Here is a 55,697-nt window from a genome sequence, read left to right on the forward strand (position 1 = left end):
GGCGGCGGCGGGGCCGGACGTGTGCGCGGCGGCGCCGCGGCGGGGTTGCCCTCGGTGGCACGGGTGCTGGCGCGGCGGAAGGCATCGCCACTGCCGCCGGTACGGGCGCCGCCACCGGGACGCGAGGCCTCGCGGGCACGCTGGGCGGCCTCCGATTCGACCTTGCGGACGGCCTCCTCCAGCGACAGCCGTTCGCGCGTGATCTCGGATTCGGAGAGCGGCGGCTGCACGCTGCGCAGCTGCGCGATCAGGGCCGTGCGCGCCCGCTCATAGAGCGCGCGACGGCTTTCGCCGGGAGCGTTGGGGTCCAGGGCGGCAATAGCGCGGGCGATCAGCGGGTAGTAATCAGCCATTTCTACTCAACTATACGCGCGTCCCGGTAAGATATCGTTAAGCCTCAAACGGATTTTGCACCAGGATAGTATCTTCGCGTTCCGGGCTGGTGGAAAGCAGCGCAACCGGACATCCCACCAATTCCTCGATCCGCCGGACATATTTGATGGCCTGCGCCGGCAGGTCGGCCCAGGACCGCGCATTGGCGGTCGGCTCCTTCCAGCCTTCGATGGTCTCGTAGATCGGCTCGACCCGGCTTTGCGCGCCCTCGCCGGCCGGGAAATGGTCGATCTCCTTGCCGTCGAGCTTGTAGCCGGTGCAGACCTCGATCGAATCGAAGCCGTCGAGGATGTCGAGCTTGGTCAGCGCGAGGCCATTGATGCCGCAGGTCCGGACCGCCTGGCGGACCAGCACGGCGTCGAACCAGCCGCAGCGGCGCGGGCGGCCGGTATTGGTGCCGAACTCGCGGCCGCGCTCGCCGATCTTGCGGCCGATCTCGTTGTCCTGTTCGGTCGGGAACGGGCCCTGGCCGACGCGGGTCGTGTAGGCCTTGCACAGGCCGAGCACGTAGCCGACCGCGCCCGGTCCGAGGCCGGCGCCGGTTGCGGCCTGGGCCGCCACCGTGTTGGACGAGGTGACGTAGGGATAGGTGCCGTGGTCGACGTCGAGCAGCGCGCCTTGCGCGCCCTCGAACAGCATGCGCTTGCCGGCGCGCCGCTCGATATCGAGCAGCCGCCAGACCGTCTCGGCGTAGGGCAGCAGCTGCGGCGCCATCGCCATCAGCTCCTTCAGGATCACGGCGCTGTCGAATTCCGGCAGGTTGAGGCCGCGGCGCAGCGCGTTGTGGTGCGCCAGCAGGCGGTCGATCTTGTGCGGCAGCGTCTGATGATCGGCGAGATCCATCAGGCGGATGGCGCGGCGGCCGACCTTGTCTTCATAGGCCGGGCCGATGCCGCGGCGCGTGGTGCCGATCGCAGTCGCGGCGCTGGCGGATTCGCGGTGCGCGTCGAGCTCGCGGTGCAGCGGCAGGATCAACGTGACGTTTTCCGCGACACGCAGGTTGTCGGGGCTGACATCGACCCCCTGCGACCTGAGCCTGGCGACCTCGTCGAGGAAGGCGGCGGGGTCGAACACCACGCCGTTGCCGATCACCGACAGCTTGCCCTCGCGCAGCACGCCGGAGGGCAGGAGCGCGAGCTTGTAGGTCTTGCCGTTGATCACCAGCGTGTGGCCGGCATTATGGCCGCCCTGGAAGCGGACGACGATATCCGCCTGCTCCGACAACCAGTCGACGATCTTGCCCTTCCCTTCGTCGCCCCATTGGGCGCCGACGACGACAACATTGGCCATTCGCGGGTAATCCTGTTCAATCTGTCTCTAGAAGGCATGATCCTCGCGGAAAACCGGTGTCCACTCTTCCGGGATCATGCCTGCGCCCAGCCCAATCGGCGGCCGGAGCCGCCCGCACGCAAGGCAGCCAACCGGATAAAGGAAGCAGCCCCTCTAGGCAAGCAAGAACGGGGCTTTTTCGGGGTCCAACGTCCGGTCCAAGCCCTTGATATCCGCGGAAAATCCCGACCCTTGCGGGCCGGCGCAGGCGGCTTCGACCAAAGCGTGAGAGGCCGCCTTCGCCGCTGGCATGGTCGCGATGCGTCCGCCCCCGTTGCTGCAACCTCGTTTTCCGTGTCTTTGGACCTGCCGGGTGGATCAGCCGGCCCGGACCTCGCCGGGCCGGAGGGCTCGGCGTACTCGACGCGGGGCCCAACCATCACAATGTCCGCCACCGGCCACACCACGCGCGCGGAAACATCCGGCCACAGCTGGATCGCCAACCAGCCTTACCTGCTGCTCAGCATCACGGCGCTGTGCTGGGCCGGCAACGCCATCGTCGGGCGGCTCGCCGCCGGCCACATTCCGCCGGTCACGCTGTCGTTCCTGCGCTGGTTCTTCGCCTTCCTGCTGGTGCTGCCGTTCGCCTGGAAGCACCTCGTGCAGGACTGGCCGGCGATCCGCGGCAAGCTCGGGCTGATGGTCACGCTCTCGGTCACCGGCATCGGTGCCTTCAACACGCTGCAATATTGGGCCCTGGAGCACACCCAGGCGCTCAACACGCTGCTGCTGCAATCGGCGGCGCCGCTGCTGGTGGCGCTGTGGTCGCTAGTCATCCTCGGCATCCATCTCACCGCGGCGCAGGCCTTCGGCGTGCTGCTGTCGATGTGCGGCGTGCTGACCATCCTGCTGCACGGTGATTTCACCACGCTGTCGAGCATCGACTTCAACAAGGGCGACCTGATCTTCCTGCTCGCACTCCTGATCTTCGCGCTCTATTCGGTGCTGTCATTGAAGCGGCCGCCGATGCACGGCCTCTCGTTCCTCGCCTTCACCTTCGGCTGCGGCGCCGCCTGCCTCATTCCGCTGGAGATCTGGGAACTGTCGGCACGCCCGGTGATGAAGCTCGACGGGCCGAACCTCTTGACCCTGTTCTACGTCGCCGTCTTCCCCTCGGCGCTCGCCTATCTCTGCTTCAATCGCGGCGTGCGCCTGATCGGCGCCAACCGCACCGCGCCGTTCTTCCACGTCGTGCCGGTGTTCGGCTCGATCATGGCGATGGTGTTTCTGGGCGAGCACCCGCAGGTGTTCCACTTCATCGGCTTTGCACTGGTGCTGTCGGGCGTGTTCGCGGCGTCAAGGAAGCAGGCGACGTAACTCGCCCTCGTAGGGTGGGCAAAGCGAAGCGTGCCCACGGCTTCTGCTGTGCGGGGTCATGGTGGGCACGGCGCAAGTGCGCCTTTGCCCACCCTACGAGTCTGCCCGCCTTCAACTTCGATGTGCGAATGCCGTAGCCTCCAAGGGAGGGCAAGCAAGGGTGCCCCGCTACTTCGTCCTGAACTTGCTATAGGCCTCGCTCGTCGCGATGATCACGTGCTCGGCGCAGCCGTTGACGCGATGCGGATCGGCTTCGCGCTCGTAGGCTTCCGAGGTCATCATGTCGAGAAAGGCCGAGACGGACGGGTATTGGACCAGCGCAACGAAGTCCCAATCGTTGCCCGCGTGAGGACCAAGCGCGACCGCCTGGGCTTCACCGGTCCAGAGCAGCGTGCCGCCGCGCGCCTTGATCATCGGCACCGCGATCGCGCTGTAGCGCAAATATGCGTCCCAGCCCGACCCGTTGCCGTCGCGCGAGCGCGCGTGGAAGCGCATCAGGTTCAGCATCACCACCGGCGCATTCGGATCGAGCCGCTCCAGACCCTCGATGTTCAACATATTGACCGCCAATGGCACCTCCTTAAGGCTCGGCTGCATTGTAGCATTGCGGCGCTGTGACTTGTGCCACGACGCCGATCCGGCGCAAGCTTGCACAAAACGCCCATGACAATTGCTTCGCCCGCGCCACCGGCCGCCAATCCGGCCAGCTGGCTCAACAACCAACCTTATCTGCTGCTCAGCCTGAGCTCGCTGTTCTGGGCCGGCAACATCGTGCTCGCGCGCCATGTCGGGGCGCATGTTCCGCCGCTGACGATCACCACCATCCGCTGGTTCGGCGTGTTCCTGATCCTGTTGCCGTTCGCCTGGCCGCATCTGAAGCGCGATTGGCCTGCCTTGCGCAAGAGCCTGGCCCTGATGCTGTTCCTGTCGCTGGTCGGCTTCGCCTTCAACAACGCGATCTCGTACTGGGCGCTGCAATACACCGAGGCGCTGAACGCGCTGCTGATCCAGTCGGCGGGTCCGCTGTTCGTGGCGCTGTGGTCGCTGGTGCTGTTCGGCGTGCGGCTCACCGGCGCGCAGCTCGGCGGCATCGCGATCTCGCTGCTCGGCGTGCTGATCATCATCCTGCGCGGCGATCTCGCGGCGCTGGCAAGCATCAGCTTCAACAGGGGCGACATCATGTTCGCCTCCTCGCTGGTGGCGTTCGGGCTCTATTCGGCCTTCATCCCGCGCCGGCCGAAGATCCACCAGCTCTCGTTCCTGTCCTTCACCACCTGCTGCGGCGCGACGATGCTGCTGCCGACGGCGATCTGGGAGGCGGCAAGCGGGGCCGTGCTGCAATTCGACGCGATCACGCTGGCGACGCTGGGCTACATCCTGATCTTTCCCTCCACCCTCGCCTATCTCTTCTTCAACCGCGGCGTGGCGCTGATCGGGCCGAACCGGGCGGCGCCGTTCTTCCATCTGGTGCCGGTGTTCGGCTCGGCGCTGGCGATCCTGCTGCTGGGTGAAAAGCTCCAGCCGTTCCACCTGATCGGTTACGCCCTGGTGCTCGCCGGCGTCGTGCTTGCATCGCGCCGGGGCTCGGCGATGAAGTAATTCCGCGCGACGGACGCGGTCACGACCTATAGCCATCTTCCGATTCCCCTTTGGACAAGCTAGGTTCCCCGCCAACCAAAAAGAGGGAACGACCAGACATGATTTCAGGGCTGATCCGAAAGCTGCGGACCGTCGCCGCGGCCGCGCTGTGCCTCACGGCAGCATCCACCGCTCACGCCGACACCTATCCCAGCCGCAACATCACGCTGGTGCTGCCGTTCGCGGCGGGCAGCGGCACCGACACCACGACGCGGCTGATCTCGCAGCATCTGTCGCAGGCGCTCGGCGTTCCCATCGTGATCGAGAACAAGGCGGGAGCCAACGGCATGCTGGCCGCGACCTATGTCGCGAAGGCTGCTCCCGACGGCTACACGCTGCTGGTGACCACCAACACCACGCATTCGGCCAATCCCTATCTGCTCAAGAGCCTCACTTACGATCCGGTCAAGGATTTCACCCCGATCGCCCGCACCGGCGATCTGCCCTTCATGCTGGTCATCAATCCCGAAGTGCCGGCCAAGACGGTCGGAGAGCTGGTGGCCTACGGCAAGGCCAATCCGGGCAAGCTGAGCTACGCCTCCGGCTCGTCCTCGGCGATCGTGTCGGGCGCGACCTTCGCGCACAATGCCGGGCTCGACCTGCTGCACGTGCCCTACAAGAGCTCGCCGCCGGCGCTCAACGACGTCATGGGCGGCCGCGTCTCGATGATGTTCGTCGACATCCTGACCGGCCTGCCCCACGTCAACGGCAACGCCCTGCGCGCGCTCGCCGTCACCACCAAGGGCCGCTCGCCGCTGGTGCCGCATCTGCCCTCGATGCAGGAGGCCGGCGTGTCGGACTTCGACATCTCGTCCTGGCAAGGCTATTTCGGCCCCGCCGGCATGTCGAAGGAAATCGTGACGCGGCTCAACACCGAGATCCGCAAGATCATCGAGAATCCGGAGGTCAAGGCCAAGCTCGCCACGCTCGGCATGGACGCCTTCTCCGGCACGCCGGAGCAGCTCGGCACTTTCGTGAACGAGCAGCTGGTGCTGTGGGAGAAGCTGATCACCAACGCGAAGATCGAGAAGCAGTAGCGCGGTCTCGTAGGGTGGGCAAAGCGTAGCGTGCCCACCGATATCTCGACGAGCTCAAAAAAGAGAAGGTGGGCACGACGCTTCGCGTCTTTGCCCACCCTACTAATTCAGCGCAAGAATTTACGCCGCGCGGACCTTGGCGAGGAAGCCATCCACGGCATTGCGCAGCGCGCCGGACTGATTGTCCAGCTCGCGGGCGTTGCTGAGCACGTCGCCAGCCGCCGCTCCGGTCGCTTCCGCGGCCGAGGTGACGCTGCCGATATTGGCGTTGATCTCGCTCGAGCCGGCGGCGACCGACTGGATGTTGCGGGCGATCTCGCGCGTCGCCTCGCCCTGCTGCTCGATCGAGGCGGAAATGCCGGCGGTGATCTCGCTCATCTCCGCGATGGTCTGGGTGATGCCGGAGATGGCCGCCACCGCGTCGCTGGTCGAGGTCTGCATCGCCGCGACCTGGGCGGAGATCTCTTCGGTTGCCTTCGCGGTCTGGTTGGCGAGCGCCTTGACCTCGGAGGCGACCACGGCGAAGCCGCGGCCGGACTCGCCGGCCCGCGCCGCCTCGATGGTGGCGTTGAGCGCGAGCAAATTGGTCTGCGCCGCGATCGAGTGAATGAGCTTGACCACCTCGCCGATCTTCTCGGCTCCGGTGGAGAGCTCCTGCACCGTGGCGTTGGTGCGCTCGGCATCGGTGACGGCACGGCTCGCCACTTCAGTCGAGCGCGTGACCTGGCGGGAAATTTCCGCAACCGAGCTCGACAGCTCTTCGGCGGCGGCCGCAACGGTGCCGACATTGCCGGACGCCTTCTGCGAGGCGGCACCGACGGTCGCCGCGCGCGAAGAGGCGTCGCTGGCGGTCGCGGTCATCGATTGCGCCGTGATCTGCATGCCGGCTGCGGCCGAAGAGACCGAGCGGACGATGCCGTTGACGCTGCGCTCGAAGTCGTTGGCGATCTCCTCCATGGCGCTGCGGCGTTCCGTCGCGGCGCGTTCCTTGGCGTCCGCCTCGGTGCTCTCGAGGTCGCGGATGCGCACCGCGTTGTCCTTGAAGATCTGGACGGTCGCCGCCATCGCGCCGACCTCGTCGCCGCGTCCGACGCCGGGGATTTCGCCTTCGAGCTTGCCGTCGGCGAGATCCTTCATGCGGGTGCCGAGCCGGGCGAGCGGAGCACTGATGCTGCGGCCGATCAGCCAGGCGACGCTGCCGGCAACGATGACGATGCCGAGCATGGCAAGGCCGAGCAGCCAGTAGACCGGGCCCATCTTGGCTTCGATGTCGTCGAGATAGGCGCCGGTGCCGAGATACATGTCGAAGCCGGGCACCGCGACGGCGTAACCGATCTTGCGGATCGGGGTTTCCTGGCCGGGCTTCATATATTCATAGTGAAGCAGAATCTCGCCGTTGGCCTTGACGCCGTTCATCAATTCCAGCGACAGCTTGCGGCCGTTGGTCACGACCTCCATTCGGTTGGTGCCGATCACCTTCGGATCGGGCGCAAGCTGGGTGAGACCGTCATACGACGTGCCGAACAGGTAGCCGGCACCCTTGTCGTAGGTCATCGCGTTGCCGTAGCGGCGAAGCTCGGCCATCGCGGCGTCCTTCGTCATCTCGCCGGCATCGACGCGCTTCTTCAACGCGGCGGCAAAGTTGCGCGCCAGCTCGACGATCGCCTTGGCCTGGTCGATGCGCGCATTCACCATCTCGCGCTTCATCAGGTAGCCGGCGAGAACTCCGGAGATGCAGAGGCCGAACAGCGTGACGCCGACGAGAATGCCAAGCTTCGGCGCGATCTTCAGATTGCTCAACTTCACGGGTTAGCTCCGGCAATATTGGTACGGGCGCACGACGAGATCGCTCAAATTCGAATCAAGGTTTAGTGGCGGAGCCCTTAGCAAGTTGCTTACGTACCTCCGTAAAAGCCCCGACCTTTGCCCGGAAAGGCGGAAAGATACCTCGCTCGCGACAACCAGGAATTGTACGCACCCGCCCCGATTTCGCGTAAAAGACGCAAAGGCCCGTCGCGAAGGCGGGCCACGACAAGAAACCAATCGGGAGCAGAGAATGCCGAAATACAGGGTGGTGACGCCGAAGGGCGCGAGCTTCACGGTCGCGGGCAGCGATTATTCCTATGAGCGCGAGGCGCTCGATCCGATCGATGCCGAGATCATCGAGGCGCCCGCCGACGAGGCCGGGTTCATCGCCGCCGCGAAAAATGCCGACGCGATCTACGCCAAAGGCATCCCGATCACCAAGTCGATCATCGACGCACTCGAGAGCTGCAAGGTCATCACGCTCGGCTCGGTCGGCGTCGACAGTGTCGACGTCAAGGCCGCCACTGCCCGCGGCATTCCGGTCACCAACATCCCCGACACGTTCATCGAGGAGGTCGCCGACCACGCCATGATGCTGTTGCTCGCGGGCTTCCGCCGCCTGATCGAGCAGGACCGCATGGTGCGCGACGGCCGCTGGGCCGAGGGCCGGCCGGCGCTGCTCAAGATCCCGAGGCTGATGGGCCAGACGCTCGGCTTCATCTCGTTCGGCCGCGTCGCGCGTGCGGTTGCGAAACGCGCAGCGCCCTTCGGCCTGCGCATGATGGCCTACGATCCCTTCATCCAGGAAACGCTGATGTACGACCACGGCGTGATTCCGGCGACGCTGAACGAGGTGCTGTCGCAATCCGACTTCGTCTCGATGCATGCCCCTGCACGGCCCGAGGTGCACCACATGCTGACCGGGAAGCACTTCCGGCAGATGAAGAAAGGCTCGATCTTCATCAACACCGGCCGCGGCGCCACCGTGGACGAGGAGAGCCTGATCAAGGCGCTGCAGGAGGGCTGGATCGCGCACGCCGCCCTCGACGTGCTGGAAAAGGAGCCGCCATCGCACAACAATCCCCTGCTCGGCATGGAGAACGTGACCCTGACCGCCCATGTCGCCTCGGCCTCGGCACGGTTCGACGAGGCGCGCAAGCGGCGGGTGGGCTACGAATTGTCACTGGTGCTTCAGGGCATGTGGCCGGTAAGCTGTGTCAATCCGTCGGTGCTGCAGAACACCGCGCTCCGCCGCTGGCAGCCCGTCAGCATGGATCGCGGACCGAACAGCTAGGCGGCCGGCGCAACAGCGCCCACGACCGAAACGGCCCTTCACCGGCGATCAACGCCGGGAAGGGAGACATCATAGGGAGGAACTGATGAGGAACGACATCACACGTCGTGATGCCTTGGCGCTGGGCCTGTCCGCTGCAACGCTCGCGGCCACCGGTGCTGCAGCGCAAACATCGAATATCAAGGCCGCCGACGTCCCGGCACCCAAGCTCGACATCGAAAAGGGCGCGTCCTTGCGCATGCTGCGCCCGGTGCGTTTCGTCCAGGCGGACGAGGACGTGTTCCGCGCCAATGCCGCAAAGTTCACCAAGGACACCGGGGTCGAGGTCAAGGTCGACTTCGTCGGCTGGGAAGACATCAACCAGCAGACCGCGGTGACCTCGAATTCCGGCGCCGGCCCCGACATCATCATCGGCTTCTCCGACGCGCCCCATATCTACATCGACAAGCTTATCGAGCTCACCGACGTCGCCGACTATCTCGGCAAGAAGTATGGCGGCTGGCAGACTCTTGCGAAGACCTATGGAAAGAAGGCTAAGAGCGACACGTGGATCGGGCTGCCGTTCGGCGCCACAGCTGGCCCCCTGATCTATCGCAAGTCCATTCTTAAATCAGTCGGGTTCGACAAGGCTCCGGAAGATCCAGCCGGCTTCCTCGATCTCTGCAAGAAGCTTCAGCAGGCGGGCAAGCCAGCCGGCTTCGCACTGGGCAACGCGGTGGGCGATGGAAACGGCTTTGCGGACTGGATGATGTGGGCGCACAACGCGGCGTTGCTGGACGAGGAGGGCAATGTCACAATCAACAGCAAGGAGACGATCGCGGCACTGAACTTCGTGAAGCAGCTTTACCCGACCTTCATCGCCGGCACACCGTCCTGGAACGATGTCAGCAACAATCGCGCCTATTCCTCCCAGGAAATCGCGCTGACGGCAAACGGGGTGTCCTTGTACTTCTCGTTGAAGAACGATCCGGCGACCGCCGCCATCGCCGAAGATTCGGAACATCAGTTGTTGCCGAAGTTCTTTGCGCCGGCCCCGCCGATGTCTGGCCTAACGCTAAACGCAATGGTGTTCAAGCACAGCCCTTACCCGAACGCAGCGAAGGCATTTCTGCGATTCATGCTAGAGAAGGAACAGTACGAGCCCTGGCTCAACGCCAATAGCGGCTACTGGTCGCAGCCGCTCGCCGCCTATGCCGATGCAGCAGTGTGGTCAGGTGATCCGAAGGTCGCAATCTTCAAGAACACCATGAACAACGGCTACTACGCCGGCTATAAAGGTCCGATCTCGACGGCCACCGGTGCGGTGCGGGCGGACTATGTCACGGTTCAGATGTTCGCGTCCGTCGCCACCGGCGCGGCCACGCCGGAGGCCGCGGCCGCCGAAGCCGAGCAGCGCTGCAAGCGCTACTTCCGGCGGCAGAAGTGACGGCCGATAGGCCGTCATTGCGAGGAGCCCTTGCGACGAAGCAATCCAGACTTTCACCGCGGAAGCAGACTGGATTGCTTCGCTTCGCTCGCAATGACGGCGTGTTGAATTTCAAGAACAGGACAACACACTAATGTCCGTGACCACCCTTTCCTCTCCCGCGCTGGCGCAGCGGCAGCCGAACTGGATCGTGCGGCTGTTCGACTACAAGCCGTTCCTGATCGCGATGTGCCTCGCGCCCGCGCTCGGGCTGCTCTCGGTGTTCCTGACCTACCCGCTCGGGCTCGGCATCTGGCTCGCCTTCACCGACACCACGATCGGCCGGCGCGGCATCTTCGTCGGTCTCGAGAACTTCCAGTACCTGCTCACCGATCCCTTGTGGTGGAACGCGGTGTTCTACAGCGTTTTCTACACGGGAGTGGCGACCTTCGGGAAATTCGCGCTCGGCTTCTGGCTCGCCCTGCTGCTCAACAACCATTTCCCGTTCAAGAGCCTGCTGCGCGCCATCGTGCTGCTGCCCTGGATCGTCCCGACAGTGCTCTCGGCGCTGGCGTTCTGGTGGATCTACGATCCGCAGTTCTCGATCATCTCCTACCTCCTGGTCGACGTTCTGCACTGGAAGTCGAGCAATATCGACTTCCTCGGCTCGCCCTGGCCGGCGCGGTTCTCGCTGATCGCCGCCAACATCTGGCGCGGCATTCCCTTCGTCGCGATCTCGCTGCTGGCTGGCTTGCAGACCATCTCGCCCTCGCTCTACGAAGCCGCGATGCTGGACGGGGCCAGCGCCTGGCAGCGCTTCCGCTACATCACCTTCCCGATGATGATGCCGATCCTCGCCATCGTCATGACCTTCTCGATCATCTTCACCTTCACCGACTTCCAGCTGGTCTACGCGATCACCCGCGGCGGCCCGGTGAACTCGACCCATCTCTTGGCGACGCTGGCGTTCCAGCGCGGCATCGCCGGCGGCGAGCTCGGGGAAGGCGCGGCGATCGCAGTGTCGATGATCCCGTTCCTGGTGTTCGCGACGCTGTTCTCCTATTTCGGCCTGGCGCGCCGCAAATGGCAGCAGGGAGAGGCCAATGACTGACACCGTCGCACAGCCGACTGTCGCCGACGCGAAGGCGCCACCCGACACCATGGCCTGGGATTCCGGGCTGCGGCGGCTGATGATGATCTACCTGCCGCTCGGCTGCTTCGTGCTGATTCTGCTGTTTCCGTTCTACTGGATGGCGATCACCTCGTTCAAGCCGAACGCGGAACTGATGAACTACCGGGACAACAACCCGTTCTGGATCTCCTCGCCGACGCTGGCGCACATCAAGCATCTGTTGTTCAACACCTCCTATCCGCAATGGCTGAAGACGACGATGCTGGTCGCGATCGGCTCGACCACGCTGTCGCTGATCGCGAGCACGCTGGCGGCCTACGCGATCGAGCGCCTGCGCTTCCGCGGCAGTCCCTATGTCGGTCTCGGCATTTATCTCGCCTATCTCGTGCCGCCGTCGATCCTGTTCATTCCGCTCGCGACCGTCGTGGTGCAGTTCGGCCTGTTCGACTCGCCCCTGGCCCTGATCCTGGTCTATCCGACCTTCCTGGTGCCGTTCTGCACCTGGCTCCTGATCGGCTATTTCAAGTCGATTCCTTACGAGCTCGAGGAATGTGCGCTGGTCGACGGCGCGACGCGCCTGCAGATCCTGCGCCGGATCACGCTGCCGCTCGCGGTGCCCGGGCTGATCTCGGCCGGCATCTTCTCCTTCACGCTGTCCTGGAACGAGTTCATTTACGCGCTCGCCTTCATCCAGAGCGGCGCCAACAAGACGGTGCCGGTCGCGATCCTGACCGAGCTCGTCACCGGCGACGTCTATCAATGGGGTGCGCTGATGGCGGGATCGCTGCTCGGCTCGTTGCCGGTCGCGATCTTCTACTCGCTGTTCGTGGATTATTACGTGTCGTCGCTGACGGGTGCGGTAAAGGAGTAGACGAAGCTGCGGCCTTTGGCCCGGCTTCACAATCCTGCAACATGCGATCCGCATAAGCGTTGCGTCCGCCAACAGGAGACGCACATGCGCGCGACTTTTCTTTGCACCGTCGCCACGATCATTCTCACCGCGAGCACCGCGCTCGCGCAGAGCGAGGGCGAATTCCCCGCCAAGCTCGCCGGCCACGTGGTGATGCCGGCCGAAACGTTCATCGAGGCGCCGGCCGATGCCCCCGCCGATCTCAAGACGGCGGGCAAATATACCACCGGCAAGCGGGTCGACGCGCCCGGCACCGTCATGGGCAAGTCCTTTGAACGTCCGACCGGCGTGTCGCTGCCGTTCAAGGGCCAGCCGCTGCAGGGCCATTCCGGCATCAAGACCATGCCCGACGGCACGTTCTGGGTCCTCACCGACAACGGCATGGGCGCGCGCGCCAACTCGCCGGATTCGATGCTGTACCTCAACCGCTACAAGATGGATTGGGCCAGCGGCAAGATCGAGCGGCTGGAGACCATCTTCCTGCACGATCCCGACAGACGCGTGCCGTTCCGCATCGTCCATGAGGACACCCAGAAGCGCTATCTCACCGGCTCCGACTTCGACACCGAAGGTTTCCAGATCGTCGGCGACACCTTCTGGATCGGTGACGAATTCGGCCCCTATATCCTGAAGGCGGACAAGTCAGGCAAAATCCTCGGCGTGTTCGACACGGTGGCCGACGGCAAGCCGGTGCGCTCGCCCGACAATTGGGCGGTGGGAACGCCGGCCGCGCCGGGCGCGACCTACACCAACGTCAATCTCCGCCGCTCCAAGGGCTATGAGGGCTTCGCCGCGTCGAAGGACGGCAAGTTCCTCTACGGCCTGCTCGAGGGACCGCTGTGGGATGCCGAGAGGAAGGACTGGGAGAAGGTCGACGGCAAGGAAGCCTCCCGCATCCTCGAATTCGACGTCGCCGCGGAGAAATTCACCGGCCGCTATTGGCAATATGTGTTCGAGCAGAACGGCAACGCCATCGGCGACTTCAACATGATCGACCAGGCCTCCGGCCTCGTCATCGAGCGCGACAACGGCGAAGGCACGGCCGACAAGGCCTGCCCGCAAGGCCAGCGCGGCGAGAACTGCTTCCCCGACCTCGCCAAGTTCAAGCGCGTCTACAAGATCGAGCTGACCGACGCCAATGTCGGCAAGCCCGTGCGCAAGATCGGCTATGTCGACCTGATGAAGATCAGGGATCCCGACAAGAAGGCGCGCAAGCCGCTCAACGAGGGCGTCTACACCTTCCCGTTCTTCACCATCGAGAACGTCGATCGCGTCGACGACACTCACATCATCGTCGGCAACGACAACAACCTGCCGTTCTCCTCCAGCCGCGATCCCAACAAGGCCGACGACAACGAATTCGTGCTGCTCGAGGTCGCGGATTTCCTCAAGGCGAAGTGAGCGCCCAACCCTCATTGTCATCGCCCGGCTTGACCGGGCGATCCAGTACGCCGCAGTAGTCCTGATGAATCTCGCTGCCTCTGGAATACTGGATGCCCCGCCTTCGCGGGGCATGACACCGAGGGCTACCTCACCGTAAATGCCACCGGAATCGTGAAACTCATCGCGCGGTTCTTGATCTCATCCGGGATCGGCGGGAACGGCGAGGCCTGGCGGAGCATGGACATCGCCTGGGCGTCGAAGGCAGCGACGCCGGACGAGCCACCGAGGCGGCTCGACGTCACCTGCCCGCCGCGGCTGATGGTGAAGCTGAGGCTTGCAACGCCGCGCTGGCCGCCGCCGCCGGCCGGATAGGAGTGGAAGCGCATCAGATGCGCGCGGACGCGTTGGTTGTAGGATGCGACCGCGGCGGCCGTCGCGCCCGCACTCATGGCGGATGCCATGGGCGCCTCGCGCTCGGCGCGCGGCGGTGCGCTGGTGCGCGGCGCCGGAATTGCGTCCGACGGCTTCCTTGCCTCGCGCCGAACCACCTTCGGCGTCTCCTGCGCGGGCCTTTCGACCGGCACGATTTTCGCCGGCTCGGGCCTGGCGGGTGTCGGCTCGAGCTTCTGCTCCGGCGGCGCGATCACCTCCGGCCTTTCCTGCGGTGGCGTCGGCGCGATGGTCTCCTCGACGGCCTGCTGCTGCACCGGCTCCGGCGGCGAGGCATCCGCCTCCTGCATCAGCGGCCCCGGCGCGACGTCGTCCAGCGTTGGCTGCGGCGCCGATGTCACTGGCGACATGTCGACCATGATCGCGGGCAGGCTGACGCCCTGCTCGGGCTGCGTCCTGAGCCAGCTCATTGCAAGCAGCGCGGCGGCGACATGCAGCGCCACGATCACGCCCGCCGACAGGCCCCAGCGCGCGCCGTCGCGCTCGCCGAGCGGGTCGTGCAGGGCGAAGGCGTTCGCGGCCATCAGCTGCGTCCGTCGAGGCCGACGAGGGCGACCTTGAGATAGCCGGCGTTGCGCAAGGTGTTCATCACCTCCATCAACTCGCCATAGGAGACGGCTTTGTCGGCGCGCAGATAGATGCGCTCGTCCTTGCGGCCCTTGGTGGCGGCATCGAGCGAGGTGCTGAGCACGTCGCGAGCGACGACATCCTCACCCACCGCGATCGAAAGGTCCGGCTTGACCGTGACGAAGACCGGCTTGTCGGGCCGCGGTGCCGGCTCGGCCGCCGTTGCCGGCAGATCGACGCCGATGTCGACGGTGGCAAGTGGCGCCGCCACCATGAAGATGATCAGGAGCACGAGCATCACGTCGATGAACGGCGTGACGTTGATCTCGTGCGTGACCTCGAGCTCGCCGGCATCGCCGCGCGAGCCGAGCTTCGATGTCCCGAGCCTGGCGGCCATGCCCTACTCCGCCGCTCGCGCCAGACGGAAATGGCCGTGGTCGCGCTGGCGGCTCACCAGCAGCATGAGCTGCGCCGAGGCGTCGCCGAGCAAAGCGCGGTAATTGGCGATGCCGCGGACGAGGTGATTGTAGATCACCACCGCCGGAATCGCGGCGACGAGACCGAGCGCGGTCGCGAGCAACGCTTCGGCGACGCCGGGCGCGACCACCGCAAGACTGGTGGTGTGGCTCTCGGAGATGCCGATGAAGGAGTTCATGATGCCCCAGACGGTGCCGAACAGGCCGACGAACGGCGCGATGGCGCCGATGGTCGCGAGCACGCCGGTGCCGCGTGCGATCTGCCGGGACATCGCCGCCTCGACCCGTTCCAGCCGCAACGCGATGCGCTCCTGCAGGCCGTCATCGACGATGCCGCCGGAGAGCTCGGCCTCTCTGGCGCAGGACTGGATCAGCTGAGCGACCGCGTCGCGCGCGTCGCCGGTCCGTGCGCATGCTTCGGCCAGCGTCATGTTGCCCTCGAGGGCACGTGTCCGCTGCACGGCGAGCGAGGCCTTGCGGCGCAGCTCGACGGACTTGGCGAGCCACACCGTCCATGTCACCAGCGAGGCGATGGCGAGGCCGACCATCACGACCTTCACGACGATGTCGGCACCGAGAAACATGCCCCAAGGCGACAGATTGCGCGGCAACAGCGCCGCGTCGATCGCGAAGGCCGGAGCCGGCGCGAGCGCCAGCGCGATTGCTGGGATCACATGCCGAAGCCTGGACTTGCTCTGCATCCTGATCTCCCCAGGTCGAAGCAAACTAGAGTGCGGGCGCGATCCGGTCGGCAAGCTGCCGGAACCGTGCCAGCTGATCCGCCCGCAGCGCCCTGGTCTCGTCGCGGCCGACGAAGACCTTGAACATGATGCCGCCGTCGGCGTTCACGAAGGCGACGAAGGCCGAAACCTTGCCCATGAAGGGCCGCTCGACGAAGGCAATTCCAGCGCAGCGCTCGTGGCGGAGATGGCCGTGCAGGCCCTTCGGCTGCATCAGGTTGAAATAGCCGCGGCCGACCTCGCCCGCTGGGATCGATCCCGTGAACTCGAAGATCGCGTCATCGGTGTGCACGATCAGCGTCACCTCGCCCCATTCCGAAATGTCCTGCATGGCGGCGGCGAAATGCTCGCCGCCTCCCATGCGCACCATGGACGGCGGCAGCGCCTCGATCACCGCGCGCGGGGTGACCTTGCGCTCGCGCGCAACGTCCTCGACCACCGCGCCGGGATTGTCGGCCATGTACGCCTTGAGATCGGCGAGTTCGGTGCTCAGCATGTCCGGCTTCCTTTCGTGATCGGCCGCGATCAGGCCGCCGCGCTCGCCTTGCGCTCGGTCATGATGACCTCGAAGCCTTCGAACTTCGGATGACCGAGATAGAGGCTCTCGCCGGTCTTGTTGTCGGCGCGCGCATGAGCGCGGCGGAATTCCTCCGAGCGCGTCCAGGCCTCGAAAGCCGCCTTGTCGACCCACACGGTATGCGAGGAATACAGCGTGTGGTCCTCGGCGACCGGCCCCTTGAGCAGATGGAATTCGACGAAGCCCGCCATGCTGCCGAGATAGGACTCCCGGGTCCGCCAGACGGTTTCGAACGCGGCTTCCGAGCCGGACTTCACCTGGAAACGATTCATGGCGATGAACATTCGACTTTTCTCCTGTGACTTGTAGATCGGCAATTGCCGATTGGATATTTCATAACGGATCGAAAGCCACGCTGACGCATCAGCGTGGCTTTCGAGATCAGCTGGGCATCCCTGGAGAGAACCTCCGGTCTCTCCCTCAGGTGCCGCCAAAGTGGTACTTGAGACCTCCCTTGATCACGAGCCCGGCACCGGCGCTCGCCCACTTCACGTCATTTTGCGTGTCGCCCGTGCTACCGACCGGAATGGCGTACGGCCGATAGTAGCGGTTGAAGAGGTTCTCGACCGAGAAGTTGAGCGTGAGATCGCGCGTCGGGTGATACTGCGCGTAAAGATTGACGAGATCGTACGAGGTCGCCGGCGTGTAGGTCCTGGGGATGTCGTAGTTGGCGATTGCCGACGTCCACATCATCGAAAGGATGAGGGTGCGGTCGAGCAGACGCACGCCGGCCGTCGTCGTGATCTTCTGCGGCGGAATGCTGTAGAGGCCGAAGCCGGTCTGGAGATTCTTTCCGCTCTGATAGGTCCCGGAGAGGCCGAAGAACCACAGGTTCGCGTCATACATCGCCTCGGCCTCGACGCCTTGAATGAGCGCGGACGCCACGTTCTGATACTGCAGGAACGGGAGCACCGTGATCGACGGTGCCGGTGGCGGCCCGGTCGGGACCACGAGCGGGTTTCCGTAAGCGACCTGATCGATGAAGTCGCTGATGTCGTTGCGGAACACGTTGATCTTGCCGCGCAGCGTGTCGCCCGCCGTGAACAGATCGTTCTTCTTGATGTTGAAGCCGATCTCCTTGTTCTTGCCGATCTCGGGGCGCAGGTTTGGATTGGGCACGAAGCAGAAGGTCGAATCCGCGCCCGGTCCCGGCGTGCCCGACGGACAACGGAAGAACGAGTCGTTGACCGTCGCGCCGGCATGTGGCCCGCTCACCAGCGTCTCCGTGATCGAGGGCGCCCGATAGCCTTCCGCGTAGCTGGCATAGGGGGTCACCACCGCGGTCGGAACGAGAGCAACGGTGATCTTCGGCGAGAGGCGATCGCCGCCCGACGACGACGACGCCGAGGAAAGCTGATAATTGTCGTAACGGAGCGCACCGATCACCTCGAGCATCGAGGTGTAGTTCGCCCTCCACTGCACGAAGCCGCCCGATACCGTGCGCTGACCGCCGGGGGTCGTGACCTCGGATGTACCGGTCCTGTCTTGAGATGACACCTTGTCCTGGAACGCATCCAGACCGTAAGTCACCGCGTGGCGCCAGCTTCCCGTTTCGAAGCGCGTCGTGTTGTGCACATCGATGCCGATTGTATCGAGCAGGTATCCGCGATTGCTCCCGATGCATCCCGAGACGGCGTTGCCGGGCACGCCGCCGCAATAAACGGAGGGCGTCGCAGTGGTGTGCCCGGTCTTGATCTGGTCGTTCTCGGTGCGATTCCAGTAGATCTTGGCATCCCAGTCGAACCACTGATCGTCCGGCTGCGAGTATTTCCAACCGAGCGTCGTGGTGTAATTCTTCACGTTGGACGCGTAGATGGACGTGCCGCTCAGGTTGTTTGTGCCGTTCGCATTGGTCGAATTGGGATCGCCCGCGCGCCGGGGCGGCTGGCCCACACTGAAGATGTCCTCCTGGAAGATGGTACCGAGCTTGACTTCGTGGCCGTCGGCCGGACGAATCGTCAGCTTGGCGATGCCGCTGCTCAGACGGTTGCCAGTGTTTGCGACCTCGAAGCCTGTACCGTCCTTGTAGCTCTCCTGAGTCGAATAGGTCCCCCCTGCGAATACGTCGACATTGGGGTTGACGTGAACACCGCCAAAGGCGGATCCGAGTGCACGTCCGTAGTTGCTGCCGAGGATGGTTTTCACGTCGACGCCCCAGCGCTCTCCCACGCGGACAACGTCCTCGATGTCCTTGGTGCGGAACGAGGCCACGCCGCCGATCGCACCGGAGCCGTAGATGCTCGCGGTCGGCCCGCGCACGATGTCGATGCCGCTGATCAATTCCGGATTGAGGAAGAACGAACCATTGGCGAAGTGGCCGGTGCGCTGGTAGTTCTGCCGCGCGCCGTCGACCACGACGGCAACGCGGCCGAAATCCTGGAGGCCGCGGATGTTGATCGAGGTGGCCGGATCATCGCCGCGATTCTGAACCCAGACGCCGGGCAAGTTGTATATGAGATCGCCGATGGTGCTGGCTTGGCGGGATTCGATCTGCTCGGACGACACGACGCTGACCGGCGCCAGCGCGTCGACGGCGCGCTCTTCCGTCTTGCTCGCCGCAGCCGTGATCGTGTCGAGCACCTGAACGGGTGCCGTGCTGCCAGCCTGGGCGCGCGCATTCAGAGCGTCAGGCGTCGGCTGCTGTGCGACTTGCGGCTTCGCAGGCTTGCGCTTGGCCTGTTTCGGTCGTTCGGAGGACGCGTTTTCACTCTGCGGCGATGCGGTCTGCGCGAGACTGCCTTCCGCCGTCATTGCCGCAATTGAAACCACCGACGCGCCCAAAATCAGGGCGCGCGAATACCTAGCCCCGTCAGCCATATCAGCCCCAGCTTGCACTTCACTTTAGTTTTTGATGTCGTCTGGCTGGCGTGCGCTCGCAACGCGAGCGACTGGCTGGCTGATTGTCTCGAGAGGCGGGCAAGTTCCCCGCTGCCAGAAATGGTTACGTGGCAACACTCTGACGGTCAATGACATCAGGTTGCAGTTTATATCGATTGTAAACTGCGAACGTTGGAATGCGCTTGGCGCCGCCTATACAAACGGGCGGTACTCCAAGTTCCGAAAGCGCATCACACCGACTATGTCAGCAACATCAGGAGACAGCAGCGGCAGCGCGGCAGGGCCGGCACAAAGCCCTTCTGCAACAACGCGAACGCTCACCATGCGCGGGAGCCGCATCGACAGCCGCGAGCTGTTTGCCGCCGAGCGCGAGATCATCATTGCGCATGGCGAGGACAGTTATCGTCTCCGCCTGACCTCGCAGAACAAGCTGATCCTGACGAAGTAATTGCAATGCCATTTTGCCGCACCCTCGCCAGTCTTCTGCTCTCCGGTGGAATCGCGTTCGCGTCTGCTGCGCACGCCGCGGGCATCACCGTGCACGACGCGCGCAATCGCGACGTCACTGTTGCCGATTTTGCCCGCACGGTGTCGATCGGCGGCGCCATCACCGAGATCCTCTATGCGCTAGGATTGGAAAGCCGGCTGGTCGGCGTCGACACAACGAGCCTTTATCCGGCGGCGGCGCTGCACGACAAACCCAATGTCGGCTATATGCGCCAGATCTCGGCCGAGGGCGTGCTCGGACTCAACCCGACGCTGATCCTGGCGATCCAGGGCTCGGGCCCGCGCGAGACGATGGACATCCTGGAGACGGCGAAAGTGCCGCTGGTGCTTGTGCCCGAGACCTTTTCCGAGGACGGCCTGATTGCGAAGATCAAGCTGGTCGGTCACGCCATGGGCGTCGATGCGCGTGCCGAATGTCTCAGCGCCGCGGTCGGCGCCGATCTTGCGCAGCTCCGCGCGCTGCGCGCCAAGGTGACGAAGCCGGTGCGCGTGATGTTCGTGATGTCGCTCCAGAACGGGCGGGCGATGGTGGCGGGCCACAAGACCGCGGCGGACGAGATCATCCAGCTGGCGGGCGCGGCCAACGCGGTCGACGATTACGACGGCTACAAGATCATCGGCGACGAGGCGATCGTGGCCGCAAAGCCCGATGTCGTGCTGTCGATCGAGCGCGGCAAGGAATCGCTGCAGGCCGATGCAGTCTACACGCACCCCGGCTTTGCGCTGACGCCGGTCGCGGCCAACAAAAGCTTCATCACCATGGATGGGCTCTATCTGCTCGGCTTCGGGCCGCGCACCGCGGCGGCGGCGCGCGATCTCTCGGTCAAGCTCTACCCGGCCCTGGCTGCGGGCGGCGCATTCACGTCGGCGCTGTCGACGGCGAATTGCCGGCAATGAGCGCGGCCGTCGGGTTCGAAGCACGGGGCCCGCGACGCAGCGCGGGACGGCGGGCCGCATCGTTCGCGATTCCCCTTCTGCTCGTGGTGCTGGTGATCACCGCAATCGCCGCCCTGACGGTCGGCGCCGCCGGCATCCCGCTCTCCCGGCTGCCTGCCGCGCTGGGCTTGGCCGGCGAAAGCACGGCCATGACGGCACGCGACCAGCTCGTTCTGTGGTCGATCCGCATTCCCCGGATCGCGGCGGCCGCGATGATCGGCGGCCTGCTTGCCGCGGCCGGCGCGATCATGCAGGGGCTGTTCCGCAACCCACTCGCCGATCCCGCCCTGGTCGGTGTCTCCAGCGGCGGCGCGCTCGCGGCCGCAAGCGCGATCGTCTTCACCGATTCCCGCTTCGGCGAGGCGCTGCGCTTTCTCCAGACCGAGCTGTTGCCGCTGGCGGCCTTCGCGGGCTCGCTGGCGACCACCGCAATCCTCTACGGCATCTCCAGCCGCTCGGGGCGCACCTCGATCGCGATCTTCCTGCTCGCCGGCGTCGCCATCACCGCGATCGCCAATGCGGGCATCGGGCTGCTGGTTTTCATCGCCGACGATCGCCAGCTGCGCGACATCACGTTCTGGATGCTGGGCTCGATGAGCGGCGCGACGTGGACCAAGACCGCCGTGCTCGCGCCGATCCTCATCGCCGGTCTAGCGGCCTGCGCCTTCATCGCCCGCGGTCTCGACCTGCTGGTGCTCGGCGAGGCCGACGCCTTTCACGGCGGCGTCGATGTCGAGCGCCTGAAGCGGATCTCGATCGTGATCGTCTCGGCCATGACCGGCGTCGCGGTGTCGATCAGCGGCGTCATCGGCTTCGTCGGCATCGTGGTGCCGCATCTGCTCCGTCTCGTCATCGGCCCGGCGCATCGCCTGCTGCTGCCAGCCTCGGTGCTATCAGGCGCGATCCTGATGGTCGGCGCCGACACGCTGGCACGCACCATCGTGGCGCCGGCGGAGATGCCGATCGGCATCCTGACCGCGGCCGTCGGCGCACCCGTCTTTCTCTTCATCCTGCTGCGGCAGCGCGGGCTCGCCGCGCTATGACCGCGGTGCTCGAGGCACGACACTTGGGCAAGCGCGCCGGCCGCGCGACATTGCTCGACGGCGTCGACCTGACGGTCGCGGCCGGCGAGATGGTCGCCATCATCGGCCCGAACGGCGCCGGCAAGTCGACGCTGCTGCGGCTGCTCTCCGGCGATCTCCGTCCGAGCGCCGGCGAGGTGCGGCTCAAGCAGCGCGACATCGGCAGCTTCACGCCGCGCGAGCTCGCCGCGCGCCGTGCCATGCTGTCCCAGCACATCAACGTCACCTTTCCCTTCACCGTCGAGGAGATCGTGCTGATGGGCGCGGGAGAGCGCAGCTTGCGCGAGGCTGGCCCGCTCGTCGATGCCGCGCTGGACGAGGTCGGCCTGTCGCATTTCCGCGAGCGGCAATTGCCGACGTTGTCAGGCGGCGAGCAGCAGCGCGCCCATTTCGCCCGCGTGCTGGTGCAGCTCGCCTGCGGCGAGGCCGAGCATGGTCCCGGCCTCCTCCTGCTGGACGAGCCGACCTCGAGCCTCGATCTGCGTCACCAGATCGACCTCGTCGAAGCGGCGCGCCGCCGAGCGGCTGCAGGCACCGCCGTGATCGCGATCCTGCACGATCTCAATCTCGCGATCCGCTTTGGCGACCGACTGGTCGTGCTGGCCGGCGGCAGGCTCGCCGCGGACGGCCCCCGCGCCGATGTCGTCACGCGCGAGAGGATCCGGGATATTTTCGAGATCGACGCGCTCGTGCATCAGGCTGACGGCGTGCCGTATGTGCTGCCACAGACGATGCGGGCGGTACACACTGGAATTTAGCCAATCCTGTTTCTGCAAAGACGGTGCGCTCCCTCCCCCGCTTGCGGGGGAGGGTTGGGGAGAGGGTGTCACCACAACGGGACAATCCCCTAGAGGTGAGAGCCCTCACCCCGGCCCTCTCCCGCAAGCGGGAGAGGGAGCGCACCTCCTTGTGACGCGGCCGGGGCTACCCCGCCGGCACGATCACCATGCTCTTGTCCTTCGGCCAGCGGACGCGCCAGGCGAAGTTGATGTCGCGGGCCTCGCCGGGCTTGGCGTCGAACGACCATTCCAGCACGCCGCGCTTGTCGCGGATGTTGGTTGCGGTCGGCTGGGTGCTCGAGGGCAGCAACTCGACGACGATGTCCTCATTCTCGCTGACCGGCAGCTGATCCTCGATCGCGACGCGAATCGGGAAATCATGGCCGTTGCGGATCGTGGTCTTGAACGAGCGCTCGTCGGTCTTCGACGTGGTGACCAAGAGGCCGGCCGAACCTTCGTTGCGCTTGAGCACGGCGCGCTCGATCTTGACCTTGTCGTCGGCGCCGAAACCGAGCCGCACGATGTCGTCCTTGGCGGACGCCGTGATCTTGCCGCGGCCGACGAAGGTACCGTCGCGGTAGATCGCGACCTTGCCCGGCAGCAGCGTCGTGTCGTCCGTCTGCTTGAAGCTGGCTTCGAGGAACGCGGTCGGATCCAGCACCGGCGCGGCGCGCACCGCGAGATCGGCGGGCACGTTCACCGAAGCGATGCGGAGGCTCTTGGCGCCCTCGGCGGCGCCGAGGCTGACGCGGCCGGGAATCCTGAAGGTCGCCTGGAAGTCGCCGATCTCGGCGATGGCCTGCTGTTCGTCCGCCCGCTCGCGCGACTCGGCCGCCTCTGCGATCTTGGCCATGGCGGGCGATTGCGCCTGGCGCGTCATTGGCGCGGGTCGCGCCAGATCGGAGACCGAACCTGCTGCCAGCGGCTTCGGCACTTGTGGATATTGCGCGATCAGCGAATGCAGCTCCGGCGCACTGCCGCCGCGGCTGATGCGCACGGTGGAGACGCCGAGCGTCACGTTCGACCAGTCCTCGCCGGTGGATTGCGTCACCTCGGCGCGACGAACCAGTTCGAGCTGCGGCTTGCGATCCTTGGCGCCGGTGTCGAGCCGGGCGTCGTAGAGCGGCACCCAGCGCGCGTTGCGCACGGCATAGGTCACGCGCAGTGTCGCCTTGGTCGCGGCGGCCGAGGCGACATCGATCCGCACTTCCAGCTTGCTCGGCGGCTTGGCCGAACGCTCGGCTTCCAATTCCGCGATCTGGCGGTCGAGCTCGCGCTGTTTTCGCGTCGCATCGCGAATTGCGCTGTCGGCGGTCGCGACCTCCTCGGCAATTGCGGCAAAGGCCGTGCGCCATTCGGCGATCGGGCGCGCCTCGCCCTTCTCGCCGAGGCCGGCCGGCGAAGCCTCTGCAAAATGCTGCGCGAACCTGCGCCGGGCATTGGCCGAGTCGATCGCACCCTGCAGATCGGCCCGTTGATCCCTCAGCGCTTCGATGCGCTTGTCGAGCTCGGGCTGGTTGACCGGCGGCGCGGCCTTCGGCGGGCGCGCATCGATCGTGCCGATGGTGAGCTTGGCACCCGCCTCGCCTTCGACACGGAGGGACGACGGATCGAGCGAGAGCGGGAAATCCTTGGCGACCAGCGTCGAATCGCCGGAGGCGAGATCGAAGGAAATGACTCGCGTGACGGTGGCGCCATCGGGATAGACGATGACCGTGTCGATCGTCGACGTGGCGTCCACGTTGGCCGCCCATGACGGCGATGCGAGGGCCGTGGTCACCAGGACCAGGCCCGTGGTTGCCAAATATCTGGCGGTGATGCGCATGAAGTCCCTCCTGCCGGTATCGCCGCGCCGCCAGCCGGACGCGCGCGATGAAATGCCTCGCCATCGTGGTTGGACGCGGCAGGGAAGGAACTGGTTCGATTGAGGTTTCCATGGGGCGCCGCCGCGGCGGCACCATGGCCGCGGAACGCTCGGATGGTCCCGGCAGCTTCAGGCCTGGGCCTACGAGCCCTGGCCGAAGATGCGCCGGAGCAGATCGGTGACATTCTTGGCGCCGGCCTTCTTGAGGATGCCGGCGCGGTAACCTTCAACCGTCCGGGCGCTTAGATTCATCCGCCGGGCGATCCCCTTGTTGGTGAGGCCGGCGGCAAGATGCTCAAGCACGTCGGCTTCCCGCGCGGTCAGAGGTTCGCAGCCCGGCAGCCAGCGTTGCCGGATCGCGCTGGGCTGCGCGAATTCATCGATGGCGGCATCGATCCGGCCGACGATGTCGTGGGTGCGGAACGGCTTTTCGATGAAGTCGGTCGCGCCGCTCTTGATGGCGTCGACCGCCATGGCGATGCTGCCGTTCGCCGACGTCACCAGCACCGGCGCCATGCAATTCTCCTCGCGCAGCCGCCTGAGCACGTCGAGAGCGGAGCGATCCGGCGGCATCTCCAGCAGCACACAGGCCGGCATGCGGGCCTTGGCTTCCAAGAGCAGGGACGCGCCATCGGCAAAGCAGATCACGTCATAGGCGCTCTGCTCAAGCGCGGCGGAAAGTTGTTCGCGGAAGGCGGCGTCAGTGTCGATGACGAAAACCTCCCCCTTGGAAAGCATGTTCCCCGGCATAGTCCCGATCCAGCAATGTCTTGGTCAAATGGCCCGAGACGGCCGGAGGCTCCGTCGCGCCCCGCCGTCGTGCGCACGGCATTCACGCCAGTGCTTCGGTTTCTCTTATGTATGCGCCACCCGGTTCCCGGATTTGACGGATTGAGACAGAAACTTTACATTTCGGGACATCTGCGGGAATGGCTGGCAGGAACGGGTCGCATGACCGACCTCATTCGCAGCGCAGGCTTGAGCTATTATCCCGAGGTCGCCCGGTCGGTCGGGCTCGACCCCAACCAGATGATGCGCAAGGTCAGGCTGCCGCTGGCCTGCCTCGACAAGCCGGACATCCCCATCGCCGTCACCGGCCTGCGCCGCCTGCTCGAATTATCGGCAGAGGCGTCCGGTGCCGAGGATTTCGGCCTGCGTCTCGCCGAGCGCGGCGGCCTCACCAATTTCGGCGCGGTCGGCCTGATCGTGCGCGAACAGGCGACCGTCGGCGAAGCAATCGAGGCGTTCTCGCGTTTCATCCACGTCCATCATGACGGCATGCGGCTCGACGTCAGGCGTGACAAGCGAACCGTGATCCTCACGCTGCATTTGCGCGGCCGGCAGCCACGCGCACCGCGGCAGTCGATCGACATGGCGCTCGGCAGCGTCCACCGCATCATCCAGTCCCTGTTCGGCGGCGATTGGCGGCCGCTGGAAGTGCGCCTGCATTACCCGCCGCCACTCGACCGCAAGCGCTACCGCGACTTCTTCGGCTGCCGGGTGACCTTCAATGCGGATGACGATGCGATCCTGTTGTCGGCGCACGACCTGGAGCGCCGGATCCCGAGCGCGCATCCCTTGATCGCGAATTACTTGCGCAAGCGGATCGAGGCGATCGAGAGCAGACCGTCCAGCTGGGAGGCGAAGGTCGACGAGGTGGTGCGCACTCTGCTCGCCAGCGGCGATTGCACGGTCGAGCGCGTCGCCGAGCATCTGGCCTGCACGCGCCGCACCATCCACCGGCGCCTCGCCGCATCCGCCACCAGCTTCTCGGCCATCCTGGACGCGCAACGCGCCGATCTCGTGGTCCAGCTGATCGAGGATCCCGCCCGGCCGCTGGCCGACATCGCGGTGCAGCTCGGCTTCTCCGCGCAGAGCGCCATGGCGCGCTGGTTTCGCGGCCGCTTCGGCTGCACCATCACCGATTGGCGCAAGGGCGTGCGGCCTCTGTCAGCACAGCCCTCGGCGACTGCCGCCTGAATTCAGCGCGCGGGAGCGGGCACGCCCATCGTGGCGAGCGCCCGCCGCCCGCTGCCGGCGAGCAGCGGGGCGAACGCGACGGCAAATCCGAGGAAGGCGATGATCCAGCCGCAGGCGGCAATGTGCAGCAGCACATCGTTATACGCGGGCGACGCGACGGCACCGACGCGGGCCAGGGCCGCGATGACGATCGCAGCATAGATTCCCTGGATCGCGGGCGAAGCCGTCAGCGCCTGTCCGGTATGGCCGAGGCTCGCGCGGGTCATCACCGCGAGCGTCATCGTTCCCGCCGCACCTGCCATCCAGGCGTGGATGCCGGCGCTTGGCGGCAGCTCGCCCAAGGCGGCCACGGCATTCAGGATGAAGCCGAGCGGCACGAAGACGTAACCGACATGCAGGATCAGCAGCAGCCGCTCGCGCGTGGTGCGATCGCCGGCCCAGCGTGCAAGCCGAACCAGATGCAGCACGCCGACCACCGCCATCGCGACGCCGGTGATCATGTTCAGCGGCGCCACGATCCACGCAATCAGCGCCAGCGCGCTCAAGCCGATCACCGCGCCGTCGAATCGTCCGAACGGCACCGGCAGGCGGCCGGGATTGAACTTGACCAGCCAGTTTCGGGTGAAGCTCGGAATGATGCGCCCGCCGATCAGGCCGATCAGCAGAATGACCACGCCGATGCCAACGCGGATGCTGACGTCGGCCGCGCCTTCGAAATGCGTTTCGACGTGGAAGGCGACGTTGCCGGCGAGCAGAACCAGCACCAGCCCCACCACGGGCAGGTTGCGCCAGTTGCCGCCTGCGATGATCTCGCGCGTCGCGGCGGCAACGACCAATGCCAGGAACGCGGCATCAACGACCAGCGCAAGCGCCCAGCCGGTATTCGCCGACACCGTCACCACGACACGCCCGGCAAGCCAGACCGCCAGCAACGCCGCGAGCGGCCCGCCCTGGATCGGCAGGCGCCCCGTCCAGTTCGGGATGGCGGTGAACAGGAACCCGGTGATGACAGCCGGCAGGAAGCCGTAGAGCATCTCGTGGATGTGCCAGTCGCGCGGCGCGAACGCGGAGCTCACCGACAATTCGCCGTAGAACATCGGCAGCCAGGCCAGGATCGACAGCGCCGCCTGGATTGCGGCGAGCAGGAAAAAGGGGCGAAAGCTGTTCGCAAACAGCGGCCAGCCCGCAAAGTTGCGGGATCGGGCGCCAGCCATGGTGTCAACTCCAATCAATTCAGACCGTTACCTGGAAAAATACTGCCGCCGGGCCGCCTCGTTTTGCGCTAACGCAAACTCGTTGACGATTGCAGGTGCCATCACACTCCCTGATGCCAAGGAGGCAGAATGGCCAAGGTCGACACATCGCTGGTTGCGCATTTGCCGCTGTTTGCGGGGATGACGCCGGAAGCTCTCGACGAGATCCTGCGTGAGGCCCGCTCGGCACCCTATCCCAAGAACAGTGCGATCTTCGAGCAGGGGGCGGACGCGCAGTCCTTCTTCCTGCTGCTGCACGGCCATGTCCGCGCGGCCAAGACCACGCCGGCCGGCGAGCAGATCGTGGTGCGCTATGTCGCGCCCGGCGAGACGTTCGGACTCGCGATGGCGATCGGAGCCGCGCGGTATCCGGCGACGGCGATGGCGGTCGACGACAGCGTCGTGCTGATCTGGCCGAATTCGGCCTGGCCGCGCCTGGTCGAGCGGTTTCCGGCGCTTGCCGCCAACACGCTGCAGACCGTCGGCACCCGGCTGCAGGAAAGTCACACCCGCATCCTGGAAATGTCGACGCAGCAGGTCGAGCAACGCATCGCGCACGCGCTGCTGCGCCTCGCCAAGCGGTCCGGCAAGAAGCTCGACCACGGCATCGAGATCGACTTCCCGATCAGCCGCCAGGACATCGCGCAGATGACCGGCACCACGCTGCACACCGTCAGCCGCATCCTGAGCGGCTGGGAGAGCCAGGGCCTCGTCGAGAGCGGTCGCCAGCGCATCATCCTACGCGAGCCGCACAAGATCGTGGTGCTGGCGGAGCGGAGCGCCGACAGCGGCGCGGCGTGAGAACTGACGCCTCTTCCCCGAAGGAAGGGATGAGGCGCGCTTCCGCTTACGGCGAAAGCGCGCCCTCATCCGGGAATCCGCGCACACCTGCGCGATTCCTGCCGTTTCAAGCCGGCACACACTCGCTCAGCGCGGCGAGAAACTTCTCACGGTCGATGCCATGCTCGCGGCAGGCGTCATCGACCGTGTGGAAGGTCGCGATCGGACAGCCGACGCAAGCCATCCTGAAGGCGAGAAACACGCGGATCGTGTGCGGCGCCGATTGCATGATGTCGTCGACCAGATCGTCGGATCGGAAAGGCATGGCCAACTCCATTCCGATTGACGATAGCGGCGCGGGACCGAGTTTCTTTGTTGGAGCGCAAGCTGGCTTGTCATTCCGGGGCGCGCGTAGCGCGAACCCGGAATCCATCGTGCTGCGGATGACACGGAACAATGGATTCCGGGCTCGCGCCATCCAAGTCGGCTGTTGCCGACTTGGATCTTCGAATTGCCGAACTCGGGTAAACCCGAGTTCGGGTGGCGCGCCCCGGAATGACACAGGGCTACACCGCCCGACTGTGCAATTGCTTGCCCGGATCCAGATGCGCGTCGAACGCGGCGGCGACACTGCGGACCAGGAAGCGCGAATCCCCGGCGACGGCGAGCCGCTCGCCGTCCAGCCTCACGACGCCGTCGGAGATCAGCGGCTTCAGACGAGACGCCGCTTTCAGCATGGCGCCGGCCTCCGCGCCATGGCGTGCGCAGATGTCGCCGAGATCGGCACCGAACTCGCACATGATGCGTTCGATGATGTCGGCGCGCAGCCGGTCGTCATCGGTGAGGCCATAACCCTTCGCGGTCGCGAGGCGGCCGGCCGCGATGCTCTGCGCATAGCCGCCGATCTGCACCTCGTTCTGGACATAGCCCTGCGGCAGGTGCCCGATCGCGCTGGCGCCGAAGCCGAGCAGGACTTCGCTCCGGTCGGTGGTGTAGCCCTGAAAGTTGCGCCGCAGCGTGCCCTGCTCGAACGCCACGGCCATGGCATCGTCGGGCCGCGCGAAATGGTCGAGCCCGATCTGCACGTAACCGGCTTCCTTCAGCGCATTGGCGATGGCGCAGGCCTGATCGTGGCGCGCAAGGCCGTCGGGCAAGACGGCCTCGTTGATCATGCGCTGGTGCTTCTTGAACTGTGGCACGTGAGCATAGCCGAACACCGAGAAGCGGCTGGGCGCGAGCGCGAGGCTGCGCCGCACCGTCTCCAGGCACGAGGCCATTGTCTGGTGCGGCAGCCCGTAGATCAGGTCGAAATTGATGCCCTCGATCCCGGCGCCGCGGAGCATCTCGACCACGGAGGCCGTCTGCTCGAAGCTCTGCACGCGGTTGATCGCCCGCTGCACCACGGGATCGAAGCTCTGCACGCCGAGGCTTGCGCGGCTGACGCCCGAGAGCCGCATCGCCTCGACCATGTCTGCGGTCAACGTGCGGGGATCAATCTCGACCGCGATTTCGGCCGAAGGCAGCACGAAGAATTCCTGGCGCATCGTCGCCATCAATTCGGCAAAGGCGTCCGGCGCCATGATCGTCGGCGTACCGCCGCCGAAATGGATGTGCTCGACCTTGATGCGGTGGCCGATGGCTTCGGCGGTCAGCGCGATCTCGCTGCGCAGCATCCGCTGGTAGCCGGCGACGAGATCGTCGCGGCGGACGATCTGGGTGTGGCAGCCGCAATACCAGCACATCTCGCGGCAGAACGGCACGTGCAGATAAAGCGAGGCGCTGGCGGCCACGGGCAGTTCCGCCAGCCAGCGGGCATAGGTGTCCGGACCGATCGCGGGCGTGAAATGCGGTGCGGTCGGATAGCTGGTGTAGCGTGGCAGGCGTTCCTCGCCGTAGATCGCCGCAAGATCAGCTCTCATGAGTTACCCATTCGAAAACGTCCGCCGCGTGCAGACATCGCGGCAAATCACGGAATGAATTCAGATAACCCGGATCCGCGGCAGCGACTTTGCGCTCGCGCAAAGCGCGAGGGCCCCGTCTCGGCCATGGTGAGCGATATTCGCGGCCATCCGGAGCGTTTGCCATGGGGCTTTTCGCACTCGAACTCATTCTCTCCCTGCTCGACGTCCGCGGCCATATCCCGCGTTTCGACGACTTCCGGCCCGCGCCGGCCGCGCCTGCCCCGGTCGGCGTGGTGCGCGCCCTGGTTGCCGCAATCGCCGTCTTCGTCGCGCTGGCGCTCGCGATCTTGGGATTGGTCTGGCTCGCCGTGAATCCGCTCTGACCGGCCGTTCGCCAAAGCCTCCTTCGCGATCTCACCCACGTGCGCACGAGCCGAGACGATCGAGATCGTCCTCCAACTTGATATGCAAGCCAGTTGCGCTGAGGTGGCGTTCAAGACGAGGCCGGCAAGATCATAGGGGCGGCCATCGTTCTCCATACCTTCGGCTCAAGCATTAGAACGAGTCTAAAAGGTACTTTGGAATTGCTCTAAGCTCATGCCGTCGCGACATCGCGTCGCTGACTTTGTTCCAACGCCTGCGCTACTCAATCGGCGTTCAATCGCGCGCCTGGGAGCAGCCCTTATGATCTATCTTCGCGTCCTCGCCGCGTCTGCGGCGGTGTTGAGCCTGACCACGTCTTTCGTGTCGGAGGCAGCCGCCAATGGCGAGGTTAACGTCTATACCTACCGCGAGACCAAGCTGATCCAGCCGCTGTTCGATGCGTTCACCAAGGACACGGGCATCAAGGTCAACGTCGTCTCCGCAAGCTCCGGTCTGGAGCAGCGCATGAAGGCGGAAGGGGCCAACAGTCCGGCCGACGTGCTGCTGACGGTGGACATCGGCCGCATCGACGAGGCCGTGCAGGCCGGCGTCACCCAGCCGATCAAGTCGGAGGCGGTCGACAAGGTCGTGCCGGCGCAGTATCGCGATCCGGACGGACATTGGGCCGGGATCTCCATGCGCGCGCGCGTGATCTATGCCTCGAAGGATCGTGTCAAGCAGGACAAGATCACCTATGAGGAGCTCGCCGATCCCAAGTGGAAGGGCAAGATCTGCATTCGCTCGGGCCAGCACATCTATAACAACGCGCTGTTCGCGGCCTACGCGGCCAAGTACGGCGAGGCCAAGGCCGAGGAATGGCTGCGCGGCGTGAAGGCCAACCTCGCGCAGAAGCCGTCGGGCGGCGATCGCGAAGCCGCGCGTGACGTCGCCGCTGGCAAATGCGACATCGGCATCGGCAACACCTATTACTGGGCGCTGATGATGAACAACGATCCCGAGAAGAAGCCGTGGGCGGAGGCGACCCGCGTCATCCTGCCGACCTTCGAGGGCGGCGGCACTCACGTCAACCTCTCCGGCGTGCTGCTCGCCAAGAACGCGCCCAACAAGGCAAACGGCATCAAGCTGATCGAATGGCTCGTGAGCGAGCAGGCGCAGCAGATGTATGCCGACCAGAACTACGAATATCCGGTTCGGAGCGGTGTCGCCGTCAACGCGACCATCGCGGGCTACGGCAAGCTCGGCCCGGATCCGTTGCCGATCGCAAAGATCGCCGCCAACCGCAAGGCTGCGGCCTCGCTGGTGGACAAGGTCGGCTTTGACAACTGATCTCTGGCGGCCCACGTCTCTTACACTGGGAGAAACTTCGGACGCACGGCCTCGCTCGAGACGCCGTGCCCACGCCGGGCGCGCCGCAACCGCAATCGCGATCGCAACCGCGATCATGGTCGCGGCGCCCGTGATCTCGATCGTTTCGCTGGCTCTGCAGCCGGCGCCCGATGTGTGGCACGACCTGATCAGCTACGTGCTGCCGGCCGCCCTGCTGGATACCGCGCTTCTGCTCGTCGGGGTCGGCGCGGTCACACTACTGATCGGCGCCGGCACTGCATGGGTGATATCGCGCCACGATTTTGCCGGCCGGGGCATGCTCCTGTGGCTGATGCCGCTGCCGCTGGCGATTCCGACCTATCTTGCGGCTTACGTCTATGCCGACCTGTTCGAGCCGCTTGGCCTCGTGCACCGCACCCTGGCGATCTGGCTGCCGCTGCGCGATGCACTCGGCCATCTGCCCAACCTGCGCTCGCTGCTGGGCGCCATCTTCGTGATCGGGCTCGTGCTCTATCCTTACGTCTATCTGTCGGCCCGCGCGACGTTCCAGGTTCAGTCTGCCGAATTTGCCGAAGCGGCCAAGACGCTGGGCGCCGGCCGATGGACCGTTTTCTGGCGCGTTTCACTGCCAATGGCGCGGCCGGCGCTCGCGATCGGCGTGGCGCTGGTCGCGCTGGAAACGCTCAACGACATCGGAGCCAGCGAATATCTCGGCATCCGCACGCTGACGGTCTCGATCTTCACCACCTGGCTCAACCGCGGCAGCCTTGCCGGTGCGGCACAACTGGCATGCCTGATGCTTGCGATCGTCGCCGGCCTGATCGCGATGGAGCGTTACGGCCGTCGCAACGCCAGCACCGAGTTCTCGGCCGAAAGCCCGCATGTGAGGCAGCGAACCCCGCTGTCGGGCGCAAGAGCGTCGATCGCGTTCGCGGTTTGCGCGCTGCCGGTGCTGATCGGCTTCGTGGTACCGCTGCTCTATCTGGCGCATCAGGCTCTCGGTCGCGGACTGCTTGCAAATTTCGACCCGCTGCTGTGGCGCCACACCTTCCATTCGTTTGCCTTTGCAGGGCTCGCGACGCTCATGGCGCTGATGCTTGCGCTCGCTACGACGATCGCGCACCGCTTGCGGCCGGATCCTCTGCGATATGTCGCGCTGAGCATCGCGCAGGCCGGACACGCGCTGCCGGGTCTCGTCATCGCTCTCGGCCTGCTCACCCCGGTCCTGGCGGTCGACAATGCGCTGAGCGCGGTCGCGACCTGGACCGGACGTTCCCTTCCCGGGCTGGTCCTGGTCGGCTCCGGGATGGCCGTCGTGATCGCCTACACGATTCGTTTTCTGGCTGTGCCGGTCGGCATGATCAAGGCCGGGTTCGACAGCATTCCCAGCGACTATGACGAGAGCGCGCGCGCGGTCGGCGCAGGCCAGGCAGTCATCTTGAGGCAGATCTATCTGCCGTTGCTCCGGCCCGCGATGCTGGGCGCCGTCATCATCATGTTCGTCGACTGTCTGAAGGAGCTCCCGGCAACGCTGCTCTTGCGGCCCCTCAACGTCGAAACACTGTCGACGTCGATCTACCAGTACGCAAGCCGCGGCAATTTCGAGGACGGCGCGCTGGCGGCCCTCCTGATCATCGTCGCCAGCATCGGCCCGGTTGCCTGGCTGACCCGGTTCTCCGAAGTGCCGAGCGGCCCCGCTTGACGGGATGCCCCGTCGGGGGAGGCCGTGCGAGCTGGCTGTCGCAAGAGCGGCAAGGCCTATCGCCCGCCGAGGGAGAAATTGGAGGAGGAGCCGCTGCAGCACACGCCGGTCATTGCGAGCGCAGCGAAGCAATCCAGACTGCCGCCGCGGAAAGATTCTGGATTGCTTCGCTGCGCTCGCAATGACGCTGTTGAGAGAGCTGCGCGCAACAAACTCAACCGTCATCACCCGACTTGATCGAGTGATCGCCTACGTGTTCTTCAGCGCGACGCGAAATTCGGCTTCCGTCTTTGCCTTGACCTCGTCGAGCGAGACGCCGTCGGCGAGCTCGATCAGCGCCATGCCACCGGTGCCATGCTTGTCGATGGTGAAGACGGCGAGATCGGTGACAACCATGTCGACCACGCGTTCGCCGGTCAGCGGCAGGTTGCACGTCTTCAGGAGCTTCGGGCCGTCCTTGGCCGAATGCTCCATCACCACGACGACGCGCTTGACGCCGGCGACGAGATCCATCGCGCCGCCCATGCCCTTGACCATCTTGCCGGGGATCATCCAGTTGGCGAGATCGCCGTTCTGGGCCACCTGCATGGCGCCGAGGATCGACAGATCCATGTGGCCGCCGCGGATCATGCCGAAGGAATCCGCGCTCGAGAAATACGAGGTCGAGGGCAGCTCGCTCACGGTCTGTTTGCCGGCGTTGATGAGATCGGCGTCTTCCTCGCCCTCATAGGGGAACGGCCCCATGCCGAGCATGCCGTTCTCGCTCTGCAAGGAGACGTCCATGCCGTCGGGGATGTAGTTCGAGACCAGCGTCGGGATGCCGATGCCGAGATTGACGTAATAGCCGTCGCGCAATTCCTTCGCGGCGCGCGCGGCCATCTGTTCACGGGTCCAGGCCATATGAGTCTCCTGTTGCCCTTAAGCGGCGGTACGCGGGCGGGTGTTGCGGAATTCGATGCGCTTCTTGGCCGTGCCGACCTCGACGATGCGCTTCACGAAGATACCGGGCGTGTGGATGTGGTCGGGATTGAGTTCACCGGCGGGAACCAGGTGCTCGACCTCGGCCACCGTGATCTTCGCGGCGGTCGCCATCATCGGGTTAAAGTTGCGCGCGGTCTTGCGGTAGATCAAGTTTCCGGCGGTGTCGCCCTTCCAAGCATGCACGATGGCGAGGTCGGCGAACAGGCCGCGCTCCATCAGGTACTTCTCGCCGTCGAATTCCTTCACTTCCTTGCCTTCGGCGATCAGGGTGCCGACGCCGGTCTTGGTGTAGAAGGCCGGGATGCCGGCGCCGCCGGCGCGGATGCGCTCGGCCAGCGTGCCCTGCGGATTGAATTCGAGTTCCAGCTCGCCGGCGAGGTATTGCTGGGCGAACAGCTTGTTCTCGCCGACATAGGACGAGATCATCTTCTTGATCTGGCGGGTTTCGAGCAGGCGGCTGAGGCCGATCCCGTCGACGCCGGCATTGTTGGAGACCACCGTCAGGCCCTTGACGCCGGAGTCGCGGATCGCGTCCGACAGCTCCTCGGCGATGCCGCAGAGGCCGAAGCCGCCCGACATGATCATCATGTTGTCTTTGAGAATACCGTCGAGCGCCGACTTGGCGTCGGGATAGACCTTGTTCATGCAAAAAACCTCGACTGAACCTTGGGCTGGCGGGCGTCGCGCCTCATTGGCGGCGATTATTAGGCGAAATCGTCCGAAGCCGTCAATGATACGGGGTTCTCCGCTCCGCCCCCGGGTGATAGAAGCTGCCCATGCCGTGGGCATAACCGTGCAGCGGCCTTGAAAGCGTCAAGAAAACCCATCAAGTTGCGGCACTTAACACCATAGGATCTGGGCGTCGGCACGCAAGCTTTCGCGGCCCGCCCTTCTGGCTCCAACGACCAACCCGATCAGGACATGCCATTGACCATGGCCCAAGGAATGAAGCGCCTCGGGACGCCGATCGCGGCGCTGCTCGGCATCGCGCTGATCGCCCTGATCGCGACCTCCTGGCTCATCAACCGCGACGCGCTGCGCAAGGCGGTCGAGGCGCAGATCCGCGACGTCACCGGGCTCGAGCTCAATGTCGCCGGCAGCATCGACATCTCGGTGCTTCCGGCGAGCTACATCTCCTTCCGCGACGTCGGCCTCAAGGGCGGCGGTAACAGTGCTCCCGCGCTCCAGGTCGACGTGCTCACCGCGAATTTGCGGCTGCTGCCGCTGTTGCTGCAACGTTTCGAGATCGCCGACCTGACGCTGCTGCGGCCGCGCATCCACGTCAGCCTCCAGCCGGACGGCGAGAGCAACTGGACGCCCTTCATCCAGACCATCGCGCGCACCATGAAGCCCGGGGCCGAGAACCAGGTCTCGTTCTCCGAAATCCGCATCCAGGACGGCGTGCTCGATTACGAGGACGTTGCCACGCATGCCACCGAGAAGCTCGAGGACATCGACCTGTCGCTGGCCTGGCCTTCGATCTCGCGCTCCTTTGCCGCGACCGGGCAGTTCGACTGGCGCGGCGAGCGCGTCGACGGCTCGATCAGCTTCTCCGATTTCGTCGCCGCCCTCTCCGGCGACCGCTCCGGCCTGAAGGCGCGCATCGCCAGCGCGCCGCTCAAGCTCGCCTTCGACGGCAGCGTCGCCAACCGTACCAGCCCGATGATGGAGGGCACGCTCACCGTGGACAGCCCGTCCTTGCGCAACGCGCTGCGCTGGACCGGACAGCCGCAGCCCGGCAGCGGCGGCTTCGGCCGCTTCGTGCTGAAGGCGCGCGCCAACGTCGTCGGCGCCTCGATCGCGCTCACCAATGTCAATGTCGAGCTCGACGGCAATGCCGCCGAGGGCGTCATGACCTACGCCAATAACGGCCGGCAGACGCTGCAGGCGACGCTCGCCGCCGACGCGCTCGACTTCACGCCTTATATCTCGACGTTCCGCCTGCTCGCGAGCGGCGCGCGCGACTGGAACAGGCAACTGTTCGATCTCAACGGGTTGTCGACCACCGACCTCGACATGCGCCTGTCGGCGGCCAAGCTGACGGTTGGGCCGACCAAGCTCGGCCGCACCGCGATCGGCGCCAATGTGCGCAATGGCACGCTGGCGCTCTCGGTCGGCGAGGCGCAGGTCTATGGCGGGATCGCAAAGGGCTCGTTCGGCATCGCGCGGTCCGATACGGTCGCCGACATCAAGGCGCAATTCCAGTTCACCGACGTCGATCTGCAGGCCTGCGCCACTGAGCTGTTCGGCCTCAACAAGCTGTCCGGTCGCGGCAACATCAACGTCTCGCTCTTCGCCTCGGGCTCTAGCCCGTTCGGCCTCGTGCAGTCCCTCGACGGCAGCGCCACCGTGACCGGGCACAACGGCGCGATCTCGGGCTTCAATGCCGAGCAGCTGCTGAAGCGGCTGGAGCGACGGCCGCTGTCGGGTGGCGGCAATTTCCGCAACGGCTCGACGCCATACGACAATCTCACCATCTCGGTGAAATTCTCCGACGGCATCGCCACCGCCGAGGACATCCGCATCGAGGGCCCGGCGGCCAAGATCACGCTGACCGGCACCGCCTCGGTGCCGGCGCGCGAATACGACATGAAGGGCGTGGCGAGCCTCAACACGGCGTCCGGCTTTCAATTGCCCTTCATGGTGCAGGGCCCCTGGGACGATCCGCTGATCTTTCCCGATCCCGAAAGCCTGATCCGGCAGTCGCCTGCAGCGTCTCCCTTCCTCGATCTCCTGAAGCAGCGCATCACGGGAGGCGGAAAGCGCCCCGATGGATCGCCGACTGCTGAGAATGGCAAGGAAAACGCCAAAGAAAACGCCAAGTCCAACTGAGGCAAGATCCGGCGCGGCCTCACGCGGCCGATTGGGTCGTCGAGATCCAGCTCTTCTCTCCCCGCTCCAGGGGCGCTGCAGCGATCGTCGGCGCGGCCGCGACCGCAGGCGTGCTGCCCTGGCCGAGTTCGCGGGCCAACACCTCGCGGTCACAGGCGTTCTCCCACAGCGAAATGGTGATGGACGCGACGCAATTGCTGATCATGCTGGTCAGCGCCCGCGCCTCCGACATGAAGCGGTCGATGCCGACGAGCAGTGCCACGCCCGTCACGGGCAGATCCGGCATCACCGAGAGCGTCGCGACAAGCGCGACGAAGCCGCTGCCGGTGACGCCGGCCGCCCCTTTGGACGTCAGCAGCATCAGCCCGAGCATCGCGGCGATCTGCCCCCACGACAGGTGAATGTCGCAAGCCTGCGCGATGAAGATGGACGCCAGGGTGAGATAGATGGCGCTGCCGTCCAGATTGAAGGAATAGCCCATCGGCAGCACGAGCCCCGAGACGCCTTTGCGGCATCCGAGCTGCTCCAGCTTGCGCAGCGCACCCGGCAGCGCCGGCTCCGAGGACGAGGTGCCGAGCACGATCAGCAATTCTTCCTTGAAGTAGCGGATGGTCTTCCACAGGCTGAAGCCGTTCAGCCGCGCCAGCGTGCCAAGCACGACCACCACGAACACGGAGCAGGCGAGATAGAAGGTCAGGATCAGCAGTCCGAGCGAGCCGATCGAACGGATGCCGTAGCGGCCCACGGTGAACGCCATGGCGCCAAAGGCGCCGAGCGGAGCGAGCTTCATGATGAAGCCGAAGGACACGAACAGCACGTGTGAGAACGAGGCGACCGCCTTTGTCACCACCACACCTCCGTCCCCGGCGCGGCTGAGGCCAAAGGCCATCAGGATGGAGATCAGCAGGACCGGCAGCACTTCACCGTCGGCGAACGCTCCAAAGAACGAATGCGGGATGATGTGCAGCATGAAGTCCGTAAATCCGGTCGCGCTGGCCTGCTTGGTGAATTTCGCAGCCACCGACGGATCGAGCGTGCTGACGGAAACATGCATGCCGACGCCCGGCTGGATCAGCCAAACGGCCACCAGCCCGGCCAGCAATGCGAGCACGGTCAGCAGGTAGAACAGCGCCATGGATTTCACCAGCGTGCGGCCGACCTCGCGGGAATCGCTGATGCTGGTGATGCCGCTCACGATGGTGCAGAATACGATCGGCGCGATCATCATCTTGACCAGCTTGACGAAGCCGTCGCCGAAGGGTTTGAGCGCGGCACCGAATTCAGGCCAGAAATGGCCGGTGAGGACACCCAGCACGAGGCCCATCAGCACCTGGACATACAGAATCCGGTAGAAGGGCTTTCCCGCCTCGGTGTTGGCGTGGCCAGCCAGCGCTTCCTTGTGCATTCTCATCTCTCCCATGGCTCTGTTTTTTTGTGATGGCTTCGGAGGCGGCGGGGCTCAGGCCGCCAGCACCGAATGAGGCACGTGTGATCGGCGGGCGAAGACGTGGCCCTCGAAGATCCGCCGGGCTGTTCGCAGCACCCGGGCAACCGGGCCGGGCTCGAGCCTGACCACGAGCTGGCCGGAGGGATGGGCGAGCGTGATCGGCACCGGCGGCGCCAGCGGTCCGACCATCTCTGCGGCAATCGTTCCTGATGTGACGCATGCGGTCGCGATCGCGACGGCGCCTGTTACCGCCAGCGCGCTATGGCAGTCGTGCGGCATGAAGTATCTGACGTTCAACGTCGCCCCGCTCGCGGGCGCGATCAAAACCGGTTTCGGGATCACCATCGAGGCGGGATTGGGAAAGCCCATCCGGCGTCCGGCCTCGATCCGCAACTCCTCGAGGCGCGCGCGGAAGCTGCTGTCGGCAAAGTCCGAGGGAGCCTCGCGGCCGCTCCATCCCAGATCCGCCGCACGGACCAGCATGACCGGCATCGCCGCATCGAGACAGGTCACGTCGATTCCCTTGATGGTGTCGACGGCGCGTCCCGTCGGCAGGAGACGACCGGTACGTGCGCCGGCGGCGTTGGGGAAGGACAGCTCGATGGGCGCGGCCGTTCCCGGCACACCGTCGATCTGCGCCTCGCCGTCATAGGTCACCCGCCCTCCCGGCGTGGCGACCGTCGCGTCGATCAGCTTGCCGGTGTTGACGTTGTGGATGCGCACATGGGTGCGATCGGCGGTGGAGGTGACGAGGCCGGCCTCGATTGCGAACGGCCCCACCCCCGCCAGCATGTTTCCGCAGTTCGGCGAGGTGTCGACGATCCCTTCACGAACCCGCACCTGGGCGAACAGATAGTCGACGTCGGCGCCGGGCACCGATGCCGGTCCAACGATCGCGACCTTGTTGATGACGGCATTGCCGCCGCCGATCCCGTCGATGCCAAGGTCGTGTCCGCCTCCCATCACGGACAAGAGGACCGCGTCACGCGACCTTGCGTCGACCGGAAGATCGCGGGCCAGGAAGAACGGGCCTCGCGAGGTACCCCCGCGCATGACCACACAGGGAATGGCAATCTGATCGTTCATGGAGCTGATCCGTTCGGCGACACCTTCGCGCTGGCCGCAGCATCGTCCGGCAGAACTCTTTTGTGAAATGCAAATATCCGTGGTATTATTTCGAAAACCGGTATAATTGGAGGCACCATGAATGCGGAACTGCTCGACCTCAAGGCCTTCATCACCGTGGCGGAGACCGGAAGCTTCGTCCGCACCGCGCGGGCACTGAACCTGTCACAGCCCGCGCTCAGCCGACGCATCCAGAAACTGGAAGAGGGCCTCGGTGCGCCGCTGCTCGAACGCTCGACGCGCCACGTCAATCTCACCATGACGGGCCGCGATTTCCTGCCGAAGGTGCGCCGCCTCATCGACGAGTTCGAGACCTCGGTGCTCGCCATCCAGGATATCGGCGCGCGAAGTTCGGGCCTGGTCTCGGTGGCGGCGGTGCCCACCGCGGTGTTCTACTTCCTGCCGCGCGCGATCGGCCGGTTTGCCGAAGCCTATCCGCGCATTCGCATCCGGATTCTCGACATCGGTGCCAATGAGGGATTGGAAGCGGTCGCGCGCGGCGAGGTCGATTTCGGCATCAATTTCATCGGGGCCTCCCATGCCGAGATCGAGTTCGAGAAGCTGGTGGAGGATCCTTTCGTCCTCGCCTGCCGTCACGACCATCCGCTGGCATCGCGCAAGCAGGTCAGCTGGCCGGAGATCGTGCCGCACCGGGTCATCACCGTCGGCCGCAACAGCGGCAATCGTGCGCTGATCGACAACGCGCTGGCGCGACACGGCCTGCAGCTGAACTGGTCCTATGAAGTGGCTCACCTCTCCGGTTCGCTTGGCCTGGTCGAAGCGGGCCTCGGCATCGCCGTACTACCGAAGCTCGCGACGCCCGCGGCCGGCCATCCGATCATTCAGACCATTCGCCTGATCGAGCCGGAAGTGTCGCGGACGATCGGCATCGTGCGCAGGCGCGGAGCGACTCTGTCCCCTCATGCCAGCCAGTTTCTCAAGATGCTGCTCGAGGCATGGCGTTCGCCCGCTCGGACCAGCGGGCAAGGCAAGCCGCGCGCGCGATCGGCTGACACGAGCCCGACTGCCGCTTCGGCCGGCATCAAGGGTAAGCGCTGACAGACCAGACACCACGAGGCGAATTGATTGGCATGTATTGATGCGGCCTTTGGATCGATGCGCGAATTCGCATCGTCGCAGCCTCGCTCCAACCGCGACATAGGTCTGACAAGAAGCCGCTAGATCGGATGACGGCCATGCGCTAGTGTTTTATACGACCGGTTAAAACACCGGCCGTTTGAGGGAGAAAAACGTGAAATCCAAGGTTATTCGCGCAGTTTCATTGGCGGTCGCTGCGGCTGGGCTATTTGCCGCCACCGCACCCGCCTTTGCGCAGCAAAAGACGATTACGGTTTGGTGGGTCAAGGGCTTTTACAAGTCCGAGGACGAAGCGCTCGCCGAGACGATCAAGAAATTCGAAGCCAAGACCGGCATCAAGGTCGAATTGTCGCAGTACGCGATCCAGGACATGATTCCGAAGACCGTCGCGGCGCTCGATGCAGGCACCGTGCCCGACGTCGCCTATTCCGACAGCTACGACGTGCAGGTACAGGGCAAGTGGGCCTATGAGGGCAAGCTCGAGGACCTCACCGACGTCATGGAGCCGATCAAGGGCCGGTTCGTGCAGAACACGCTCGACGCCTCGATCCTCTACAACGACGTCACCAAGAAGAAGGCCTATTACGGCTTTCCGCTGAAGCAGCAGAGCATGCACGTTCAGATCTGGAACGACCTGCTGGAGAAGGCCGGCTTCAAGCTGAGCGACATTCCGAACGACTGGGCGGGCTATTGGACGTTCTGGTGCGACAAGGTGCAGCCGGCGATCCGCAAGGCGACCGGCCAGCGCCTCTACGCCGTCGGCCAGCCGATGGGCGTGGAATCCACCGACGCCTTCCAGTCGTTCTACACCTTCATGGACGCCTATCACGTCAAGCTGGTCGACGACGACGGCAAGCTGCTGGTCGACGATCCCGCGGTTCGCGAGAACCTGATCAAGGCGATGAAGGACTACACCGACACCTACATCAAGGGCTGCACCCCGCCGTCCTCCACCACCTGGAAGGATCCCGACAATAACGTTGCGTTCCACAACAAGACGATCGTGATGACCCATAACTTCACGATCTCGATCGCGGCGAAATGGTTCGAGGATTCCCAGAACCAGAACCTCACGCCGGAACAGCGCGAGGCCGGCAAGAAGGCCTATGAACAGGACATCATCACGGCGTCGTTCCCGAAGGCGCCTGATGGCTCGACCATCCGCTACCGCTCCGACGTCAAGACCGGACTGGTCTTCACCGCGGCCAAGAACAAGGCCGAGGCCAAGCAGTTCATCAGCTTCCTGCTGCAGGAAGAGAACGTCCGTCCCTACATCGAGGGCGCGCTCGGCCGCTGGTTCCCGGTGACGAAGGAAAGCCAGGAAAGCCCGTTCTGGCAGGCTGACAAGCACCGCAAGGCGGTCTACGCGCAGTTCAAGGGCGGCACCGCGGCGTTCGACTTCACCAAGAACTGGAAGTTCACGATCCTCAACAACGAGAACGTGTGGGCGAAGGCGATGAACCGCGTCGTCAGCGAGAAGGTTCCGGTCGACAAGGCCGTGGACGAGCTGATCGCCCGGATCAAGCAGGTCGCGGGCTAAGGTCCATCCTTCTCTCCCCGTGGCTCGCAGGGAGTGGTAAACGACAAACACCGGCCGCCTCGTGCGGCCGGAAGTCCTTTCAAAGAGTTTCGAAAGAATGGCGATCACGCTCTCTGGCGATCAGGCAATCCCCGGCCCGCCCCTGTCGTCGCGGCTGACCCCGGCGCAGGTCTGGGGCATCATCCTGCTCGCTCCCTACATGCTGGTCTTCCTGGCCTTCGTCGTCTATCCCGTTTGCTACGGGCTGTGGCTGGCGCGGGCGCCGTCGAATTACGTGGCGCTGTACAACGACCCGATCTTCGCGCGCGCCGCGATCAATACGCTGATCTTCCTGGTCATCGGCATCAACATCAAGATGCTGATCGCGTTGTTCCTGTCCGGCTTCTTCGCGCAGCAGCGCACCTGGATCAGATGGCTTTCGGTGATCTTCATCCTGCCGTGGGCGGTGCCGTCGATCCCGACCATCCTGTCGGTGCGCTTCATGCTCAATCCCGAATGGGGCGTGATCAACCACCTCATCTTCTCGTTCACCGGCGATGACGGCCCGAACTGGCTGAACGACCCGACCGTGGCGCTCAGCATGGCAATCGGCGTTCACATCTGGAAGTCCCTGCCGTTCTGGACCCTGATCCTGATCACCGGCCGTCTCGCGATCCCGCACGATCTGTTCGAGGCCGCGGAGGTCGACGGCGCGAGCTGGTGGCAGAAATTCCGCTACATCACCTGGCCGTCGATGCAGACGCTGTACATCACCTGCACGCTGCTCTCGATGATCTGGACGCTGGGCGACTTCAACAGCGTCTACCTGCTCACCGGCGGCGGACCTGCCGACCTCACGCACGTGCTGGCGACGCTCGGTATCCGCTATCTCCGGCTCGACCAGCTCTCGCTCGCGATGGCGTCCATCGTCTGCGCGATGCCGTTCGTCCTGCCGCTCGTTTACTTCATGATGAAACGGTTGTCGCGATGAAGCTTCCCTCCCTCCGTGACGTCGCGACGGAAGCGCGGCTGCTGCTGATCGGCATTCCCGTCTTCCTGTGGACGATGATCCCGATCTACCACATGTTCCTGTTCGCGATCTCCCCCAAGGAGGACGCGTTCTCGGGCAAGCTGTGGCCGGATCATCCGACGCTGCACAACTTCGAGATCGTGTTCAAGCAGCAGCACTATTTCCTGCGCGACTTCTACGTCCAGTTCTGGAATTCGACGCTGATCGCGGCTTCCGTCGGCGCGCTGACGCTGGTCATCGCGACCGCAGCCGCGTTCTCGATCTCGCGGCTGAAGGTGCCGGGCGGACGCGCGGTGCTGAACCTCGCGCTCTTCACCTATTTCATTCCGGCGGCGTTCCTCGCGGTGCCGATGTATCGCACCATGGGCAATTACGGCCTGCTCAACAATCATTGGTCGCTGATCCTGGCCATGGTGACGATCGCGAGCCCCTACGCCATCTGGGTGCTCAAGCAGGCCTCCGACAAGCTGCCGGTCGAGCTGGACGAGGCCGCGGTGATGGACGGCGCCACCACCCTGCAGATCTTCCGCCTGGTCTACGTGCCGCTGATGATGCCCTCGCTGGTCGCGATCGGCACCTATGCGGTGCTGCTGGCCTGGAACGAATATCTCTACGCGTTCCTGCTGCTGTCGAACGACCGCGAGATCACCCTCCCCGTCGCGCTCGGCAACTTCCTCGCCGCCGACGACTCGCCGTGGGAGCTGCTGATGACCACCGGCTTCATCTACGCGCTGCCGCCGGCCGCGGTCTATTACGCCTTCCGCCGCTACATGGTGGGCGGGCTGACGGCGGGTGCGGTGAAGTCCTGACGCAACAGGACGCAAGGGGTCGCCGCAAGCAAAGCGGTCGAGCAAGGGCGTGGGCAATTGAAGATTGTCCACGCCTCATCTAACCTCCGGGTTCCCAAAGGCGGGGCCCGGCATCATGCGAAGCAACGACGCGATCCATCTCGGCCTGATGCTGCTGGCGCTCGCGGCCGCCTATCTGGTGCCGTTCGAGCTGTTGCTGCTGGCCTATGTCGTGCTCGGCCCGGCGCATTATTTCACCGAGATCTCGTGGCTGCATGACCGCAGCTACTACCTGCCCCATCGCGGCATTGCCGCGGTTCTCGCCATCGTCGCCGTGGTCGCGGCGCTGATCGACAACGCCTCGTGGTTCGGTTTTGCGATGTGGGCCGCGCTGGTCGTCTGCGCCATGCTGGCGGCGACCGCCACCGCGATCGAGAGCATGCTGCTGTTCATGGTGGCGCTTGCCCTTTCCGCGATCATGTATTCGAGCGGCTCCTCGCTCGCCGTGATCGGCATCCTGATTCCGACGCTGATTCACGTCTCGCTGTTCACGCTGATCTTCATGGTGCTCGGCGCCTACCGGTCCGGCAGCCGCGTGCAGGCCGCGCTGGTGGTGCTCTATCTCGCCGCAATCGCCGCGATCCTGCTGCTGCCGCCCGCCGCCGAAATCCGCATCGCAAGCTTTGCCCGGGTCGGCCAGGACTATTTCGGCAATGTCGGCCCGGCGCTCGGCCGGCTGTTCGGCGTGCCGGGGCTCGTGCTCGACACCAGGCTGACCAGCCTGCTCGCCTTCGTCTACACCTATCACTACCTCAACTGGTTCATCAAAGCCGACGTGATCCGCTGGACCGAGGTGCCGAAGGCGCGGCTGGCGGCAATGGCCGCTGCCAGCGCAGCGGCGACCGCGCTCTATTTCTACGACTACGCGTTCGGCTTCACCTTCCTGCTGGCGCTCAGCCTGATTCACATCCTGCTGGAGTTTCCGCTCAATGCACTGGCGCTGCGCCAGCTCGGTGCGGCCATGCAGGACGCCGCCCGTGCGCGCTTCGCCGCGCGACCGGCTACAGCGGCGCCGCGCTCTCGCCCTGCGAACTCGACAGCTTCGAAGCGAGCGAGGCGATGACGATGACGACCGCGATCAGGGCGATCACCAGCGTGCAGATCGCGTTGATCTCGGGCTTCACGCCGAGCCGCACCTCCGAATAGATGCGGATCGGCAGGGTCGCCGAGCCCGGGCCGGTGGTGAAGCTCGCGATCACGAGGTCGTCGAGCGACAGCGTGAACGCCAGCATCCAGCCGGCGATGATCGCCGGAGCGATCAGCGGCAGCGTCACGGCGACGAACGCCCGCACCGGATCGCAGCCGAGATCCATTGCCGCCTCCTCCAGCGAGCGATCGAGCGAGCCGAGGCGCGACTGCACGACCACCGCGACGAAGCACATGGTCAGCGTGGTATGGGCGATCGTCACCGTCCAGAAGCCGCGCTCGGCATTCAGCGCGACGAACAGCAAGAGCAGCGACAACCCCGTGATCACTTCCGGCATCACCAGCGGGGCATAGAGCATGCCGGAGAACAGGGTACGGCCGCGGAACCTCTCCCCGCGCGACAGCGCCACCGCCGCCAGCGTGCCGAGCAGTGTCGCGATCGTCGCGGAGGCGACCGCAACCCGCAGGCTCATCCAGGCCGCCTCGATCATGGCGCGGTCATTGAAGAACTCGTGATACCAGCGCAGCGACCAGCCGCCCCACACCGTCACCAGGCGCGAGGCGTTGAAGGAGTAGAGAACGAGAATCAGGATCGGCAGATAGAGGAAGGCCAGCCCGAGTGCCAGCGAGGCGATGTTGAAGCGGGACAGGCGGGCGACCTTGCGCATCGTCTCAACGCCCCTGTTCCAGCTGTCGCTTCTGCAGCCGCTCGTACAGCAGGAGCGGCAGCAGCAGCACGACGAGCAGCACGATCGCGGCAGCGGAGGTGACCGGCCAGTCCTTGTTGGTGAAGAATTCGAGCCACAGGATCTGTCCGATCATCAGCGAATTGGATCCAGCCAGAAGATCGGGAATCACGAACTCGCCGACGATCGGAATGAAGCACAAGAGCACGCCGGCGCCGACCCCGGGCAGCGACAGCGGGAAGGTGACGAGCCAGAACACCTGCCAGGGCGGCGCGCCGAGATCGGAGGCCGCCTCCTCCAGCGCCGGCTCCATCTTGGCGAGCGTGGCGTAGAGCGGCAGGATCATGAACGGCAGATAGGAATAGACGATGCCGATATACATCGCGGTGTCGGTGGAGAGCCACACCACTGGCCGGCTGATCAGATGCAGCGCGAGCAGGACCTGGTTCAGCAGGCCGTCGTGCTGGAGGATGTTGATCCAGGCGTAGATGCGGATCAGGAACGAGGTCCAGAACGGCACGATCACCAGCACCATCGCCACCGCCTGCCAGCGTTTCGGCAACCGCGCCATGCCGTAGGCGATGGGATAGCCGATCAGGAGCAGCAGCGCGGTGGCGGTGATGGCCACGGTGAGGCTGCGCACATAGGCGAAGACGTAGATGTCGTCGGAGCCGAGCAGCTTGAAATTGTCGACCGAGAGCGCTGCGAACGCCGCCTTGAGAGCGTCCCATCCCGCCGTCACGTCGAACACCGGCTCGTAAGGCGGCTGCGCGATCGCGGTCTGCGACAGGCTGATCTTGAGCACGAAGGCGAACGGCACCAGGAAGAACAGCACCATCCAGACATAGGGCGCGATCGCGGCGAAGCGCGCGGGCCTTGCGAAGATGCGGCGGGAGCTCATGATTGCAGCACCACGCAATCATCAGGCGTGAACCAGGCGACGACATGCTGGTTCAGGCTGTAGGCGTCGACGTCGAGCCGCGCGCTGTTGGCGACCGACGCCTGCAGCATTCCGCCGGTCTCGAGCTTCACCTTGTAGGTGGTGGTGCCGCCGAGATAGCAGATGTCGGCGATCACGCCGTCGAGAGTGTTGATCGCCGTCTCACGACCAGCCTCGCTGACCGGGGCGCGGCGCGACAGCTTGATCTTCTCGGGGCGGATTGCGACCGCCAGTTTTCCGGTGCCGACGGCTTCGCGCGGCTCGGCCACCACCAGCGCCCCCGCATCGCGCGTGCCGATGACCAGACGATGACCGTCGCGCAACTTGGACTCGCCGTCGAACAGATTGATGTCGCCGACGAACTCGGCGATCCAGCGCGAACGCGGCGCCTCGTAGAGCTCGCGGGGGCTCGCGACCTGGGCGAGCTTGCCTGATTTCATCACACCGATCCGGCTCGCCATCGTCATCGCCTCCTCTTGGTCGTGGGTGACGATGATGAAGGTCATGCCGAGCCGCCGCTGCAGCTCCATCAGCTCGGCTTGCGTGTTTTCGCGCAACTTCTTGTCGAGGGCTGCAAGCGGCTCGTCCAGCAGCAGGAGCTGCGGCCGGCGCGCCAGGGCGCGGGCCAGCGCCACGCGCTGGCGCTGACCGCCGGACAGCTGGTCCGGCTTGCGCTTTTCCAATCCTTCGAGCTTGACCAGCGCGACCATCTCCGCCACGCGCGTGGCGATGTCGGCGCGGGGCATGCCGGCGCGCTTCAGGCCGAAGGCGATGTTGTCGCGCACCGACAGATGTGGGAAGAGCGCATAGTTCTGGAACATCATGTTGATCGGCCGCTCATGCGGCAGCGCCTGCGCGATGTCCTTGCCGCCGAGCAGGATGCGTCCCTCGTCCGGCGCCTCGAAGCCCGCGAGCATGCGCAGGAGCGTGGTCTTGCCGCAGCCGCTCGGGCCGAGCAGCGCGAAGAACTCGCCGGCGTTGATATCGAGCGACACGCCGTCGACGGCGCGGAATGCGCCGAAGGTCTTGGCGACGCCCTCGATGCGCAGCAGCGGCTGGCCTGCTGCCGGAAATGACCCTCCGGCAGCCGGTTCAGCCGCAACCTTCGTTCCGGGCAATTCTTCCGCCATGGTCCCTGCCAACCCCGATTCCGCCGCACGCTAGCGGCCGATCGTGTTTAGCTCAACCGGTTCGGGGCGAATGATCGGAAATTGGCCTTCATGCGAGGCGTCAAAGGGCGTATGATCAGAACATGACCAAGTTGCTGGATCAGGCCCTGGAGATCGCACGCAGTCTGCCCGCCGACGCGCAGGACGACATTGCCCGCATCGTACTCCAGCTTGCTGGTGGCGATGCAGCGCATCCTGTCATCCTGTCAGATGACGAGAGAACGGCAATCGCCGCATCCAAGGCCGCGGCCAAACGGAGGGAATTCGCAACCGAGGCTCAAGTCCGAGCGACTTGGGCCAAACACGGCCTGTGAAGATTCGCTACACACTTCCGGCGCTCGCCGACCTCGATTCGATACTGACCTACATTGCAGAAGCGTCTCCGCAAGGAGCGGCACGCGTCCAAAAGCGCATTCAGGACGTTATCGGTCTGCTGCTCGCGCATCCCGAGATCGGTCTACGAACGGACGATCGGGACATCCGGAGGCTGACCACAACGCCCTACCCCTTTCTGATCTTCTACGAGATCGGAGACCAAGAGATCATCATCCATGCCATCCGTCATGGGGCTCGCGATCCCGGAGGGATGCCGGGTGCGCGAGATCCCGCCTAGTTCGGATCCGCCATGAACGCCGCCAGCGCGTCACGGTCCGCGGCGGGCATGGTCAGGCCGAGCTTGGAACGGCGCCACAGAACGTCATCCGGAAACCGCGCCCATTCACGGGTCATGAGATAGCGCACCTCGGCGCCGGTCAGTTCGGGTCCGAAGGCGGGGCCGAGATCCTCACGTGCCTTCGCCTCGCCGAGCACGGCCGACAATCGCGAGCCATAGGCGGCAACCAGGCGCTGGGCTTCCGGCTCCGACAAGAAGCGCCAGCGCTCGCGTGCGAGGTCGACCTCGGTGTCGAAACGGTCCCAGGCGAAATCTCCACCCGGCAGCGTTGCGCCGGCGGTCCAGGGCGGCGACATCGGGTAGAACGGCGTCAGCTTCGTCACCGCCCGCTCGGCGCGCCGGCGCGAGGTGGTGACGTCGCCGCCGAACATCGTGATCAGCGGCGCCTTGCGCCGACGCGCATGGAACAGGGTCGTGCCCTCGCGTTGCCGCGCGGACGCCGGCCTCAAATTGACGCCGGAGACCGTCCGGACCACGTCGGTCGGGACGATGCGCTCGCGAAAGTAGCGGCTCGCCGCTTCGCAGAGATAATCGACGTCGGCACCGCGCATCGCCACGATGGCGGGGTCGCCGGTGAAATCATGCGTGACCGTGCCGATCAGCGTGAACGCGCGCTCGAACGGGCTTGCGAAGATCAGCCGGCCGTCGCTGTTCTGGAACACGTAGACATTGTCAGAATCGAACAGCCTGGGCACGATGATCTGGCTCATCTGCATGGCCGTCACGGCGGGCTGCGGCTGGCGCAGGATCGTCTCCGCGACGATCGAGGTCCAGCCGCCACTGGTATTGGCCAGCGCCCTGGCTGTGATGGAGCGGCGGTGGCCGCGATCGACCACGGCGAGCCGCCAGATGTCGGTTCGGTCGGCACGCACGCAGCGTGCCCCGGTCCGGATCGCCGCACCACGCTCGGCGGCGTCCAGCGCCGTGAGCACGACAAGGCGCGAATCGTCGACGATGCAGTCCGAATATTCGAACGCCGTGCCGAACGGGCGCTTCAGCGCGTTGCCGACAGGGTGATGGGTGATGTCGAGGGTCGCCGACGCGGGCAGGCCGCTCCGGCCGGCGAGGCCGTCATAGAGAAACAGGCCGGCCCGCAGCAACCAGGGTGGACGCTCGTCCACGTGCGCGGGAATCACGAAACGCATCGGCCGGACCAGATGCGGCGCGATCCGGAGCCAGATCCGGCGCTCGGCCAGAGCCCGGCGCACCCGCCAGAAGCCGCGGCGCTCCAGCACTGAGAGATCGCCGTGGATCAGCCGCGGTGTGGCCGACGACGCCGCGCCGCCGAGATCGCCCTGCTCGAACAGGATTACCCGCAGGCCGCGGCCCGCCGCATCGCGGGCGAGGCTGACGCCGTTCAGGCCGCCGCCGATGATCGCGAGATCGTAATCCGCCATGAAGCCGTCGAATGGGAGCGAAGCGCTCCCATCACTAACCGGTCTTCAGCGCAAGCTCCATGGCTTCGTCGCGGCCGACGAGGCCGGCATATTTGCCGATCGGCAAGGGCTTGCCGAGCAGGTAGCCCTGCACGCCGTCGCAGCCCTCCTTGGCGAGGAAGGCGAGCTGGTCGACCGTCTCGACGCCCTCGGCGATGATCGACATTTCGAGGCCGTGGCCGAGGTCGATAACGGCGCGCACGATCGCCGCCGATTGCGGGTTGCGGCCGAGATTGATGATGAAGGCGCGGTCGATCTTGATCTTGTCGAACGGGAACGCCTGGAGATAGCTCAGCGAGGAATAGCCGCTGCCGAAATCGTCCATGGAGATGCGCACGCCGAGCGCCTTCAGGCGGCGCAGCAGCGCGAGACCGCGGTCGAAATCCTCGATCAGAACACCCTCGGTGATCTCGAGCTCGAGCCGGCCGGGTGCAAGGCCCGTCTCGAGCAGGATCGAATGGACGAGGCCGACCACATCGCCGTGCATGAACTGCGCCGGGGACAGATTGACCGCGACCTGCAGCGGCTTCGGCCAGGACGCCGCCTCGCGGCAGGCCTCGCGCAGGATCCACTCGCCCATCTCGACGATGAGGCCGCTTTCCTCGGCGATGGGAATGAACTCGGCCGGGGAGACCTGGCCGCGCACCGGATGCTGCCAGCGCGCCAGCGCCTCGAAGCCGATGATCTCGCTCTCGGCGACGCTGTGGCCCGCGGCCCCCTGCGGCTGGAAGGCGAGTGCGAGCTCGCCGTTCTTGACCGCCATGGAGAGGTCCTGGTGCAGCACGCGGCGGTCGCGAATCTGCTGGTCCATCTCGGGCTGGTAGAGGCTGATCGTGCCGCGCGACTTCTGCTTGGCGCGGAACAGCGTGGCACCGGCATTGGCGAGCAGCGAGGCGCCATCGGTGCCATTGTGGGGGAACACCGACATGCCCGTGGTGATGCCGGCGCGGACCGGACGGCCGTCGATCTGAAAATCCTTCGCGACGGCTTCGCCGATCTGCTGCGCCAGCGCGAGGCCGGCCTCGGGCTGCTTGCCGTCGATGATCAGCCCGAACTCGTCCCCGGAGAGGCGCGCCACCACGCCGCCGCGCGCGGAATCCTGGAGCCGATGGGCGACCTCGATCAGGAGCTTGTCGCCGAGCGCATGGCCGAAGACGTCGTTGACCTCCTTGAGGCCGTCGAGGTCGACGCAGAGCACGGCGAACTCCTCGCCGGTGCCCTCGCAGGCCTCGATCATCTGGGTCAGCGCCTGCAGGAAGGCGGCGCGGTTCGGCAGATCGGTGAGGCCGTCGTGATAGGCCATGTGCGCCATGCGCGACTCGGTCTGCCGGCGGTCGGTGACGTCCTCGTGGGTCTTGATCAGATATTGCGGCTCGCCGGCCTCGCTGAGCACGGTGGCGCGGCGGGTGAGGAACAGCCGCAGGCCGTCCTTGGTCGAGATCGGATGCTCCTCGGTGATCATCCCGCGCTTCTTGATCGCGGCCTCGTCGCGCGCGACGATCAGCTTGGCTTCCTTGGCGTTGAAGATGTCGGACGCGGTCAGGCCGGTGGCTTCCTCGCGCCTGCGGTTAAGGATCGTCTCGGCGCTGCGGTTGGCGAGCAGATAGCGGCCGTCCTTGACCTGTTCCACGATCAGCGCAACCGGGATGTTGTCGACCACGAGCTCGAGGAACTTCTTGGTGCTCTCCAGCTCCTCCGACAGCGAGCGGCGGTCGGTGATGTCCTCGAACACGATGAGCAGAAATTCGGGCTTATTGCTCTCGTTGCGGACCACGATCCGGATCGAGGCGACCGTGCGCTGCGCACCGGCACGATCCACGTCGAACTCGTTGCGGTACTGGCCATCCGGCGAATGGAGTGCCGCCTGGTCGGCCGCCTCGATGCTCGCTGCCGAGGCCGATGCAAACAGCTCCCGCGCATTCCTGCCGACGGCGAAGTCCCGCGACAATCCCCAGAACTTCTCATAGGCGCTGTTGGCGAAGATGTAGCAGCCGTCCTCGATGTTCTTGGCCGCCACGCAGGCAGGCACATGGTCCAGCACCGTCTCCAGGAACTGCTTGGTGGAGGCGAGCTGCCGCGACAGCCTGCGCTCCTCGCTGACGTCGAGATGGGTCGCCACCGAGCCACCGTTCGGCAGCACGAAATATTTCACCAGGATGGCCCGTCCGTCGGGCAGCTCCGTGATCAGGCCGTTGACGCTCGATGCCTTATCGTAGAACTCGGCGTCGGAGGCGGCATTCAGCACCCCGCGCCTGCGACGAAGCTCGAGAAGGTCGTGGCCATTCATGCCAGGTCGGACTTCCGACCGCGTCAGGCCATAGATCTCGAGATAGCGGTCGTTGCAGAAGATGATGCGGCGCTGCGCATCCGTCATCACCACGCCCTGGTTGAGATTGTTCATGGCGGAGGAGATGAAGGCGTTGCGCCGCAGCTGCAAACGCCTGGACCGGCGCAATGAGGAATGGATCCACAGCCCGATCGCGGCGAGGAACGCGCAGACCACGATGCCGGCGATCAGGGCTTCCCAGATCACGCCCGGATCAAGCCCGGTGAGATCTGCCGCAACGGCAAGGCTGTCCGATGCCGCAAAGGCGCGCGCAGGCGCGCCCGTGCCGGCCAGGCATAGGAAGGCCTGCACAGCAATCGAAAGCGTGCTGCCCACGTGCCAGTTCTTCTCAGCCATCAGCCACCCGCGATTTCAACGTCGGATTGTCTGGCCTCGCGGGTTTGGATCGGGTAAACGCCTGAGGGAACAACAGAATAATGTCACGTGAAATACGGCAATTGCCCTGTCATGATAAACGCCATCTTAACGGAAGCCCCGCCTGCGCCGCCGTTGGCGGACCATACGCCACCGATGCTTCCAACTGGTATCATGCACAACCATGGATAGGGTCGACTGCGTCGTTATCGGAGCCGGCGTGGTCGGTCTCGCGGTGGCCCGGAAGCTCGCCCAGGCCGGGCGCGAGGTGATCGTGCTCGAGGAAGCCGAGGCGATCGGCACCGTCACCTCCTCGCGCAACAGCGAGGTGATCCATGCCGGCATCTATTACCGCGCCGGGAGCTGGATGGCGCGCATGTGCGTGGCCGGCAAGCACGCGCTCTACCGCTACTGCGACGAGCGCGGCATCCCGCACAAGAATTGCGGCAAGCTGATCGTCGCGACCAGCCCGAAAGAGACCGAGAAGCTGCAATCGATCAAGGCCCATGCCGAGGCCAACGGCGTGCTCGACATGCAGCTGCTCTCGGGCGAGGCCGCACGCACGCTGGAGCCGGCGCTCGCCTGCGACGCCGCGCTGCTGTCACCGTCGACGGGCATCATCGACAGCCACGCCTACATGCTGTCGCTGCGCGGCGAAGCCGAGGACGCCGGCGCGGCTTTCGCGTTTCACACTCCGCTGATCCGTGCCAGGGCGGCGGCCGGATTCATCGAGATCGATGCCGGCGGCGAGGCGCCGATGACCCTGCAATGCAGCCTCCTCGTCAACGCCGCGGGGCTGTCGGCAACGCATGTGGCGCGCAGCATCGACGGCATGCCGCTGGATCGGATTCCGCCGGCCTATCTCGCCAAGGGAAACTATTTCAGCTGCAACGCCAAGGCGCCATTCTCGCGCCTGATCTATCCGGTGCCCGAGCCCGGCGGATTGGGGGTGCACCTGACGCTGGACATGGCAGGACAGGCACGCTTCGGGCCTGACGTCGAATGGATCGAGACGATCGATTACGAGGTCGACCCCTCACGCGCCGAGCGGTTCTATCCCGCGATCCGCAAATACTGGCCGACGCTGCCTGACGGCGTGCTGATGCCGAGCTATTCCGGCATCCGCCCGAAGATCGTGCCGCCGGCCGTGGCCACGCAGGATTTCATGATGCAGGGCCCGCGCGATCACGGCGTTGCAGGCCTGATCAATCTGTTCGGCATCGAATCGCCGGGATTGACGTCCTCGCTCGCGATCGCCGATCACGTCGCCGAGCTCGCAGACATCGAGAGCGCTTCGAGAAGCGGATAAGTGTTGGTGTCGAGACCACGCGTCCAAACAAGACTGGGCGCCGCGCAAACCTGTTGCACGGTGCACACCTTGCAGCAGGGATGAGCACGAATGCTCTCATCCCTGCGTGAAGGATGTGATCAACTCTACACTGTCACGGGGGTTACTAGTGGAGCGTGTCGCCTTGCTTCAAACGCTCGATCTGGTCCTTGACCATCAACTTCCGGCGCTTCAACTCAACAATTTGCAGGTCGTCTGTTGAAAGGTGCACGAGAGCTTCGTGCAATTCGTTTTCGAGAAGTTTGTGCTTCCGTTCCAATTCAACGAGATGTGCCTGAATTGTCATTCGAAACCTCCTCGGTAGGGTTGAACCTCAGGATTCGATCCGGACGCCCAAGTCTACATCACCGATTCGTCCTGTCGATGGGTAACCGTCGTCGCACCGTCATTTTTGAAAGTTCATATGTAACGAAGCGTGACTAGGGGAACCACGCCGGAAAAATCCATGATATCAATGCGACGGCGCAGCGCCGCAGCCCCTCGCAGAAATATCTTGCGGGAGATCGGCGACGAGGGATCGCAGATCGCTTGCGATCACGCGGCGCAAGGACGATAATTTCCACAGGGCATCCACAGCCCAGATCTCACGCCTATCGGTTTTCGGCCACCGCAGACATGACCAATGAAGATGAGCGTGAGCTCGAAGCCGAGCTCACCCGGTTGCAGCAGGAACACCGAGATCTCGATGCGGCGATCGATGCGTTGCATCAATCGCCCGCCCCCGACCTGTTGCGGTTACAGCGCCTGAAAAAGCGCAAGCTGTTGTTGCGCGACCGCATCGCGTTCATCGAAGACCAGATTACGCCCGACATCATCGCCTGAGCCCGAGCCGGTCTCGCGCGGCGCCCGCCGCTCCCGAATCCGCTTGACTCGATAAGAACAAAATAGGAACATTCGCGGGCACCCCAGCACCTCAGAGAACGCTCAAGCAC

Annotated in this window: 51 protein-coding genes and 1 pseudogene; 27 read left to right on the forward strand and 25 right to left on the reverse strand. The window is 65.1% G+C overall.

Features of this window, described 5'->3' with window-relative positions:
* A pseudogene (locus tag XI05_RS17020) lies at positions 1 to 353 on the reverse strand (hypothetical protein); the annotation flags it as partial.
* Positions 354 to 390: 37 nt separating this feature from the next.
* Positions 391 to 1,683, reverse strand: a complete 1,293-nt coding sequence (locus XI05_RS17025) for an adenylosuccinate synthase (RefSeq protein ID WP_271503657.1) — start codon at positions 1,681 to 1,683, stop codon at positions 391 to 393.
* A 423-nt stretch (positions 1,684 to 2,106) separates the two neighbouring features.
* Between XI05_RS17025 and XI05_RS17030 the strand changes: the two genes are divergently transcribed.
* Entirely contained in the window at positions 2,107 to 3,039 is a 933-nt protein-coding gene (locus XI05_RS17030) for a DMT family transporter (protein ID WP_271503661.1), read from the forward strand.
* A 168-nt stretch (positions 3,040 to 3,207) separates the two neighbouring features.
* Here the strand turns inward: XI05_RS17030 and XI05_RS17035 are convergent, their stop codons facing one another.
* A complete protein-coding gene (locus XI05_RS17035) occupies positions 3,208 to 3,609 on the reverse strand; it encodes a DUF1330 domain-containing protein (RefSeq protein ID WP_271503664.1) in 402 nt (133 codons plus the stop codon).
* Positions 3,610 to 3,702: 93 nt separating this feature from the next.
* On the opposite strand from XI05_RS17035, the gene XI05_RS17040 reads away from it, so the two are divergent.
* Positions 3,703 to 4,638: a DMT family transporter gene (locus tag XI05_RS17040; protein WP_271503667.1), complete on the forward strand. Its 936-nt coding sequence runs from the start codon at positions 3,703 to 3,705 to the stop codon at positions 4,636 to 4,638.
* A gap of 98 nt (positions 4,639 to 4,736) precedes the next feature.
* Positions 4,737 to 5,714 carry a Bug family tripartite tricarboxylate transporter substrate binding protein gene (locus tag XI05_RS17045; RefSeq protein ID WP_271503669.1) on the forward strand — a complete coding sequence of 326 codons (978 nt, stop codon included), beginning with the start codon at positions 4,737 to 4,739 and terminating at the stop codon, positions 5,712 to 5,714.
* Between the two features lie 120 nt (positions 5,715 to 5,834).
* Here XI05_RS17045 and XI05_RS17050 read toward each other — a convergent pair whose 3' ends face one another.
* Positions 5,835 to 7,520, reverse strand: a complete 1,686-nt coding sequence (locus tag XI05_RS17050) for a methyl-accepting chemotaxis protein (RefSeq protein ID WP_271503672.1) — start codon at positions 7,518 to 7,520, stop codon at positions 5,835 to 5,837.
* 250 nt (positions 7,521 to 7,770) lie between these two features.
* On the opposite strand from XI05_RS17050, the gene XI05_RS17055 reads away from it, so the two are divergent.
* From XI05_RS17055 to XI05_RS17075, 5 genes are all read left to right on the forward strand, one after another.
* A complete protein-coding gene (locus XI05_RS17055; RefSeq protein WP_271503674.1) occupies positions 7,771 to 8,814 on the forward strand; it encodes a C-terminal binding protein in 1,044 nt (347 codons plus the stop codon).
* An 85-nt stretch (positions 8,815 to 8,899) separates the two neighbouring features.
* Positions 8,900 to 10,240 carry an ABC transporter substrate-binding protein gene (locus XI05_RS17060; RefSeq protein WP_271503677.1) on the forward strand — a complete coding sequence of 447 codons (1,341 nt, stop codon included), beginning with the start codon at positions 8,900 to 8,902 and terminating at the stop codon, positions 10,238 to 10,240.
* Positions 10,241 to 10,373: 133 nt separating this feature from the next.
* Positions 10,374 to 11,330, forward strand: coding sequence for a carbohydrate ABC transporter permease (locus tag XI05_RS17065; RefSeq protein WP_271503680.1), 957 nt, complete (start codon positions 10,374 to 10,376; stop codon positions 11,328 to 11,330).
* Positions 11,323 to 12,222: a carbohydrate ABC transporter permease gene (locus XI05_RS17070; protein WP_442869279.1), complete on the forward strand. Its 900-nt coding sequence runs from the start codon at positions 11,323 to 11,325 to the stop codon at positions 12,220 to 12,222. The genes XI05_RS17065 and XI05_RS17070 overlap by 8 nt, the downstream gene beginning before the upstream one ends.
* 84 nt (positions 12,223 to 12,306) lie before the next feature.
* Positions 12,307 to 13,662 (forward strand): esterase-like activity of phytase family protein, encoded by a 1,356-nt coding sequence (locus XI05_RS17075; protein WP_271503683.1) that lies wholly within the window; start codon positions 12,307 to 12,309, stop codon positions 13,660 to 13,662.
* Positions 13,663 to 13,787: 125 nt separating this feature from the next.
* Here XI05_RS17075 and XI05_RS17080 read toward each other — a convergent pair whose 3' ends face one another.
* From XI05_RS17080 to XI05_RS17105, 6 genes are all read right to left on the reverse strand, one after another.
* Positions 13,788 to 14,618, reverse strand: coding sequence for a TonB family protein (locus XI05_RS17080; RefSeq protein ID WP_271503686.1), 831 nt, complete (start codon positions 14,616 to 14,618; stop codon positions 13,788 to 13,790).
* Positions 14,618 to 15,058 carry a TonB system transport protein ExbD gene (gene exbD, locus XI05_RS17085; RefSeq protein ID WP_212254311.1) on the reverse strand — a complete coding sequence of 147 codons (441 nt, stop codon included), beginning with the start codon at positions 15,056 to 15,058 and terminating at the stop codon, positions 14,618 to 14,620. The genes XI05_RS17080 and exbD overlap by 1 nt, the downstream gene beginning before the upstream one ends.
* A 3-nt stretch (positions 15,059 to 15,061) precedes the next feature.
* On the reverse strand, positions 15,062 to 15,838 hold the full coding sequence (gene exbB / locus XI05_RS17090; RefSeq protein WP_271503688.1) for a tonB-system energizer ExbB: 777 nt from the start codon (positions 15,836 to 15,838) through the stop codon (positions 15,062 to 15,064).
* 25 nt (positions 15,839 to 15,863) lie between these two features.
* Positions 15,864 to 16,373, reverse strand: a complete 510-nt coding sequence (hutX, locus tag XI05_RS17095; protein ID WP_260382168.1) for a heme utilization cystosolic carrier protein HutX — start codon at positions 16,371 to 16,373, stop codon at positions 15,864 to 15,866.
* Between the two features lie 29 nt (positions 16,374 to 16,402).
* Positions 16,403 to 16,738: an antibiotic biosynthesis monooxygenase family protein gene (locus XI05_RS17100; RefSeq protein WP_271503690.1), complete on the reverse strand. Its 336-nt coding sequence runs from the start codon at positions 16,736 to 16,738 to the stop codon at positions 16,403 to 16,405.
* 136 nt (positions 16,739 to 16,874) lie between these two features.
* Complete coding sequence (locus tag XI05_RS17105) at positions 16,875 to 19,271, reverse strand: TonB-dependent hemoglobin/transferrin/lactoferrin family receptor (RefSeq protein WP_271503693.1); 2,397 nt, start codon at positions 19,269 to 19,271, stop codon at positions 16,875 to 16,877.
* Between the two features lie 262 nt (positions 19,272 to 19,533).
* On the opposite strand from XI05_RS17105, the gene XI05_RS17110 reads away from it, so the two are divergent.
* The 4 genes from XI05_RS17110 to XI05_RS17125 are packed head-to-tail and all read left to right on the forward strand — an operon-like array spanning position 19,534 to position 22,575.
* Entirely contained in the window at positions 19,534 to 19,740 is a 207-nt protein-coding gene (locus tag XI05_RS17110) for a hemin uptake protein HemP (RefSeq protein WP_246504594.1), read from the forward strand.
* 5 nt (positions 19,741 to 19,745) lie between these two features.
* Entirely contained in the window at positions 19,746 to 20,696 is a 951-nt protein-coding gene (locus tag XI05_RS17115; RefSeq protein ID WP_271503696.1) for a heme/hemin ABC transporter substrate-binding protein, read from the forward strand.
* Positions 20,693 to 21,778, forward strand: coding sequence for a FecCD family ABC transporter permease (locus XI05_RS17120; protein ID WP_271503699.1), 1,086 nt, complete (start codon positions 20,693 to 20,695; stop codon positions 21,776 to 21,778). The genes XI05_RS17115 and XI05_RS17120 overlap by 4 nt, the downstream gene beginning before the upstream one ends.
* Positions 21,775 to 22,575, forward strand: coding sequence for a heme ABC transporter ATP-binding protein (locus XI05_RS17125; RefSeq protein WP_271503702.1), 801 nt, complete (start codon positions 21,775 to 21,777; stop codon positions 22,573 to 22,575). The genes XI05_RS17120 and XI05_RS17125 overlap by 4 nt, the downstream gene beginning before the upstream one ends.
* 166 nt (positions 22,576 to 22,741) lie before the next feature.
* Here the strand turns inward: XI05_RS17125 and XI05_RS17130 are convergent, their stop codons facing one another.
* Together XI05_RS17130 and XI05_RS17135 are read right to left on the reverse strand one after the other, a co-directional pair.
* The gene (locus XI05_RS17130; protein WP_271503707.1) at positions 22,742 to 24,421 is read right to left on the reverse strand and encodes a mucoidy inhibitor MuiA family protein; all 1,680 of its coding nucleotides are present in this window, start codon (positions 24,419 to 24,421) and stop codon (positions 22,742 to 22,744) included.
* A gap of 180 nt (positions 24,422 to 24,601) precedes the next feature.
* The gene (locus XI05_RS17135) at positions 24,602 to 25,210 is read right to left on the reverse strand and encodes a response regulator transcription factor (RefSeq protein WP_271503710.1); all 609 of its coding nucleotides are present in this window, start codon (positions 25,208 to 25,210) and stop codon (positions 24,602 to 24,604) included.
* A gap of 201 nt (positions 25,211 to 25,411) precedes the next feature.
* Here XI05_RS17135 and XI05_RS17140 point away from each other — a divergent pair, with 201 nt between their 5' ends.
* A complete protein-coding gene (locus tag XI05_RS17140; RefSeq protein WP_271503713.1) occupies positions 25,412 to 26,440 on the forward strand; it encodes an AraC family transcriptional regulator in 1,029 nt (342 codons plus the stop codon).
* Positions 26,441 to 26,442: 2 nt separating this feature from the next.
* On the opposite strand, the gene XI05_RS17145 is transcribed toward XI05_RS17140, so the two are convergent.
* Complete coding sequence (locus XI05_RS17145) at positions 26,443 to 27,654, reverse strand: NnrS family protein (protein ID WP_271503715.1); 1,212 nt, start codon at positions 27,652 to 27,654, stop codon at positions 26,443 to 26,445.
* Between the two features lie 129 nt (positions 27,655 to 27,783).
* Between XI05_RS17145 and XI05_RS17150 the strand changes: the two genes are divergently transcribed.
* Positions 27,784 to 28,494: a Crp/Fnr family transcriptional regulator gene (locus tag XI05_RS17150; RefSeq protein WP_271503718.1), complete on the forward strand. Its 711-nt coding sequence runs from the start codon at positions 27,784 to 27,786 to the stop codon at positions 28,492 to 28,494.
* A gap of 106 nt (positions 28,495 to 28,600) precedes the next feature.
* Here XI05_RS17150 and XI05_RS17155 read toward each other — a convergent pair whose 3' ends face one another.
* Positions 28,601 to 28,798, reverse strand: a complete 198-nt coding sequence (locus XI05_RS17155) for a DUF1858 domain-containing protein (RefSeq protein WP_271503720.1) — start codon at positions 28,796 to 28,798, stop codon at positions 28,601 to 28,603.
* A gap of 241 nt (positions 28,799 to 29,039) precedes the next feature.
* Complete coding sequence (gene hemN, locus XI05_RS17160; protein ID WP_271503723.1) at positions 29,040 to 30,392, reverse strand: oxygen-independent coproporphyrinogen III oxidase; 1,353 nt, start codon at positions 30,390 to 30,392, stop codon at positions 29,040 to 29,042.
* A gap of 164 nt (positions 30,393 to 30,556) precedes the next feature.
* Here hemN and XI05_RS17165 point away from each other — a divergent pair, with 164 nt between their 5' ends.
* From XI05_RS17165 to XI05_RS17175, 3 genes are all read left to right on the forward strand, one after another.
* Positions 30,557 to 30,757: a hypothetical protein gene (locus tag XI05_RS17165; protein ID WP_271503725.1), complete on the forward strand. Its 201-nt coding sequence runs from the start codon at positions 30,557 to 30,559 to the stop codon at positions 30,755 to 30,757.
* Positions 30,758 to 31,058: 301 nt separating this feature from the next.
* Positions 31,059 to 32,084 carry a Fe(3+) ABC transporter substrate-binding protein gene (locus XI05_RS17170; RefSeq protein WP_271503728.1) on the forward strand — a complete coding sequence of 342 codons (1,026 nt, stop codon included), beginning with the start codon at positions 31,059 to 31,061 and terminating at the stop codon, positions 32,082 to 32,084.
* Positions 32,085 to 32,199: 115 nt separating this feature from the next.
* Positions 32,200 to 33,786: an ABC transporter permease gene (locus tag XI05_RS17175; RefSeq protein WP_271503731.1), complete on the forward strand. Its 1,587-nt coding sequence runs from the start codon at positions 32,200 to 32,202 to the stop codon at positions 33,784 to 33,786.
* Positions 33,787 to 34,035: 249 nt separating this feature from the next.
* On the opposite strand, the gene XI05_RS17180 is transcribed toward XI05_RS17175, so the two are convergent.
* Positions 34,036 to 34,686: a 3-oxoacid CoA-transferase subunit B gene (locus tag XI05_RS17180; protein ID WP_172784730.1), complete on the reverse strand. Its 651-nt coding sequence runs from the start codon at positions 34,684 to 34,686 to the stop codon at positions 34,036 to 34,038.
* 18 nt (positions 34,687 to 34,704) lie between these two features.
* Positions 34,705 to 35,412: a CoA transferase subunit A gene (locus tag XI05_RS17185; RefSeq protein ID WP_271503733.1), complete on the reverse strand. Its 708-nt coding sequence runs from the start codon at positions 35,410 to 35,412 to the stop codon at positions 34,705 to 34,707.
* A 288-nt stretch (positions 35,413 to 35,700) separates the two neighbouring features.
* Here XI05_RS17185 and XI05_RS17190 point away from each other — a divergent pair, with 288 nt between their 5' ends.
* Positions 35,701 to 37,599 carry an AsmA family protein gene (locus tag XI05_RS17190; protein WP_271504007.1) on the forward strand — a complete coding sequence of 633 codons (1,899 nt, stop codon included), beginning with the start codon at positions 35,701 to 35,703 and terminating at the stop codon, positions 37,597 to 37,599.
* 19 nt (positions 37,600 to 37,618) lie between these two features.
* Here the strand turns inward: XI05_RS17190 and dctA are convergent, their stop codons facing one another.
* Both dctA and XI05_RS17200 read right to left on the reverse strand, forming a co-directional pair.
* Positions 37,619 to 39,004: a C4-dicarboxylate transporter DctA gene (gene dctA / locus XI05_RS17195; RefSeq protein WP_271503737.1), complete on the reverse strand. Its 1,386-nt coding sequence runs from the start codon at positions 39,002 to 39,004 to the stop codon at positions 37,619 to 37,621.
* A gap of 54 nt (positions 39,005 to 39,058) precedes the next feature.
* Positions 39,059 to 40,132 (reverse strand): 4-oxalomesaconate tautomerase, encoded by a 1,074-nt coding sequence (locus XI05_RS17200; protein WP_271503740.1) that lies wholly within the window; start codon positions 40,130 to 40,132, stop codon positions 39,059 to 39,061.
* Between the two features lie 117 nt (positions 40,133 to 40,249).
* Here XI05_RS17200 and XI05_RS17205 point away from each other — a divergent pair, with 117 nt between their 5' ends.
* The 5 genes from XI05_RS17205 to XI05_RS17225 all read left to right on the forward strand — a co-directional run bounded on the left by XI05_RS17205 (position 40,250) and on the right by XI05_RS17225 (position 45,729).
* Positions 40,250 to 41,230 (forward strand): LysR family transcriptional regulator, encoded by a 981-nt coding sequence (locus XI05_RS17205; RefSeq protein ID WP_271503743.1) that lies wholly within the window; start codon positions 40,250 to 40,252, stop codon positions 41,228 to 41,230.
* 193 nt (positions 41,231 to 41,423) lie between these two features.
* A complete protein-coding gene (locus tag XI05_RS17210; protein WP_271503746.1) occupies positions 41,424 to 42,809 on the forward strand; it encodes an ABC transporter substrate-binding protein in 1,386 nt (461 codons plus the stop codon).
* Positions 42,810 to 42,906: 97 nt separating this feature from the next.
* Positions 42,907 to 43,779, forward strand: a complete 873-nt coding sequence (locus tag XI05_RS17215; protein WP_271503749.1) for a carbohydrate ABC transporter permease — start codon at positions 42,907 to 42,909, stop codon at positions 43,777 to 43,779.
* Positions 43,776 to 44,627 carry a carbohydrate ABC transporter permease gene (locus tag XI05_RS17220; protein ID WP_172784734.1) on the forward strand — a complete coding sequence of 284 codons (852 nt, stop codon included), beginning with the start codon at positions 43,776 to 43,778 and terminating at the stop codon, positions 44,625 to 44,627. The genes XI05_RS17215 and XI05_RS17220 overlap by 4 nt, the downstream gene beginning before the upstream one ends.
* Before the next feature lie 115 nt (positions 44,628 to 44,742).
* Positions 44,743 to 45,729 carry a hypothetical protein gene (locus XI05_RS17225; RefSeq protein WP_271503751.1) on the forward strand — a complete coding sequence of 329 codons (987 nt, stop codon included), beginning with the start codon at positions 44,743 to 44,745 and terminating at the stop codon, positions 45,727 to 45,729.
* Here XI05_RS17225 and XI05_RS17230 read toward each other — a convergent pair.
* Genes XI05_RS17230 through XI05_RS17240 form a run of 3 tightly spaced genes read right to left on the reverse strand, consistent with a single transcriptional unit; the run spans position 45,668 to position 48,568 of the window.
* The gene (locus XI05_RS17230) at positions 45,668 to 46,480 is read right to left on the reverse strand and encodes an ABC transporter permease (RefSeq protein WP_271503754.1); all 813 of its coding nucleotides are present in this window, start codon (positions 46,478 to 46,480) and stop codon (positions 45,668 to 45,670) included. The two genes, XI05_RS17225 and XI05_RS17230, sit on opposite strands and share 62 nt — an antisense overlap.
* Positions 46,481 to 46,484: 4 nt before the next feature.
* Positions 46,485 to 47,399: an ABC transporter permease gene (locus XI05_RS17235; protein ID WP_271503757.1), complete on the reverse strand. Its 915-nt coding sequence runs from the start codon at positions 47,397 to 47,399 to the stop codon at positions 46,485 to 46,487.
* Positions 47,396 to 48,568 (reverse strand): ABC transporter ATP-binding protein, encoded by a 1,173-nt coding sequence (locus tag XI05_RS17240; RefSeq protein WP_271503759.1) that lies wholly within the window; start codon positions 48,566 to 48,568, stop codon positions 47,396 to 47,398. Before XI05_RS17240 ends, XI05_RS17235 begins: the two co-directional genes overlap by 4 nt.
* A 122-nt stretch (positions 48,569 to 48,690) precedes the next feature.
* Here XI05_RS17240 and XI05_RS17245 point away from each other — a divergent pair, with 122 nt between their 5' ends.
* Together XI05_RS17245 and XI05_RS17250 are read left to right on the forward strand one after the other, a co-directional pair.
* Positions 48,691 to 48,921 carry a hypothetical protein gene (locus XI05_RS17245; RefSeq protein WP_271503761.1) on the forward strand — a complete coding sequence of 77 codons (231 nt, stop codon included), beginning with the start codon at positions 48,691 to 48,693 and terminating at the stop codon, positions 48,919 to 48,921.
* Entirely contained in the window at positions 48,918 to 49,220 is a 303-nt protein-coding gene (locus tag XI05_RS17250) for a type II toxin-antitoxin system RelE/ParE family toxin (RefSeq protein WP_271503763.1), read from the forward strand. Before XI05_RS17245 ends, XI05_RS17250 begins: the two co-directional genes overlap by 4 nt.
* On the opposite strand, the gene XI05_RS17255 is transcribed toward XI05_RS17250, so the two are convergent.
* The gene (locus XI05_RS17255; protein WP_271503765.1) at positions 49,217 to 50,677 is read right to left on the reverse strand and encodes a glycerol-3-phosphate dehydrogenase; all 1,461 of its coding nucleotides are present in this window, start codon (positions 50,675 to 50,677) and stop codon (positions 49,217 to 49,219) included. The genes XI05_RS17250 and XI05_RS17255 overlap by 4 nt on opposite strands.
* A gap of 34 nt (positions 50,678 to 50,711) precedes the next feature.
* A complete protein-coding gene (locus XI05_RS17260) occupies positions 50,712 to 53,399 on the reverse strand; it encodes an EAL domain-containing protein (protein WP_271503768.1) in 2,688 nt (895 codons plus the stop codon).
* Positions 53,400 to 53,601: 202 nt separating this feature from the next.
* Between XI05_RS17260 and XI05_RS17265 the strand changes: the two genes are divergently transcribed.
* A complete protein-coding gene (locus XI05_RS17265; RefSeq protein ID WP_271503771.1) occupies positions 53,602 to 54,726 on the forward strand; it encodes an NAD(P)/FAD-dependent oxidoreductase in 1,125 nt (374 codons plus the stop codon).
* Between the two features lie 145 nt (positions 54,727 to 54,871).
* Here the strand turns inward: XI05_RS17265 and XI05_RS17270 are convergent, their stop codons facing one another.
* Entirely contained in the window at positions 54,872 to 55,051 is a 180-nt protein-coding gene (locus tag XI05_RS17270) for a YdcH family protein (RefSeq protein ID WP_025034152.1), read from the reverse strand.
* A 329-nt stretch (positions 55,052 to 55,380) separates the two neighbouring features.
* Between XI05_RS17270 and XI05_RS17275 the strand changes: the two genes are divergently transcribed.
* On the forward strand, positions 55,381 to 55,587 hold the full coding sequence (locus tag XI05_RS17275) for a YdcH family protein (protein WP_008546179.1): 207 nt from the start codon (positions 55,381 to 55,383) through the stop codon (positions 55,585 to 55,587).
* Positions 55,588 to 55,697 lie beyond the last annotated feature (110 nt).

The organism is Bradyrhizobium sp. CCBAU 11357 (assembly GCF_028128865.1).
Lineage (GTDB): Bacteria > Pseudomonadota > Alphaproteobacteria > Rhizobiales > Xanthobacteraceae > Bradyrhizobium.

Coding starts and splice junctions, on each gene's coding strand:
- XI05_RS17045 (WP_271503669.1), top strand. CDS start 4,737: ATGATTTCAGGGCTGATCCGAAAGCTGCGGACCGTCGCCGCGGCCGCG.
- XI05_RS17265 (WP_271503771.1), top strand. CDS start 53,602: ATGGATAGGGTCGACTGCGTCGTTATCGGAGCCGGCGTGGTCGGTCTC.
- hutX (WP_260382168.1), bottom strand. CDS start 16,373: ATGCTGAGCACCGAACTCGCCGATCTCAAGGCGTACATGGCCGACAAT.
- XI05_RS17115 (WP_271503696.1), top strand. CDS start 19,746: ATGCCATTTTGCCGCACCCTCGCCAGTCTTCTGCTCTCCGGTGGAATC.
- exbB (WP_271503688.1), bottom strand. CDS start 15,838: ATGCAGAGCAAGTCCAGGCTTCGGCATGTGATCCCAGCAATCGCGCTG.
- XI05_RS17185 (WP_271503733.1), bottom strand. CDS start 35,412: ATGAACAAGGTCTATCCCGACGCCAAGTCGGCGCTCGACGGTATTCTC.
- XI05_RS17105 (WP_271503693.1), bottom strand. CDS start 19,271: ATGGCTGACGGGGCTAGGTATTCGCGCGCCCTGATTTTGGGCGCGTCG.
- XI05_RS17135 (WP_271503710.1), bottom strand. CDS start 25,210: ATGCCGGGGAACATGCTTTCCAAGGGGGAGGTTTTCGTCATCGACACT.
- XI05_RS17100 (WP_271503690.1), bottom strand. CDS start 16,738: ATGTTCATCGCCATGAATCGTTTCCAGGTGAAGTCCGGCTCGGAAGCC.
- XI05_RS17155 (WP_271503720.1), bottom strand. CDS start 28,798: ATGCCTTTCCGATCCGACGATCTGGTCGACGACATCATGCAATCGGCG.
- XI05_RS17070 (WP_442869279.1), top strand. CDS start 11,323: ATGACTGACACCGTCGCACAGCCGACTGTCGCCGACGCGAAGGCGCCA.
- XI05_RS17205 (WP_271503743.1), top strand. CDS start 40,250: ATGAATGCGGAACTGCTCGACCTCAAGGCCTTCATCACCGTGGCGGAG.
- XI05_RS17245 (WP_271503761.1), top strand. CDS start 48,691: ATGACCAAGTTGCTGGATCAGGCCCTGGAGATCGCACGCAGTCTGCCC.
- XI05_RS17065 (WP_271503680.1), top strand. CDS start 10,374: ATGTCCGTGACCACCCTTTCCTCTCCCGCGCTGGCGCAGCGGCAGCCG.
- XI05_RS17040 (WP_271503667.1), top strand. CDS start 3,703: ATGACAATTGCTTCGCCCGCGCCACCGGCCGCCAATCCGGCCAGCTGG.
- XI05_RS17215 (WP_271503749.1), top strand. CDS start 42,907: ATGGCGATCACGCTCTCTGGCGATCAGGCAATCCCCGGCCCGCCCCTG.
- exbD (WP_212254311.1), bottom strand. CDS start 15,058: ATGGCCGCCAGGCTCGGGACATCGAAGCTCGGCTCGCGCGGCGATGCC.
- XI05_RS17165 (WP_271503725.1), top strand. CDS start 30,557: ATGGGGCTTTTCGCACTCGAACTCATTCTCTCCCTGCTCGACGTCCGC.
- XI05_RS17080 (WP_271503686.1), bottom strand. CDS start 14,618: ATGGCCGCGAACGCCTTCGCCCTGCACGACCCGCTCGGCGAGCGCGAC.
- XI05_RS17225 (WP_271503751.1), top strand. CDS start 44,743: ATGCGAAGCAACGACGCGATCCATCTCGGCCTGATGCTGCTGGCGCTC.
- XI05_RS17075 (WP_271503683.1), top strand. CDS start 12,307: ATGCGCGCGACTTTTCTTTGCACCGTCGCCACGATCATTCTCACCGCG.
- XI05_RS17230 (WP_271503754.1), bottom strand. CDS start 46,480: ATGCGCAAGGTCGCCCGCCTGTCCCGCTTCAACATCGCCTCGCTGGCA.
- hemN (WP_271503723.1), bottom strand. CDS start 30,392: ATGAGAGCTGATCTTGCGGCGATCTACGGCGAGGAACGCCTGCCACGC.
- XI05_RS17150 (WP_271503718.1), top strand. CDS start 27,784: ATGGCCAAGGTCGACACATCGCTGGTTGCGCATTTGCCGCTGTTTGCG.
- XI05_RS17030 (WP_271503661.1), top strand. CDS start 2,107: ATGTCCGCCACCGGCCACACCACGCGCGCGGAAACATCCGGCCACAGC.
- XI05_RS17110 (WP_246504594.1), top strand. CDS start 19,534: ATGTCAGCAACATCAGGAGACAGCAGCGGCAGCGCGGCAGGGCCGGCA.
- XI05_RS17255 (WP_271503765.1), bottom strand. CDS start 50,677: ATGGCGGATTACGATCTCGCGATCATCGGCGGCGGCCTGAACGGCGTC.
- XI05_RS17060 (WP_271503677.1), top strand. CDS start 8,900: ATGAGGAACGACATCACACGTCGTGATGCCTTGGCGCTGGGCCTGTCC.
- XI05_RS17025 (WP_271503657.1), bottom strand. CDS start 1,683: ATGGCCAATGTTGTCGTCGTCGGCGCCCAATGGGGCGACGAAGGGAAG.
- XI05_RS17180 (WP_172784730.1), bottom strand. CDS start 34,686: ATGGCCTGGACCCGTGAACAGATGGCCGCGCGCGCCGCGAAGGAATTG.
- XI05_RS17235 (WP_271503757.1), bottom strand. CDS start 47,399: ATGAGCTCCCGCCGCATCTTCGCAAGGCCCGCGCGCTTCGCCGCGATC.
- XI05_RS17055 (WP_271503674.1), top strand. CDS start 7,771: ATGCCGAAATACAGGGTGGTGACGCCGAAGGGCGCGAGCTTCACGGTC.
- XI05_RS17125 (WP_271503702.1), top strand. CDS start 21,775: ATGACCGCGGTGCTCGAGGCACGACACTTGGGCAAGCGCGCCGGCCGC.
- XI05_RS17260 (WP_271503768.1), bottom strand. CDS start 53,399: ATGGCTGAGAAGAACTGGCACGTGGGCAGCACGCTTTCGATTGCTGTG.
- XI05_RS17220 (WP_172784734.1), top strand. CDS start 43,776: ATGAAGCTTCCCTCCCTCCGTGACGTCGCGACGGAAGCGCGGCTGCTG.
- XI05_RS17240 (WP_271503759.1), bottom strand. CDS start 48,568: ATGGCGGAAGAATTGCCCGGAACGAAGGTTGCGGCTGAACCGGCTGCC.
- dctA (WP_271503737.1), bottom strand. CDS start 39,004: ATGCACAAGGAAGCGCTGGCTGGCCACGCCAACACCGAGGCGGGAAAG.
- XI05_RS17130 (WP_271503707.1), bottom strand. CDS start 24,421: ATGCGCATCACCGCCAGATATTTGGCAACCACGGGCCTGGTCCTGGTG.
- XI05_RS17200 (WP_271503740.1), bottom strand. CDS start 40,132: ATGAACGATCAGATTGCCATTCCCTGTGTGGTCATGCGCGGGGGTACC.
- XI05_RS17145 (WP_271503715.1), bottom strand. CDS start 27,654: ATGGCTGGCGCCCGATCCCGCAACTTTGCGGGCTGGCCGCTGTTTGCG.
- XI05_RS17275 (WP_008546179.1), top strand. CDS start 55,381: ATGACCAATGAAGATGAGCGTGAGCTCGAAGCCGAGCTCACCCGGTTG.
- XI05_RS17140 (WP_271503713.1), top strand. CDS start 25,412: ATGACCGACCTCATTCGCAGCGCAGGCTTGAGCTATTATCCCGAGGTC.
- XI05_RS17270 (WP_025034152.1), bottom strand. CDS start 55,051: ATGACAATTCAGGCACATCTCGTTGAATTGGAACGGAAGCACAAACTT.
- XI05_RS17120 (WP_271503699.1), top strand. CDS start 20,693: ATGAGCGCGGCCGTCGGGTTCGAAGCACGGGGCCCGCGACGCAGCGCG.
- XI05_RS17190 (WP_271504007.1), top strand. CDS start 35,701: ATGGCCCAAGGAATGAAGCGCCTCGGGACGCCGATCGCGGCGCTGCTC.
- XI05_RS17175 (WP_271503731.1), top strand. CDS start 32,200: ATGGTCGCGGCGCCCGTGATCTCGATCGTTTCGCTGGCTCTGCAGCCG.
- XI05_RS17170 (WP_271503728.1), top strand. CDS start 31,059: ATGATCTATCTTCGCGTCCTCGCCGCGTCTGCGGCGGTGTTGAGCCTG.